The 57,671-nt window shown below is 68.7% G+C and carries 46 protein-coding genes (2 of these 46 running past the window's edge); 23 read left to right on the top strand and 23 right to left on the bottom strand.

The window, feature by feature from the left end; all coding sequences use genetic code 11:
- The 8 genes in view from dpdD to dpdE are tightly spaced (at most 5 nt apart) and all read right to left on the bottom strand, a layout consistent with a single transcriptional unit that may run on beyond the window.
- Positions 1-1,806, bottom strand: the 5' portion of a protein-coding gene (dpdD, locus tag ABD235_RS28915; RefSeq protein WP_344179798.1) for a protein DpdD. It extends 354 nt beyond the left edge of the window; only the first 1,806 of its 2,160 coding nucleotides appear in the window; it begins with the start codon at positions 1,804-1,806; its stop codon lies off the left edge, out of view.
- The gene (dpdK, locus tag ABD235_RS28910; RefSeq protein ID WP_344179796.1) at positions 1,803-2,324 is read right to left on the bottom strand and encodes a phospholipase D-like domain-containing protein DpdK; all 522 of its coding nucleotides are present in this window, start codon (positions 2,322-2,324) and stop codon (positions 1,803-1,805) included. The genes dpdD and dpdK overlap by 4 nt, the downstream gene beginning before the upstream one ends.
- 5 nt (positions 2,325-2,329) lie before the next feature.
- Positions 2,330-6,706, bottom strand: a complete 4,377-nt coding sequence (gene dpdJ, locus ABD235_RS28905; RefSeq protein ID WP_344179794.1) for a protein DpdJ — start codon at positions 6,704-6,706, stop codon at positions 2,330-2,332.
- Positions 6,703-7,386, bottom strand: coding sequence for a hypothetical protein (locus ABD235_RS28900; protein WP_344179792.1), 684 nt, complete (start codon positions 7,384-7,386; stop codon positions 6,703-6,705). The genes dpdJ and ABD235_RS28900 overlap by 4 nt, the downstream gene beginning before the upstream one ends.
- 3 nt (positions 7,387-7,389) lie before the next feature.
- A complete protein-coding gene (locus tag ABD235_RS28895) occupies positions 7,390-10,464 on the bottom strand; it encodes a hypothetical protein (RefSeq protein ID WP_344179791.1) in 3,075 nt (1,024 codons plus the stop codon).
- On the bottom strand, positions 10,461-11,363 hold the full coding sequence (locus ABD235_RS28890) for a hypothetical protein (RefSeq protein ID WP_344179788.1): 903 nt from the start codon (positions 11,361-11,363) through the stop codon (positions 10,461-10,463). The genes ABD235_RS28895 and ABD235_RS28890 overlap by 4 nt, the downstream gene beginning before the upstream one ends.
- Positions 11,364-11,367: 4 nt before the next feature.
- Positions 11,368-13,893 (bottom strand): protein DpdF, encoded by a 2,526-nt coding sequence (gene dpdF / locus ABD235_RS28885; protein ID WP_344179786.1) that lies wholly within the window; start codon positions 13,891-13,893, stop codon positions 11,368-11,370.
- Entirely contained in the window at positions 13,893-16,994 is a 3,102-nt protein-coding gene (gene dpdE / locus ABD235_RS28880; protein WP_344179784.1) for a protein DpdE, read from the bottom strand. Before dpdE ends, dpdF begins: the two co-directional genes overlap by 1 nt.
- Before the next feature lie 653 nt (positions 16,995-17,647).
- Between dpdE and ABD235_RS28875 the strand changes: the two genes are divergently transcribed.
- The 3 genes from ABD235_RS28875 (at position 17,648) to ABD235_RS28865 (ending at position 24,393) form a co-directional block, all read left to right on the top strand.
- Positions 17,648-17,842: a hypothetical protein gene (locus tag ABD235_RS28875; protein WP_344179781.1), complete on the top strand. Its 195-nt coding sequence runs from the start codon at positions 17,648-17,650 to the stop codon at positions 17,840-17,842.
- Positions 17,843-18,025: 183 nt separating this feature from the next.
- Positions 18,026-21,151: an ATP-dependent helicase gene (locus ABD235_RS28870; protein WP_425553194.1), complete on the top strand. Its 3,126-nt coding sequence runs from the start codon at positions 18,026-18,028 to the stop codon at positions 21,149-21,151.
- A complete protein-coding gene (locus tag ABD235_RS28865; RefSeq protein ID WP_344179775.1) occupies positions 21,151-24,393 on the top strand; it encodes an ATP-dependent helicase in 3,243 nt (1,080 codons plus the stop codon). The genes ABD235_RS28870 and ABD235_RS28865 overlap by 1 nt, the downstream gene beginning before the upstream one ends.
- Here the strand turns inward: ABD235_RS28865 and ABD235_RS28860 are convergent.
- The 5 genes from ABD235_RS28860 to ABD235_RS28840 all read right to left on the bottom strand — a co-directional run bounded on the left by ABD235_RS28860 (position 24,383) and on the right by ABD235_RS28840 (position 27,868).
- Positions 24,383-24,940 (bottom strand): Uma2 family endonuclease, encoded by a 558-nt coding sequence (locus ABD235_RS28860; protein WP_344179773.1) that lies wholly within the window; start codon positions 24,938-24,940, stop codon positions 24,383-24,385. The genes ABD235_RS28865 and ABD235_RS28860 overlap by 11 nt on opposite strands.
- A gap of 68 nt (positions 24,941-25,008) precedes the next feature.
- Complete coding sequence (locus ABD235_RS28855; RefSeq protein ID WP_344179771.1) at positions 25,009-25,569, bottom strand: Uma2 family endonuclease; 561 nt, start codon at positions 25,567-25,569, stop codon at positions 25,009-25,011.
- A gap of 131 nt (positions 25,570-25,700) precedes the next feature.
- Positions 25,701-25,994 carry a DUF1330 domain-containing protein gene (locus tag ABD235_RS28850; protein ID WP_344179769.1) on the bottom strand — a complete coding sequence of 98 codons (294 nt, stop codon included), beginning with the start codon at positions 25,992-25,994 and terminating at the stop codon, positions 25,701-25,703.
- Positions 25,995-26,018: 24 nt separating this feature from the next.
- A complete protein-coding gene (locus ABD235_RS28845; protein ID WP_344179768.1) occupies positions 26,019-27,425 on the bottom strand; it encodes an MFS transporter in 1,407 nt (468 codons plus the stop codon).
- Positions 27,422-27,868: a MarR family winged helix-turn-helix transcriptional regulator gene (locus tag ABD235_RS28840; protein WP_344179765.1), complete on the bottom strand. Its 447-nt coding sequence runs from the start codon at positions 27,866-27,868 to the stop codon at positions 27,422-27,424. Before ABD235_RS28840 ends, ABD235_RS28845 begins: the two co-directional genes overlap by 4 nt.
- A gap of 74 nt (positions 27,869-27,942) precedes the next feature.
- Between ABD235_RS28840 and ABD235_RS28835 the strand changes: the two genes are divergently transcribed.
- Positions 27,943-28,626 (top strand): GOLPH3/VPS74 family protein, encoded by a 684-nt coding sequence (locus tag ABD235_RS28835; protein WP_344179763.1) that lies wholly within the window; start codon positions 27,943-27,945, stop codon positions 28,624-28,626.
- Between the two features lie 37 nt (positions 28,627-28,663).
- On the opposite strand, the gene ABD235_RS28830 is transcribed toward ABD235_RS28835, so the two are convergent.
- Together ABD235_RS28830 and deoD are read right to left on the bottom strand one after the other, a co-directional pair.
- Entirely contained in the window at positions 28,664-29,194 is a 531-nt protein-coding gene (locus tag ABD235_RS28830) for a hypothetical protein (protein WP_344179760.1), read from the bottom strand.
- Positions 29,195-29,214: 20 nt separating this feature from the next.
- Positions 29,215-29,928: a purine-nucleoside phosphorylase gene (gene deoD, locus ABD235_RS28825; RefSeq protein ID WP_344179758.1), complete on the bottom strand. Its 714-nt coding sequence runs from the start codon at positions 29,926-29,928 to the stop codon at positions 29,215-29,217.
- A 43-nt stretch (positions 29,929-29,971) separates the two neighbouring features.
- On the opposite strand from deoD, the gene nudC reads away from it, so the two are divergent.
- A complete protein-coding gene (nudC, locus tag ABD235_RS28820; protein ID WP_344179755.1) occupies positions 29,972-30,895 on the top strand; it encodes an NAD(+) diphosphatase in 924 nt (307 codons plus the stop codon).
- Between the two features lie 6 nt (positions 30,896-30,901).
- On the opposite strand, the gene ABD235_RS28815 is transcribed toward nudC, so the two are convergent.
- Complete coding sequence (locus ABD235_RS28815) at positions 30,902-31,141, bottom strand: mycoredoxin (protein ID WP_184797056.1); 240 nt, start codon at positions 31,139-31,141, stop codon at positions 30,902-30,904.
- A 102-nt stretch (positions 31,142-31,243) separates the two neighbouring features.
- Here ABD235_RS28815 and ABD235_RS28810 point away from each other — a divergent pair, with 102 nt between their 5' ends.
- From ABD235_RS28810 to ABD235_RS28795, 4 genes are all read left to right on the top strand, one after another.
- Positions 31,244-33,367 (top strand): ATP-dependent DNA helicase UvrD2, encoded by a 2,124-nt coding sequence (locus tag ABD235_RS28810; protein ID WP_344179752.1) that lies wholly within the window; start codon positions 31,244-31,246, stop codon positions 33,365-33,367.
- A gap of 328 nt (positions 33,368-33,695) precedes the next feature.
- A complete protein-coding gene (locus tag ABD235_RS28805; RefSeq protein ID WP_344179751.1) occupies positions 33,696-33,893 on the top strand; it encodes a hypothetical protein in 198 nt (65 codons plus the stop codon).
- 151 nt (positions 33,894-34,044) lie between these two features.
- Entirely contained in the window at positions 34,045-34,332 is a 288-nt protein-coding gene (locus ABD235_RS28800; RefSeq protein WP_344179750.1) for a WhiB family transcriptional regulator, read from the top strand.
- A gap of 61 nt (positions 34,333-34,393) precedes the next feature.
- Positions 34,394-34,579 carry a hypothetical protein gene (locus tag ABD235_RS28795; RefSeq protein WP_184797048.1) on the top strand — a complete coding sequence of 62 codons (186 nt, stop codon included), beginning with the start codon at positions 34,394-34,396 and terminating at the stop codon, positions 34,577-34,579.
- 210 nt (positions 34,580-34,789) lie between these two features.
- Here ABD235_RS28795 and ABD235_RS28790 read toward each other — a convergent pair whose 3' ends face one another.
- Positions 34,790-35,323, bottom strand: coding sequence for an NUDIX hydrolase (locus ABD235_RS28790; protein ID WP_344179743.1), 534 nt, complete (start codon positions 35,321-35,323; stop codon positions 34,790-34,792).
- A gap of 16 nt (positions 35,324-35,339) precedes the next feature.
- Here ABD235_RS28790 and ABD235_RS28785 point away from each other — a divergent pair, with 16 nt between their 5' ends.
- Complete coding sequence (locus ABD235_RS28785) at positions 35,340-35,507, top strand: hypothetical protein (protein WP_344179742.1); 168 nt, start codon at positions 35,340-35,342, stop codon at positions 35,505-35,507.
- Between the two features lie 3 nt (positions 35,508-35,510).
- Here the strand turns inward: ABD235_RS28785 and ABD235_RS28780 are convergent, their stop codons facing one another.
- Together ABD235_RS28780 and ABD235_RS28775 are read right to left on the bottom strand one after the other, a co-directional pair.
- Positions 35,511-36,824 carry an ABC1 kinase family protein gene (locus tag ABD235_RS28780; protein ID WP_344179740.1) on the bottom strand — a complete coding sequence of 438 codons (1,314 nt, stop codon included), beginning with the start codon at positions 36,822-36,824 and terminating at the stop codon, positions 35,511-35,513.
- Positions 36,825-36,956: 132 nt separating this feature from the next.
- A complete protein-coding gene (locus ABD235_RS28775) occupies positions 36,957-37,115 on the bottom strand; it encodes a DUF5679 domain-containing protein (RefSeq protein WP_012922897.1) in 159 nt (52 codons plus the stop codon).
- A gap of 513 nt (positions 37,116-37,628) precedes the next feature.
- Between ABD235_RS28775 and ABD235_RS28770 the strand changes: the two genes are divergently transcribed.
- Both ABD235_RS28770 and ABD235_RS28765 read left to right on the top strand, forming a co-directional pair.
- Complete coding sequence (locus ABD235_RS28770) at positions 37,629-38,165, top strand: M48 family metallopeptidase (RefSeq protein WP_344181332.1); 537 nt, start codon at positions 37,629-37,631, stop codon at positions 38,163-38,165.
- Between the two features lie 234 nt (positions 38,166-38,399).
- Positions 38,400-40,619, top strand: coding sequence for an MMPL family transporter (locus ABD235_RS28765; protein ID WP_344179737.1), 2,220 nt, complete (start codon positions 38,400-38,402; stop codon positions 40,617-40,619).
- 110 nt (positions 40,620-40,729) lie between these two features.
- On the opposite strand, the gene ABD235_RS28760 is transcribed toward ABD235_RS28765, so the two are convergent.
- Positions 40,730-41,311 carry a CGNR zinc finger domain-containing protein gene (locus ABD235_RS28760; RefSeq protein WP_344179735.1) on the bottom strand — a complete coding sequence of 194 codons (582 nt, stop codon included), beginning with the start codon at positions 41,309-41,311 and terminating at the stop codon, positions 40,730-40,732.
- A gap of 25 nt (positions 41,312-41,336) precedes the next feature.
- Between ABD235_RS28760 and ABD235_RS28755 the strand changes: the two genes are divergently transcribed.
- Positions 41,337-42,701: an MFS transporter gene (locus tag ABD235_RS28755; RefSeq protein ID WP_344179734.1), complete on the top strand. Its 1,365-nt coding sequence runs from the start codon at positions 41,337-41,339 to the stop codon at positions 42,699-42,701.
- 54 nt (positions 42,702-42,755) lie between these two features.
- On the opposite strand, the gene ABD235_RS28750 is transcribed toward ABD235_RS28755, so the two are convergent.
- Positions 42,756-45,017: an FdhF/YdeP family oxidoreductase gene (locus ABD235_RS28750; RefSeq protein ID WP_344179731.1), complete on the bottom strand. Its 2,262-nt coding sequence runs from the start codon at positions 45,015-45,017 to the stop codon at positions 42,756-42,758.
- 169 nt (positions 45,018-45,186) lie between these two features.
- Between ABD235_RS28750 and ABD235_RS28745 the strand changes: the two genes are divergently transcribed.
- The 5 genes from ABD235_RS28745 to ABD235_RS28725 all read left to right on the top strand — a co-directional run bounded on the left by ABD235_RS28745 (position 45,187) and on the right by ABD235_RS28725 (position 51,832).
- Positions 45,187-47,424 carry a rhamnogalacturonan lyase gene (locus ABD235_RS28745; RefSeq protein WP_344179730.1) on the top strand — a complete coding sequence of 746 codons (2,238 nt, stop codon included), beginning with the start codon at positions 45,187-45,189 and terminating at the stop codon, positions 47,422-47,424.
- Positions 47,425-47,499: 75 nt separating this feature from the next.
- Positions 47,500-48,237 carry an SDR family NAD(P)-dependent oxidoreductase gene (locus tag ABD235_RS28740; protein WP_344179728.1) on the top strand — a complete coding sequence of 246 codons (738 nt, stop codon included), beginning with the start codon at positions 47,500-47,502 and terminating at the stop codon, positions 48,235-48,237.
- Between the two features lie 9 nt (positions 48,238-48,246).
- Positions 48,247-49,551, top strand: coding sequence for an MFS transporter (locus tag ABD235_RS28735; protein ID WP_344179727.1), 1,305 nt, complete (start codon positions 48,247-48,249; stop codon positions 49,549-49,551).
- 10 nt (positions 49,552-49,561) lie between these two features.
- On the top strand, positions 49,562-51,220 hold the full coding sequence (locus ABD235_RS28730) for a helix-turn-helix domain-containing protein (protein WP_344179725.1): 1,659 nt from the start codon (positions 49,562-49,564) through the stop codon (positions 51,218-51,220).
- Between the two features lie 9 nt (positions 51,221-51,229).
- Complete coding sequence (locus ABD235_RS28725) at positions 51,230-51,832, top strand: DUF2064 domain-containing protein (RefSeq protein WP_344179724.1); 603 nt, start codon at positions 51,230-51,232, stop codon at positions 51,830-51,832.
- Positions 51,833-52,040: 208 nt separating this feature from the next.
- Here ABD235_RS28725 and ABD235_RS28720 read toward each other — a convergent pair whose 3' ends face one another.
- Both ABD235_RS28720 and ABD235_RS28715 read right to left on the bottom strand, forming a co-directional pair.
- Positions 52,041-52,568, bottom strand: a complete 528-nt coding sequence (locus ABD235_RS28720; protein ID WP_344179723.1) for an NUDIX hydrolase — start codon at positions 52,566-52,568, stop codon at positions 52,041-52,043.
- Positions 52,565-53,899: a zinc-dependent metalloprotease gene (locus tag ABD235_RS28715; RefSeq protein ID WP_344179721.1), complete on the bottom strand. Its 1,335-nt coding sequence runs from the start codon at positions 53,897-53,899 to the stop codon at positions 52,565-52,567. Before ABD235_RS28715 ends, ABD235_RS28720 begins: the two co-directional genes overlap by 4 nt.
- Positions 53,900-54,050: 151 nt before the next feature.
- Here ABD235_RS28715 and ABD235_RS28710 point away from each other — a divergent pair, with 151 nt between their 5' ends.
- The 5 genes in view from ABD235_RS28710 to ABD235_RS28690 are tightly spaced (at most 37 nt apart) and all read left to right on the top strand, a layout consistent with a single transcriptional unit that may run on beyond the window.
- Positions 54,051-54,476, top strand: a complete 426-nt coding sequence (locus tag ABD235_RS28710; RefSeq protein WP_344179720.1) for a molybdenum cofactor biosynthesis protein MoaE — start codon at positions 54,051-54,053, stop codon at positions 54,474-54,476.
- A 37-nt stretch (positions 54,477-54,513) separates the two neighbouring features.
- The gene (locus tag ABD235_RS28705) at positions 54,514-54,750 is read left to right on the top strand and encodes a hypothetical protein (RefSeq protein WP_344179718.1); all 237 of its coding nucleotides are present in this window, start codon (positions 54,514-54,516) and stop codon (positions 54,748-54,750) included.
- Complete coding sequence (locus tag ABD235_RS28700) at positions 54,747-55,784, top strand: YlbL family protein (RefSeq protein WP_344179716.1); 1,038 nt, start codon at positions 54,747-54,749, stop codon at positions 55,782-55,784. The genes ABD235_RS28705 and ABD235_RS28700 overlap by 4 nt, the downstream gene beginning before the upstream one ends.
- On the top strand, positions 55,772-56,338 hold the full coding sequence (locus tag ABD235_RS28695; RefSeq protein WP_344179715.1) for a PPA1309 family protein: 567 nt from the start codon (positions 55,772-55,774) through the stop codon (positions 56,336-56,338). The genes ABD235_RS28700 and ABD235_RS28695 overlap by 13 nt, the downstream gene beginning before the upstream one ends.
- A 4-nt stretch (positions 56,339-56,342) precedes the next feature.
- A protein-coding gene (locus ABD235_RS28690) for a UPF0182 family membrane protein (RefSeq protein ID WP_344179713.1) crosses the window boundary here: on the top strand, positions 56,343-57,671 show its 5' end (the start). 1,647 nt of this gene lie beyond the right edge of the window; 1,329 of the gene's 2,976 nt are visible here — the first part of the coding sequence; the start codon lies at positions 56,343-56,345; its stop codon lies off the right edge, out of view.

Raw genomic sequence — 57,671 nt, 5'->3', positions numbered from 1 at the left:
AATCAAACCATACTCGGTCGCTAGAGATTCGATTTCGACCCGCTGTCGAAGATCCAACCGATCAAGTGACCGCAAGTAGCCAATTACAGCGACGCCGAACGCGTCCCGTCGACCTTGCGCAGGTGAACTAGCGCCAGCGGTCGCGTCGAGGATCTCCAACGCCCAGTCGACATGCTGGCGCGCTTTGATCCGCTCCCACAGTTCGGTGGTCCGCGTCAGCACGGCGTCGTAGGTCGGCGCTGAGGGGCCGGCTTCTAGGATCGCCTCGAACAAAGTGACGTATGCGTCCCGGACCTGCGCACTCACATTGTCTTGAATCGCGAGAAACTCCAGCACCATGTCTGTGAATGGTGCACAGGAGGGGTAGTCCACGACCTCCGCCGCCACTCGGCACAAGACGTCGAGGCTGGCACGCAACTGTTGCTCATTCGTTGAGCCGATGGCGCCGAGGACCCCCTCCGCGACCATTAGGACCTGTCCGGCCGGAAGGCTGCCCAACGGCGCCCATCCTGCATGCTGGTTCCGGAGCGTCGAGGCAGCATCCTCCCACGCATTTATAGCGCCAATCCGCCCAGCCCACTCGACCCAACCTGCCGTCACCCCTGAGACAAGGTGGTCCAAGGCGGTAATGTCACTCGCCAAACGACGGCCGGGATTCAAGCGACCGTCGGCTACCCATTCCCGGACAATAGTCAGCACCTTTGCAGCATCGACGTGTCCATCCAGGTCGAGGATGGCTTGGACGGCGAAGTCGGCGTCTGCTGGGGAAGGTTGTGTCAGGAAGAGATCAACCACATGCTTGAGCCGACCACTGTCGAACGCGGCTCGGACTGCTGCGAACTCAGGCATTGGCTCGGACTCCCCCGGCGGAGGAACCGGCAGCGGTGCTGTGAGAGTGGCGAGTCCTGCCTCCTCGTCCGGGCTGGATACAGCGCGCCGGATGGCGTGCTGCCGCTTGCTGTCCTCATCAGCGAGCGCGGTGAGATAAGCGAGTATCCGCCCCTCCGGCGTCGACGGCACCTCGATCGAGCGCAGGATGCTGCCGTACCTGCTGAGCACGTTCTGGGATGCGAACGCACTCGCGACCGAGGACAGCCCAAGGTGCGAGACGATCTGAGTCCACCAGATCATCTGGAGCATCGATTCAGTCACCATGCGCGGGCGGCGAGCCTGCATCAAAACGGAGATGTACGGCAGGTTTGCCATCTCCTGCCAGCGTCCGAAACAGGCGTGAAGTTCGATCGTGAGGAAACGGAGGTTCTCGGCGCTCAAGTGCCCAGTCAACACCAACTGGTCGAATAGGCGCTGTGCAGCTTGTGCGTCCCTGCTGAGCATCGCAAGTCGTACGTCACGCAGGAGATCGACATGGGTCGGGTGTGCCTCTTCAATGGTGGCCGGCCGTCCCGCGATTGTGGCGACGAGGTCCTCGAGGCGCGTCAGCATGTCTGCCCGAGTTGCATGCTGCGTGCGATGAATCAGGGAAGTCTTGGTCAGCCCGGTCTCGGCCCACGCCTTGGGTAACAGCGCCTCGATCTGATCGTCCGGCGATGATACCAAGCGGGCGACATTGGGGCCGAGAAAGCCGCTGATCACCTCGCGTCCCCGACGCTGCCCCTCACGGTCTTCAGAGAAGAGGTAGAACCCGGCAGGCCCTGTCGGCGGCTGCCAGGGCAGAATCAGCCAGTTGCTCCGGTGCGGGACGAACGCCTCGACCTGCTTTGCTACCAGGCCTTCGATGCGGTCGCCCATGTCGGCGTATGCCGAATAGTCGCCGACCAGGACCTGCGCTGCTGCCTCCAGGCTCACAGTACTCCACCGAACCGATCGAAGGCATCCATCTTGGCTTGGGCTACGTACTTCTGATCCAGGCGCAACTGGATCATCTCCTCGCGGACCTCGATGCCGTTGTATGTGATATTCATGCTCCCGGACAGGGCGAAGTCGTCGCCGGTGATCGCCTTGGTGTGCAGATGCTCCGACGGGTCGATAGCGATCGTGATCCGATCCGCGATGCGCAGATCGGCCCCTAGTAGGGCCAGCCGCTCGACGAAGCGCGTGTTGTGCGGGGCGGTCGTCGTGCCTACCACGACATGGCAGCCGCGACTCGCGATCGACACCAAGATCTCGGTCAGCCGGACCCGCCTCTTCCCGAAGCGCGAGAGGACGCTGAATGTGCCCGCCGAGTTGTCGATCAGATCGACGTCAGATATCCACGGCGACACCAACCACAGGCACTTGCCGGGAGCCGCGAGTTCGGCGGCAAACAGACCGGCGAGGAGGTCGGCGGCTTCGCGGACGCTGGTGGTCTGGGACTTGCGGATCACTCGGTTCACAACCATGCCTCCGGCAGCAGAATCCGTGCTTCGACGTGCTCGCCGACCTCGCTCACCGCTGTGACACGGGGGTGGAACATCAACGGACCGACCTCGACGGGCACGGTGTTTAGGTCGAGGATCACCTCGCGCAACTGCCCCCTCTCCGTCTTGCGGACCCGCACGATCGCTTCCCGAGAGCGCGCCAGTTCGACGTGCACCGTCCGCCGTGCCTCGTCGTTCCAGGTTGTGACGTCCAGGACCGTCACCGGAGGCGACCAATGGTCGCGGACCCCGTCAACGGCGGTCGCGAGGAAGGGCGCATACGGGTTGTACGACGCCACCGACCGGGTGCTCTCGCCCCACGGCCAGAGCAGATTGCTGATCGCCCGGGCACGTTCGACTCGGGTGGGGTGCTGCAGCCGGAGGTACGGGTCGGCTTCGGTCCGGTCGGCGAGCAATACGGCGAGGGTGCGGGGATCGATCGCGAAGCCGCTGTCGGCGAGCGATCGGTCGCGCAGGCTCATCCACACCGAGATCTCGTCGATGAGCCCCGCGTGCGCGCCAGGGCCGACGAGCCGGGTCGCGAGCGCCGTGCGGGCGGCATGACCCAGTTCGACTCCAACCCCGCGCAGCGCAGTCTCCAACTGCCTCGTCGCGGCCCGTACTGCCTGGTGGCCGTCGCGCCAAGCGCTCGTGAGTACCTGGATCGCGCCGGCGACGTCGTTGTCGGCCGCGGCCAGCAAGGACCGCAACTCGGTGTCCATCATCTCCAGTTCGGACGGCCTAATCGCGTCACGGAGAGTCATCCCAAGGTTGTCCGGGTTCTCGGCGACCGCCCGGGACAACGCCTCGATCTGACCCGTACCGCCGGGCGACTGCTCGGAGATCACAAACCGACTCTCGTCGTCGGGATGGAGGTCGACGGTCAACTCGTCCGCGTCGACCCCGGACCCCCAACTGGTCAGCGACGTGAGCAGCAGGTTCGCTGCGCTCAGGGTGTACCTGCGCCGGAGCCAGGCGAGCCACGACTCCGAACGCTCGGCGGCACGGGCGGCGACCAGGAGGTCCAACAGCAGTCGCTGCACGGATGCGTCCTGCAGCCAATCCGCGGCCGCACTGTCGACGTTCTCGCGGGTGACACCGAGCAGCTCCGAGGTTGTGATCAACTCTCTAGCGAAAGCCACCTGGTCGGGTGGGTCCTGACGAACTCCGGCCCAGGTAACTGCGACGGTCCGGAGGACTTCGGCGATGGCGCTGCGGTCGAAGGAGATCATGTCGGCGGGGAAGGCGTCGCCGGTCATGATCTGGTGCTCCATCCAGGCTGCACGCTCGTCGGCGCTCGGAGCGCCGGTGAACCCAGGGACGAGGACATGCCCGATCAGCGCGTCGCAGTGGATTTCCACGCCGAGTGCGGCGGGCACGAAGTCAGCCCCGTCGCGCTTGCCGAAGCGGATCCGCTCAACCCGCGGCGCGCCATTGATCCGCAGCACTCCGGTCGCCTCGGTGGTGTAGCGCATCAATCGGACGCCACCGCCCTGAACGTGCAGGTGCGATGAGAGGTGCGAGATCAGCGTAGTCACCGAAGACGGTAGATTCAGCGAAACACCGGCGCCCAACGGCATAACCGTGAACTTCCAGTTCGCCCGCATAGACGAAGAGTCGGAGATGTTCGAGTCGACTGCTGACAACGTGACCGCCAGCGGCGCGTACACAGCGACGGTCTGACCGTCGGCCTGGACATCGTCGACCGGGATACCGCTGTAAGTGGCCACGTCGACCCAGCGGGCGCCGTCGGCATCCCTGTCTTCGGGGAGAGGCACCCAATGCCGTTTGTGCGTGGCCCATACCCCGAAATGACGCGACACATTGCCGGGGAGGAACTCGCGGATCGCGCGCAGAGCAGGCAGTTGCTCGCTGCGAATTTCGTTCCCCACCCACGGCACCGAGAACGCAACGTCCGGCACCGTGAGTTCGTCGAAGAGGTTGCCCGGGACGAAGTCACGCAACGGCGTCCGGTGCTTCAGACCGGAGTCGTCGGGCGCCGGACGCTCGCCGACCCATTGATCGACCAGGCGCCGACGCAGCGTCGGGATCACGCTGGTTAGCAGCGGGCGGGGAGCTTCCCAGAAGATCTGCTCCAGGATCCGGTCGGCGTGTGGTCCGTCGCCGAGCGCCAAACTCCGGCGCAGGTGCCGACGCAGTAGGCCGCGCTCGGTCCCATCGCGCAGGAGGCGGCTCAAAAGGTCGGTCATCGCGGCCTGGAGCGCTCTTGTCTCCGGCACCTTCGTGGCATTGTTCGGGTGGAGCAGTTCTGCCGGGCCGCTGGCCAGCGTCCACGAACTCTCGTATCGGAGATCGAGTTCCTGGGCCAGCCAGTCGAGCAGGCTGTAGACCGCCTGGATCCGTAGCACGTAGAGGTTCTCAATAGGCAGCGACCGGGCCGGGACGGTCGGGCTGAACAGCGTGTCGTAGGCGTCCCATGCGTCACGGTCCCGGCCGAAGTTGCTCAGCACGACCACTGTCCACGGGCGAGTGGCGGCATTTCGGCCGGCGCGCCCCTTGCGCTGCAGGAACTGCGCGACGTCGTGCGGCGCCTTGTGTTGGAGCACCGCACCGACGCGGTCGTCGTCGAAGCCGACCTCGAGGCTGGCGGTCGCGATCACGATGTCTGCGTCGGTCGCGACGCCGCTGTCCTGAGAACTGGTGCGGTCCAATTTCTTCTGGACGTCGCCATCGATGTCGTGACCTAGCAACTCCGCGAGCCACCACAATTGGCCGTCCTGGTCACGCTCGTCGGGCGGTTGCCGTTGCCCGATCGCCAACTGGTCCTGGCTCGGGGAGCGCAGGTGCGCCAGCGTGTGCGGGTTGTGGGTCGGATTCGGACGGCCCGGCCAGGACCACCCCTCGGCGTCGAGAAGGTCCCAATACAACCGGTTCGTGCTGTCGAGTTTGTCGGTGAACGTGAACAGCCGCGTGCCCACCAGCCCTTCGGAATCGATCGGCGGATTGAACGGATTGCCGTGCAGGACGTCGAGGCTGCGCGAGAGCGACATGGCTGCCTGGATGGAGGCAGAAAGGGGGCCGGTGCTGCTGTGCGGATCATGGCGCAGTGCCACCAGGTACTCCGCGCCTGACTCCTCGAGCTCGGAGAACGAGGGCTCGATGACGGTGACATCACCCGGGTTCAGATCGACCAGCCGACCGAAGAAGTCGCCCGCGTCGGTCAGCGTCGCGGACAACCCGGCCCAGACGACGTGCTTACCGAGGGCTTTGCGGAGCCGACGCAGCAGGATCGCGTTCTGGGCGCCGGTCGTGCCCTCGTAGGTGTGGATCTCATCGAGCAGCACAGCCTTGAGGCTCTGCATGGAGATACCGAAGGCACGCAGGTTCATCGGCACCGACAGTTGCCGGTTCAGCGATTCGGTCGTACTGAGCATGATGTCGGCGGGCTTCTTCTGCGCCGAGTCCCGGGTCAGCCGGAGTACGCTGCCGGGGATCGCCGTCGCGCAGGACGGGTCCACGCACTCCAGGCGTTCTTTCTTGGCGTTCACCGCCGCCTTGGGCCAGATCAAGTCACCGGAGCAGGTCGGGCAGCGCAGGTAGGGGCACAGGTAGCCAGCGCCCTGGAGACTCCAGTGATCGGCGATGTAAAAGGAAGCCCGCGGCGTCGGACCAAACCAACTTGCGATACTCAGCGGCGTCGAGCCGGGCACGCGCGCAGCAAGGTCGAGCGACAGCCCGACCAGAGTCTGCAGTTGGTCCTTGAGGAGTTCGTTCCGGGGATACAACGCGAGAGCCGTGGTCTTACCCGACTGGGGCTGCACATTGTCCGTGAGCCAAGCGAACAGGGGCAGGTAGAACGCCAGCGTCTTACCACTGCCCGTGCCAGCGGTGATGACGACCCCGGCACGCGGGTTGGGCGAGTTGAGCGCCGTCAAGATCGAGGCGGTGGAGCGCTGCTGGAAGGCCGACAGCGTCGGCGGCGCCAACGCAGCAAGAGTGGCTAGGCCGCGGACGCCGGTCGCGTCCCCGAGAGCAGCGACGAAGTCGGCGCGATTGATGGCCCGACGCGGGCGGCGGAGCGGGCGCTGCAGGAAACGGTAGTCGAGCACCAGCGGTCGGCCGTTGAGGATCCGGTCGCCGCGGAACGCCTGGCGCAGCGTCGCTAACAGCCGCATCGTCTCCGCACTGCGGGTCCGGTACCCGTCGGTCGGCGTCCGAACGAGCAGCCCGCGCTGCTCCAGATCGGTGAACAGCGCCTCGCCGTCCCCATGCTCGGCCAGGACGGCCACCGCTTCCCCGCGCGTCCACTGCGCACCGACCGCGCCCCAGGAGAGCAGTTCGGCCTCGCGTAGTTCTAGGGCGGTCAGCGCTATCTGAATGTCGTTCATCCCTCGGTCGGACTCCCCGCCATGATCTTGAAGTTGCTCTCGGCCTGGTTCGCCGACAGCCATGCTCGGACGTCGTCGCCCAGCATGTTCAACGATGCTCCGCCGCGCGCCACGGCCGAAAGGAACTGGCGGACGCTGGCGGGCTGGAGGGCGGCCTCCAAAGCTTTCCGCCGCGTCTCGGCCTCGTCGAGCAGGTCGAACGCTGCGGGAGTTGGGAATTTGTTGGTCGCAGGAACGAGTTGCACCAGCACCTCGGCTAAGGCAGCCGCTAACGGCGCGACGCTGGCCACTCCGGACAGCGTGCCCGCCAACTGCAACAGGTCCGGCACGGCACCGATGCGCGCCTCACTGTAGGAACGCCAGCCGGCGAGCACCGCGTTCTCGGCTGCGGTCACGAACGGGTGTAGGGTGCGGTTGAGTGTCCCCAGCGTGCCCTGGGACGGCGCCTTGGCCGCGGCCTTGAGTGCATCGAAGATCTGCGGCGACGCGGTGCATCCCGCGAACCATGCTCCCCCACCCGCGGTCGTCGCAGTGCTAAGCGCGGTCAACTTGGAGAGATGGACGCTGAGGTCGCGCTGGGCTTCGGTCAGGGTGTCGAGTTGGGTCTGCACCTTGGCCGAGTCCGTAGCGGCGGTCACTGCTTCGGCAGCTTCGGTCAGCCATGTCGGCATCGTGGTCATCGGTCAGGCCTTCCCGGCGAGCTTGTTGACGATGGCGTCGAGATCAGCGACCTGTGCCTTGACGGCAGTGCGCAGACCTTCGACATCGCCAGCAGCGCCCCCCGATCGGTTGCACTCGTTCTTGGTCTCCTTCATCGCGTCCCTTACTAAGGTGAGCGCGCGAGCAAGCACCATCAGTCGGCGACCCGCACTCTGAGCCCGAAGCACCCCGGCAGGCCCAACGCCGATTGAGGCCGGCTGCAACGGGCCCTTGTGGTCCTCGAGCAATTGAACGGCGCGACTGAACCTGCCCCAGGCATCGGACGGTCGGAAGTGCCCCGAGTCCTTCGCCGTGCCGCCGATCTGCAGAGCTCGGTCGGCAACCGCAGCCGGGAGCGCCCCCTCCAGATCGTCGGTCAGCGACTTCGACGCTGCCTCGATCGCATGACGTTCGCGCTCCTCGGCACTGATCAGAGTAGTGAGCAGGTTTCCTGCGCGGAGCGCGAGTTCGGGATCCGTCTGCGCCGTAGCCACCCGCTTGAGCTCTCTCGCCGGATCGGCCATCCACGCAACTAGTGCGCGGTCAATTTCCATAGTGTCTATCAGTTGAGGCCGGCCGTCCGAGCCTTGACGCACGGCGGCGAACTCCGCAACGTATGTGCTGGTATCGAACTCCAGCACGTGCTCGGCAGCCTCTTGTACGGCGCCCCAGGTGTCACTGACTTGACCCACTGGTCGGTTCGGAATCGCCAGGACGGCATCGGTGGAAGCCAGAGCATCAGGGCTCTGACCTACGGCGAGCAGCGCGACCGCTCGCAGGCCAACAGCATCGCCGGCAAGGGCGGAGCCTCCCGACAGTTCCAAGAACCTCTCTTTCGCGGCGTCGGCCCACTCGTCCAACTGAGCCTCAAGCTCGACCATTAGCTCATCGGCTGCAAAGCCGGACGGCCATTTCCAGGTGGCTTTCTCATCGTCCGCCACGAAATGACCGTGGTCGCGGAACCATCTTGCCGCAACCAGGATTCGCACGGTCTCTGAGGTCGGCTTCAGGTCGAACGCCACGCTGCTGCCGCCTGCGCGGGCGCCTCGAGCACCCTCGAAATGGAACGACGTCTGGTTCAAGACCCTCTGTGTCAGCAGGGCCTTGCCCCGGCCCTCAAATATGTGCACCAACTCTTGGTCCAACTGCAGACGTGACTGCGTGAGCGCCAGCAATGTCTGGCGGTAGAAGTTCACTTCGTTCTCGCTGAGAACACCGGTGCCGTTCTGCCATTGCCACAGCGGCTCGAGCGGGCTCGGCTTCGGCGGAACGACGGTCTCGATCCCCCACTCCTTCTCCTTCTGGGGCTCCTCTTCGGGCGGAGGCACGCCGACGGTCTCCCCGCCCCTGGGCAAGGAGAAGGCCTCTTCGATCCCGGGCGCAAGCGGCAATCGCTCATCGCCCCAGATAAGCCGGGCGCGATAGGTGCGATCCCGCTCGGACGCAGGCACCCCGGCAGCCAAGACGTCCGGGCTCACCGTGACGTGTCCGTCGAAGCGTTCCGCGACGCGCTCGTGTGGATAGGTGCCATCGGCAATACGTGGATCAGCCTCAGTCAGGTTGGTCGAGATGCACTCGTCGAGGACCAAGCGGGGCGTGCCCTCGTCGCCCAAGAACGTGATCGCTCGACGCAGCGCGGACTCGCTATAGGGATAGAGACCCACGTCGCCGAGGCCGTCAATCGCAACCTTGCCGAACGACCGATGACAGGTGTCAAGGAACTCACATGCCTGGCCCGCGTTGCGTGTCGCGCAGGCATTCTCCATCCATGGCGTGTCGGCCTTCTGCCCTCCCTCGTCCCACAGCAGTTGGGTGCGAGGGCCGCCGACACGGACCAGGTTGAGGTACCGACCCACGAACTTCTGTGGATCTGACACTGCTGAGCCACCGACCTTGAAGATGTGCGTCACACGGGTCGAGACGGTCTTTTCCATGCGGTCGAAAGCTCCGTCGGTGACCGCGAACACGACCCGCAGTGGCGCGACGTCGCCGCTCGGGGCGGTAGCGAACTGGTCGTATAACTCGCCATCAACCAGGCCGAACTGGGTGAGGTCTTCGAAGATGAGGATGAGTTCGCGACCTTCTGACTTCAAAATCTGGCGGGACCGCCGGAACAGCCCATCTAGCGTGTCACCGCCCGCGGTCGAACGCAGTCCAAGAGTCGCCGGGACTGCCTGGCGCAAGGCGTCCTCGAGGAGCGACAGTGCGTCGGTGGAGTCGGCCGAGATCATCGACCACAGTTCCTCGAGATCAGGGCGACTCCTCAGCGCACGCCGAATACCGGCGACGCGGACCGGCAGATCCTCCTCGCCAAACCGTTCCTCGCTGAAGTCGCGGCGCGATGTCTCGTCGTAGTACGACGCGACGAGACGGTCCAGTCGGCCACCCTCGCGCAGGAGTGCCCTGCTGATCAGTGGCTCTTCGAGGAGATCGGCCAACCCATCACGGCGCTTGCCTTGCTCGTCCGGGATGCCGAGGATGTTGTTCCGATCCTCGCGTGCCTGAGCTTCCGCGTGAGTCTCGCCATCTTCGGCGGGTCGCGGCTGGATTGCCCAGTTCAGGGCGATCCGCATCTCGTTGACCAGACGGTCCTTAATCTCGCCCGGGCTGGCCTTCCCCATGGCGGCATCGACCCGATCCAGGAGATCGGTGTCCTCGACCCCGGGGAGGTCCGACACGATCCTATGCAGCAGCGCGCGCAGGGTCTGGACCGCACGGGGGACGTAAAGTACGCGGTACCGGTCGTCGTCCCTGCTAACGTGCGCGTTCACCCAGCGAACGACGTGACTCTTGCCGCTCCCGGACTCGCCGGTGACAGCGATCAAGGTGTTGCGTGCTTCATCGCCGACATCTTTCAAAAGCGCTGCCAACACTTGCGTCTCACCCGATGCGTCCGGATCTATCTCGGTGCCCTTCTTCCGATCCAACTCAACCGGGGTATGTGCCGCCAAGAAGATTGCGTCTGCGTCACTGGCAAGTGCACCGATGTCCGAGAACACGGTGCCTGCGACCTTCTCGCCGCTCCAGCATCGGAACTTCTCCATTGTCTCGGCACTCATGCCACTGCTCCTGTTACCGTGATGATGCCGACCTGTCGAGGGTTATTGCCGAGTCCGACTGTGACGACCCCCCGACCGTCGTCCGCGGACTCCATCTTGATAACTCCACGCTTCTCAAGTTTGAGCAGGCCTAATGAAACGGCCGGGGGGATGTCATGCCAGCCTGCTCGCGGCGCGGGTAGCGCGGCAAGCAGGGCCGTGGCACCAAAGATCGGGAGGCGGATTTGCAGTTCGTTGAGCCAGTCCTTGGCGCGCTCGCTCGTCGGGAGTTGGCTCAGAGAGTCCGCGATCGCAGTCGACGCGTCGGCCACGACCACCTTGGCTCCCGGCACATCGACGTTGCGCGCTAAACCGAGCGCAAGGATCCAGCGCAGGAACGGCCGCCACTGTTCCGAGCCCACCACCGCATTGACCAGCGTCCCGTCGGTGTGCGCCAACTTGCCGATCGATGCCTCCGCGCCATTCCCGTACGTCGTCCCCAGCGGTTTGAGGGGGTCCTGCTGCAGGAACCACGCCATGCCGAGCACCAGGTCCGCCGCCTTCCCCCGGTTTGCCAACGCATCCAACGCCTCGGCGTTTATCCTGCGGAGGAGTTCAGAGCGGAACCACCGGATCCCATCATCACCGGCTGCCCTGAGCCCTTCGGCGATCGGCGAGTCTACGGTCCAGCCGGAATTCGCGTGCTCGTGAATCAGGCCGATCCCTGCAGCCAGTTTCAGCGAACTTCCGAGCAGGTCGGTGTCCTTGGGTTCCTCGTCAGCCACCCGATGTTCAGGAAATGGCCGTAGCGCGCTCCGGATTTCAGTCCCGGTGAGTGCAGTCCCGAACCGCGTCAGGTAGCGACAAACCAAGTAAATCGCGCCCGCACTCGCATTTGCCGTGCCCTTCAAGTACTCCACGACTCTAAGCCTTTCTCAGCAATTCAAGAGCGGTCGCCCCCAGCGAAATGGGAATCTCGCGTCCAATTTCAGTCCCACCGATGCGGGCTCCGTCCGGGACGAGCAGGACGTCGACCAGGTCGTGGCCCGCGGCGTCGCGTCGCGGCGCTGCCCGGCGCGCCAGCCACGAGCGCGAGACCGAATCCTCGGCGCCGAAGCGCGAGAAACTCGAAACCGGCGCCAAGTTCTCGGACGTTAACGGCGCGTCGTCCCGGAAGAGAGGAACGCCGAGCGGCGGGATCGGCAGTTGGGCGAAGGCGCCGGCTATGTGCTGCACACCGTCGCGCACCAAGGCCGCCGCCAATGCGTCGCCCAGGTTTTCCCCCGGTCGCTCGACGAGAACGACCAGGCCGTGATGACCGCGTGCCGCGGCCGCGAATGAGCGCAGCCCCTCGCTGAGCGCGACGCCGGTCGCCCAGATCTGCCGGGGCCGCGGCGGTGGGTCGACCTGGACGGCCACCTTCGCGGCACGGCACCCCGGGCAGCGACCACAGGGACCGATCGGCTTCATCCACCGCAGCCGGTCCGCCCAGACCCGTTTCAGCGCAGAATCCGGTGCGTATGCCTCAGCGATGCCGTCGCACGCGCGCAACGAACCGTTGGCGACCTGAGTCATGCTGGCGAGGGCGGTGCGTGAGTGCTCCGACTCCCGCGCTCGCCACTGCTCCCATTGCGTGTTCCAGAAACCGGGTGCATTCAACTCCGCAGAGATCAGGTCGACCGCCACCCAGTCGGACGTAGTCGCGTCATCCCCGACGAGCAGGTCATGCAACTCATCGACGCCGACCAGTCGCCGCGAGAGTTGCCTCAGTTCCACCAGGCCCTGGATGAGTTGAGCGTTCCAGAACCGGTTGTAGTCGCCCTTGCCGACCCCGGTCGTGCTCTCCAAGTTGATGTAGTCGGTCCCATCCTTGATGGTCCGGTGGTTCCACAGATTGTTCCAGCGCTTTGCGGACTTCTTGGACCCCAGGATTTTGACCGCCAGACTTCCTGCCTCGTCGCGGTCCATAGGTGCGGTGAGCAGGAACTCGGCACTCGCATACCCGTCACGGCCACCACGACCGATTTCCTGGTACCACCGGTCCACGGTCTCAGGGAGGCAAGCATGCACGACGCTCCTGATGCCGGGATAGTCAATGCCCAGGCCAAACGCCGAGGTTGCCACGACGAGGTCGATGGCAACACCGTCCGGTGAATCGGCTCGGATCTGACTCAGCACCCGCGTGCGCTCACCACCGGTGGTCTCACCCGTCACGACAGCGATGCGTCCGTAGCCGCGGGCTCGAAGTTTGTCAGCCCACTCGTCGGCATTCTGGGGCGCCGTGACGTACAAGACTGCCGGTCGCGGCACATGCGCGAGTGCCTCGAATACCCGCTCGGCGCGCAACTCGGAGTTGTCGGAGCGGGCGATCCAGATATCCGGCTCGGCCCGCAGCGCGTTCGCGATGATCGGCGTGAACGGGCCGGGCTCCCCGAAGAGCATGAGCAAGTCGCTCATTTCTGGAGCACCCAGAGTCGCACTGAGCAGCAGCGTCACGGCGCGGTCGTGCCTGTACTCAGCAGCACGGTTCAGCAGGTCTCGGCGGAAGTCTGCCAGCGTGCGAAACTCTGGGCGGAACGATCGGCCCCATTGCGAGACGAGGTGCGCCTCGTCGATCACGAACCCGCGGAAGCGTCCGGTTTCGGCGGCCCACATCATCGTCTGACGCAAACTCCGGGTCATCGACTCCGGCGAGGTGACGACGATCGGCTGTTGCCCCTTGCCGATCAGGTCCTTCATCGTGGCCTTGACGGAATCCGGTGTGTGTGACGTCCAGGCGAAGTGCAACGATTCCGGCTTGATCCGGGGGTACATCTGAGCGTAATGCTCGCGGAAGCGCCGTTCGAAGTCAGCCGCCAGGGCCGACGTCGGCACGATGATGACCGTGACACCGGACTTCTTGCGAGCCGAGAGCGTCAGGGCAATCTCGGTCTTACCGGACCCAGTCGGCAGCATGCATAGGACCGTCGCACCCTCAGGGGAGGAGATCGCAGCCCGACACGCGGCCCGTTGGCCGGCGGTCCGGTACTTCTCGAACGGCGTCAACTCCGCGAAGAATGGGTCAGCCACCAACGGGTCCTCGTGGAACCGCAGCCCGGCCTTGGTGCCGGCGAGTGCGGCGCCGTCGCAGGGCGCGCCGTCGGCATCGAGCCAGTCCGGCGACCAAGTGCTTGCTGTCCAGCGGTTCGGTACCGTCTCCAGCAGACCGGCTACAAGCGCCACTTCGCGCAACGACTTCGACACATCCGCTTGAACGTCGACCGGCACGGCGCGGCCGTCGCGCAGCATCCACCGGCGCAGAAGGTGCCGCATCAGCACGCCAAGGTCGAGTGAGGTAGAGGCGCGGTGGTTCAGCGCCCCCATCAGTCGCCGGTGCAAGTCGTCATCGAAATCGACGGGATACGGCCCACCCTCCGCCAGCGCGGCGAGGACGCGTGACTCCTCGTTCATCAAAAGTCTTCCTCCGGCCACAACACGCAGACCCCGCACGACGTCACCTGGATCGAGTGCTGCTCGATGCCGGCGATCAGCGCCGAGCCCGCCGCCTTCTCGAACTCGAACTCGATCTGCGCGGCCTCGCGCTCGTGTGCGGTCGGCAGTCGCAGCGACCGGGCGCGCAGAATGGAGCCACGCCGACTGGTCTCCTCGTGTGCGGCGCGCAGGCCCCGTTCCACTCGCTCGACAAGGTCGGCCGAGTTGGTCACCAGGGCGCGGGCCTGGTCGGCGCTCTGCTTGATCAACTCAACCCAACCCGGGAACTCCTCGAGGATTGGCTTCCAGATGGGGCCGCGCAGGACTACTTCGTCGCGCCTGCTGTCAAAGGGCAGGTCGAGGGTGTTGCGGACCAGATCGCCAGGTGCCGCACCATACGGATCGGTCCAGGTCTTGTACTTCGACGGCGGGAATAGACCGTCGCCGCGGCGGGCCAGCCGACGCTGGTCAGCGCCGTCCCAGGTCAGGTGGGCGCCGTTGAACTCGGCCAGGAACTCGCAATGCAGCCAGAAGGCCGGGGTCGTCAACCCAGCGACAGGCCGGACGACCGCGTACGCTCGACCGCGCTCGTCGACGCGGAGGTACTCGTCGAGCCACTCGACCAGTGGGTCACCAATCCGAAAGGGTGCGACGGCGTTTCGGTCTGCTGCCACCCGGCGCGAGTACGTCTTCGGCGCCAGCAGCAGCGAGCGCAGAGCTGGGATCTGGTCATCGGGCAGGCCGATGAAGTTGGCTCCCCCGAACCGGATGACGCCGTCCTTCGACTCGACCGGCTTCATGCCGAGCGACCCAGTGCCCTGCGTCAGTCGCTTGACCGCCCGGCGCAGCGGCTCGTCGTCGCCATCCTCGTATTCGAGCAGTTCGGCGAAGGCATCATGTCCAAAGGACACCGCGGCGCTGATCGACTCCATCTCCTCGAGCAGTTCGATGTCATCTCGCTCGTTGTCGAGTTCCTTCCGTAGCGCCACAACATCCAAGTCCAGAGCATCGACGCCACGGGCGAGCAAGGCGCTTCGGACCCTGTCGAGCACGTCTGCCAGCATCCGTTGCCCGGTCGAAATCGACGTTTCGAATACGCCGGTGCCCTCGCCGAGCAGACGGATCTGCGCGGTCACCCAGGGACTGCTCGGCTCGGTGAAGACGACCACCTCAGCGGGCTCCTGCCGGACGGCGTACCGGTCCAGGCGGCCTATCCGCTGATCAAGGCGGCTCGCGTCGAGCGGGAGGTCAAGGTTGACGAGCACCTCCGCCTCTTGCAGGTTGCGTCCCTCCTCCATGGAGCGGTCCGTGACCAGCACGCCGCCACTGCCGCTGAGGAAGTCGGCCACGGCGTGGTCACGGACGTGCCCCTGAGAGTCGACGTAGTGCCGGGATACCGAGAAGTCGTCAACCTCGTCGATCAGCCGCGCCTCGAACTCCTTCGCGACCGAGGTGAAACTCGACGAGACGACGACTTTGCAGCCGCGCTCGACCCGTTCCCGGACGATCGCGATCGCCGCGTCGATGCGTGCCTCGAGACCGGTGATCTCGAGTCGAGCGGCGGTTGCCTCGAAGAGCGCGCGCACGGCCTCGGGCGGCGCTTGCGGCGAGTGGGGCGGCAGGGCTTCCCGGCCGCGGAGGAACCCCCACAGTGCTAGCGGCCCAGCGAGAGCGTGCAGTACTGCGTGAGAGTAGAGGCTGTCGTCACGACCGGCCACCAGGTCGCAGCGCAGCAGTTCGAGGAACTCGTCGGCATCGGCGCGGGCAGGGTCTTGGAGTTTGACGTACGTCGGCTTCCGCCCGGCCACCGCGTAGCCATCGGTCAGGTCGCCCCCGCGGCGGTGGCGGATCATCCGCCTACTGAGGCGGTAGGTCTCGCGGACGTACTCGGCGAGTTCGATCCAGGCCGGCGCGAGGTTATCCTCGAGGTCGACGCACGCGGCCGCGAGGTCGTCGATGTTCGGGTCGCCGGCAAACATCTCGCGCAACGACTCGACGACGCTGCGCTTCTGCCGGGGGCTCGCTCGATGCGACCCCAGCACCTGCAACTCGCGGGCGCTACGTTCGCGTTCGTGGATACGCCGAAGGAACGATTCTTCGGTGATGTCGCCGAACGCAATGGCATCAACCAGGCCGAGCAATCGCCGGAAGAGTCCGAGGTCGCCGCGCATTGGCGTCGCCGAGAGCGCCAACAGCGCCGGAACGTCGAGCAGTGCCCGATGAGTGACGGAGCCGTCGGGGATGCTCTCAAGAATGTTGTGGGCCTCATCGATCACCACCAGCGACACGTGATCGACATTCAAGTTGTGCGCGGCTTCGTCGTGCGACATAACGACTAGACGCCGCGCTTCTAACTGCGGTCCAAGGGCTAACCGGTCGTGCAACTCGCTCAGCCACTGTCCAACAAGCGTGTCCGGCACGAGCACCAGCACTTCGGCATGCGGATCGTCAATCATCATCTGGCGAATGACTAGACCGGCCTCGATCGTTTTGCCCAGTCCGACTTCGTCTGCAAGCAAATAGCGGACAACCGGGTCGGCCAGCACGCGTGCCACCGTGTCAATCTGGTGGTGGTAGAGGCCTATCGGAGCAGACGCCACACCCGACAGTCCGCGGAATACCTGACGCTGACGCACCAAAGCGGCGAGCAGTTCAGACCGCGCTTCGTGAAAGACGGGCGCTTCAGTCAGACCGTGCTGAATAGCGGCAGCAGGGTCGGCGAGGGGCCTGTTCCAGCGCACGTAAAATTGATCTTGGTATAGCAGGATCTGTCGTGGTATTCCGACTAATGCCACGTGGTAGCGGCCCCAAGTCGCAGGCATCCTGATCTCGCCGGCATGCCAGCCATACGGAGTACCTCGAACCCAAACCCGGGTGCCGTTAGGGATTGGACTATCAATCAGATCCGCAGGCGAGACAAGGACCTCCCGCTCGACGACTTCTGGGATGTCGACGTACGAGCACACATACAAGTCTCCGCGCTTAGCCTTGCAGTACCCGAAACCCCAGTCAGGGTTCGCCTCGGAACGCAACCATCGCCCAACGAAGTGCGATGCAGGCTGAAATTCTGGTTTGGTCACGGTGCGGGTTCCCAAAGGTCGGACCCTCTATGGAAAACTCCGGGCTGCCACTCGTCACTCACTTGTGAGACGCTCGCTCGCACAGCACACCAGGCTATCACGAAGCGTGGCGCCCGGACATGCCTTCGCGCCGATCGAACAATTCTGGTCACATCGAAGAACCGTAGTAGTGACCGCCGACAAAATTCGACGATCGAGCTAGCGAGGCCGGGTCAGCAGGCATAGCGGAAGGCCAACGTGTGTCACCTCCACCTGGACGGCGACGGCTTCGGCGATATCGTGCAAGGTGGCGGTTCGAGCCTCGTGACCGGGTTTGCCGCGAGTGTCCAGATTGATGCGGACGACTCGGTAGTTTGCGTCCGGCCGCGCAAACGCTCCCGGGCGATGCCGAGACGACCGATAAGAACGCGGCCTTCGCGTCAGGGTCCCATCTCCACTCGGTGACGAGTCGGTGCCAATGGCGGAACGTCACGATCCGAGGGCGATCCGGGCCGAGTCCGCCGTACCGGCCAAGCTCGCCCCGTTTGCCGAGGCAGCGGCCGCGCGCCAGGCCCGGTCAGTCGGCGTACACAGATCCTGATCTGCGACGGCCAACGCGTCGACGAGACTTCGAGAAAGTTTGGCAGAACCCGCACGCCGAGCGCCTCACCGGGATGACGATGGTCGCCACCCACCTGCACGCGACCGGTCAACTCCGAGCGGACCTCGAAGCTGACGCGGTCCGGGACCTGCTGTGGACCTACATCTCCGTCGAGATCTACGAGCTGCTGGTCCTCAACCGCGGCTGGCCGCTCGATCGCTACACGACCTGGCTCACGCGGGCCCTCGTCTCGGCTCTTTGCGACTGACCGTGGCTGTCCGCTGAGCGACCGACTCACCGTCGCGGCGGGTGTGTTTCGCGGTTTGTCGGTGGCGTCTGATGGGATGGGGGAGTGGTCAGCAGAACAGGGTCCCGGTATCGGCTGGTGAAGCCGGCAGGGCGAGCGGAAGGGCCTTCCCCTGCGCCGGTTCTGGACACTGATCAGCAGTCGGTGGTCGATCACCCGGGTGGGCCGCTGCTCGTCCTGGCCGGACCGGGGACGGGCAAGACGACGACGCTCGTCGAGGCCGTCGTCGACCGCGTCGCGAACCGCGGGCTGAGCCCCGACCAGGTGCTCGTGCTGACGTTCGGGCGCAAAGCCGCGACCGAGCTGCGGGATCGCATCACCGGGCGGTTGGGCAAGACGACGCGAGTGATGCCGTCGATGACGTTCCACTCGTTCTGCTACGCGTTGCTGCGGCGGTTCACGCCGGCCGACGCCTTCGACGTACCGCTGCGCCTGCCTTCGGGGCCGGAGCAGTCGCTGCGGTTGAGTGAGGTGCTCGGCGGAAGTCGCGAGGTCGGCGTCGTGCACTGGCCGAGCAGTCTGCACCCGGCGCTCAAGACCCGCGGGTTCACCGACGAGGTGCAGGCCGTGATCGGCAAGGCGCGGCAGCTCGGGCTCGACCCGGAGGACCTGTCCGCGATCGGCCAGTCGGCGAGCCGGCCGGAGTGGGTGGCGGTCGGCGACTTCTTCGAGGAGTACCTGCAGATCCTCGACCACGAGCAGGTGCTGGACTACTCCGAGCTGATCCACCGCGCCGTGATCCTGGCGCAGCAGCCGCAGGTCCAGGCGAAGCTGCGCGAGGAGTTCAAGGTCGTCTTCGTCGACGAGTACCAGGACACCGATCCGGGTCAGACCAAGCTGCTGCAGGCGATCGCCGGCGACGGCCGCGACCTGGTCGTGGTCGGCGACCCGGACCAGTCGATCTACACCTTCCGCGGCGCCGACGTCCGCGGGCTGCTGCGCTTCACCGAGGAGTTCCCGAAGGTCAACGGCGAGCCGGCCGACCAGATCGCGCTGGCGACGACACGACGGTTCGGTACGACGCTGCTGCGCGTCTCGCGCAACGTGGTCAACCGGCTCGGCGTGCCGGGCACACTCGACCGCGACACCTTCGAGCGGTTCCGCAATCCCGACGCGAGCGGCTGCGTCTTCGGCCCGGGCAAGGTCGAGGCCAACCTGTACTCGACCAGCGGCGCCGAGCTGGAGCACATCGCGGATCTGCTGCGCCGGGCGCACGTTCAGGACGGCGTCGGCTGGCACGAGATGGCCGTGCTGGTCCGGTCCGGCAGCATCTCGATCCCGCCGCTGCGGCGTGCGCTGGCCGCCGCGGGGATCCCGGTCGACGTGGCCGGCGACGAGCTGCCGCTGTCGCGTGAGCCCGCCGTACGGCCGATGCTGCTGGCGCTGCGGGCTGTCGCGGATCCGTCGACGTTGACGGTCGACGTCGTCAGGGCGCTGGCGTTGTCGCCGTTGGGGGCGATGGACGCCGGACAGCTGCGGCGGCTGGCGCGCGTACTGCGGAAGCGGGATCGCGAGCGCGCGGGCGGTCAGCGGCTGCCGCGGTCGTCGGACGAGCTGCTGCGCGAGGCGATGCTCGACCCGTTGCTGCTGGACGAGCAGGCGTCACCGGCCGAGGCGCGTTTCGTGGCGCTCGGCGAGAGGTTGCTCAAGGCAAGGAACATTGTGAACGCCGGCGCCGCGCCGGACGAGGTGATGTGGTCGCTGTGGTCGGAGTCGCCGTGGCTGCGCCGGTTGCGCGGTCAGGCCAACAGCGGCGGCGAGGTGGCCCGCGCGGCGAACCGGGACCTCGACTCGCTGTGCGCGCTGTTCGACGCGGCCGGCCGGGCCGAGGAGCAGGTCGGGTTCAAGGGCGTCTCGGCGTTCCTGAGCGAGCTGGAGAACCTGGACATCGCGGGCGACAATCGGTACGACGCGACGTACCGTGAAACCGGTGTGCAGCTGATGACCGCGCACCGGTCGAAGGGGCTGCAGTGGCGGCTCGTCGTGGTCGCGAGCGTGCAGGAAGGGCAGTGGCCGGACCTGCGGCGGCGGGGATCTCTGCTGGAGCCGGACCGGCTCGGCCCGGACGGGCTGGTCGAGCCGCTGTCGGCCGGCGCGATCCTGGCCGAGGAGCGACGGCTGTTCTACGTCGCGATCACGCGGGCGCGGGAGCGGCTGATCGTGACGGCGGTGCAGGCGCCGGAGGCCGACGGGGATCAGCCGTCGCGGTTGCTGGCCGAGTTGGACATTCCTTTGAAACTGGTCGCCGGCCGGCCGCGGCGGCCCTTGTCCTTGCCGGGGCTGGTGGCGGATCTGCGCTGCGTGCTGGCCGATCCGGCGTCGTCGCCCGCGTTGAAGCGGGTCGCGGCGGACCGGCTCGCTGCGTTGGCCGATGCCGTGGACGAGCGGGGGTACTCGCTGGTCCCGTCGGCCGATCCGGAGCGCTGGTGGGGTGTGCGCGAGCGGACTCGGTCCGAGGTGCCGATCGCGGTCGAGGACGAGCCGGTGCCGTTGTCCGGCAGCGCCTTGACGACGATCGTCGACTGCCCGCTGCGCTGGTTCCTGCAGCGGAAGGCCGGTGGCGAGACCCCCAGTACGGCGGCGATCGGGTTCGGCATGGTGCTGCACACGCTGGCCGACGCGGTCGCGACCGGGACGCTGCCGCCGGACGCCGACGAGCTGAACGGTTGGCTCGACAAGGTGTGGACGCAGTTGGAGTTCGAGTCGTCATGGATCTCGGACCGGGAGCGGGTCGAGGCCGAGCAGGCGCTGCGGCGGTTCGTCGCGTGGCACCAGGGCCGGCCGGATCGCCGGTTGATCGGCTCCGAGGTGGACTTCAGTGTGCTGCTGCCGGACGAGGAGAAGCCCGGCGTTCAGGTCAAGGGCCGGATGGACCGGATCGAGCAGGACGGCGACGGCAAGATCCGCGTCATCGACCTGAAGACCGGCCGCACGGTGCCGACCAAACCGGCGCTCGAGCGGCACGTGCAGCTCGCGATCTACCAGCGCGCGATCGCTTCCCGGCAGCTGAAGTTGCTGGGTGAGGACGCGGAGAGCGGTGGCGCCGAGCTGGTGCAGCTGCGGCACGACGACATCGGCCTGCCGAAGGTCCAGGGGCAGGCGCCGCTGGAGCCGGACGACGACGGTCGCACCTGGCTCGACGACGCGGTCGAGAACGCCGAGGCGATGGTCCGCTCGGAGGAGTTCACCGCCAAGCGGAACGACGGGTGCACGCGGTGCGACGTACGGGGTTTGTGTCCGATTCAGCCGGAGGGGAGGGAGATCGTCTGATGACTGCCGCGAAGCTGGAAACCACCGCTGACCTGGTCGACCTGCTCGGGATTCCCTTCAGCGACCAGCAGCTGGAGGCGATCACCGCTCCGCTGGCGCCGGGCGTGATTGTCGCCGGTGCGGGATCGGGCAAGACGACCGCGATGGCGGCGCGCGTGGTGTGGCTGATCTGCACCGGGCAGGTGAAGCCGGAGGAGGTGCTCGGGCTGACCTTCACCAAGAAGGCCGCCAACGAGCTCGACGTCCGGATCCGCGAGGACCTCACCAAGGCCGGCGTGCTCGGCTCGACCTTGCCGCCCGACCAGCACCCGCTGCTCGCCGCGCACCTGCGCAAGAACGTGCCGAACTGGGAGCCCGAGGAGCCCGGCGAACCGGTCGTCTCGACGTACCACGCCTTCGCCGGCACGCTGATCGCCGAGCACGGGCTGCGCCTCGGCCTCGAACCCGACGTCCGCGTGCTGGCCGACGCGACGCGCTTCCAGCTCGCCGGACGCGTCGTACGACGCTCGGCCGGTCCGATCCGGCACGCGTCGCACCACGTACCGACCCTGGTGAACAGCTTGCTCTCGCTCGACGGTGAGCTGGCCGACCATCTCCTGAGCGCTGACCAGATCCGCGACCACGACGAGGCCGTGCGGCAGGAGGTCGCGGCCGCGCGCAAGCAGACCGTCGACGTGAAGAAGCTCGCCGAGACCGCGTTGAAGCGTGGCGAGATCCTGCAGCTGGTCGAGGAGTACCAGGCGTACAAGGTCGAGCGCGGGGTCGTCGACTTCGCGGACCAGATGGCGCTTGGCGCGCGGCTCGCGGAGGAGTGCCCGGAGGTGCCGGCGATCGAGCGCGGGCGCTACAAGGTGGTCCTGCTCGACGAGTACCAGGACACCTCGGTGTCGCAGCGGCGGATGCTGACAGCCTTGTTCGCCGGCGCCGATCCTTCGTCGGGACGCGGTCATCCGGTGACCGCGGTCGGTGACCCGTGTCAGGCCATCTACGGCTGGCGTGGTGCCTCGGTCGCGAACCTGGACGAGTTCCCCGAGCACTTCCGGCAGGCCGACGGAACGCCTGCCCGGCGGTACGTGCTGAGCGTGAATCGCCGCTGCGGTAGCCGCATCCTCGCCGCGGCGAACGAGCACGCCACCGAGCTGTACGAGCAGCACCCGGGCGTCATCCCGCTGGAAGCGCCGGACGGTGCGCCCGAGGGCGCGATCACGGTCGGGCTGTTCGAGACGCGTTCGCAGGAGATCGAGTGGATCGCCGACTCGATCGTCGCCGCGCACAAGCTGCCGAACCGGAAGTGGAAGGACATCGGCATCCTGATGCGGACCAACGTCGACCTGTCCGCCGTGCACGAGGCGCTGATCGCGCGCAAGGTGCCGGTCGAGGTCGTCGGTCTGGGCGGGCTGCTCGCGCTGCCCGAGGTGGTCGACGTCGTCGCCACGCTGCAGGCGGTCAACGACCTGACCGCGAACGCCGCGATGCTGCGGATCCTGACCGGGCCGCGGTTCCGGATCGGGCATCGGGACCTCGCCCTGCTGGCGAACCGTTCGCGCATGCTGGCCGACGGCGGTGACCGCCCGGCCGCCGACGACCTGGTCGCGGCGCTGGACGCGGCCGTCGCCGGGATGGACTCGACCGAGGTGATCTCGCTCGCCGAGGCCGTCGACGACCCGGGGCCTGCTGCCTGGGGGTACTCGGCGGAGGCGCTCGAGCGCTTCGTCGAGTTGTCGACCGAGCTGCGGGAGCTGCGCGCGCACGCCGGGGAGCCGCTGCTCGACCTGGTCCGCCGCGTGATCAGCACGATCGGGCTCGACGTCGAGCTGACCGCGACCCCGGACCACGTGGACTCCGGCCGGCGCGACCACCTGGCCGCGTTCTTGGATGCCGTGGGCAACTTCGTGTCGACCGAGTCGGACGGCTCGCTGGACGGGTTGCTGGCGTACCTGGCGGCCGAGGAGGAGTACGCCGCGGGCCTCGACCTCGCCGTACCGAGTGAGGCGGACTCGGTGAAGCTGCTGACCACGCACCGGTCGAAGGGCCTGGAGTGGCCGGTCGTGTTCGTGCCGACGCTGGTGAACAAGGTGTTCCCGTCCGACCGCGGGCGCGACAAGTGGACGACCAACGCGAAGGTGCTGCCGTGGCCGTTGCGCGGTGACGCGGACACGCTGCCCGACTTCCACGACTTGTCGAACGCCGGGCTGAAGGCGTTCGCCGACGAGTGCAAGCAGGTCAACGCGCTGGAGGAACGGCGGCTCGGGTACGTCGCGTTCACACGGGCGAAGGAGGTGCTGATCGCGACCGGACACTGGTGGGGCCCGACGCAGAAGCGCCCGCGCGGCCCGTCGGCGTACCTGGAGGTGCTGAAGAAGCACGCGGGGGAGCGGGTGGTCTCGTGGGCTGATCAGCCGGAGTTGAACGATGAGAACCCGGAGCTTGCCGAGCAGACGCAGGCGGCCTGGCCTGCGCCGTACGACCTGCCGGCGTACGAGCGTCGGCTCGAGGGCGCCGCGTTGGTCCAGCTGTCGCGGGCCGAGGGTCCTTCGCTCGAGGCCGAGGAGTCGCTGTTCTTGGACGAGCAGGCGACTGTCGCTCGCTGGGACTCCGAGATCGAGCGCTTGCTGACCGAGGCCCGGGAGAGCCGCAGTCGTAAGGCGTACGACGTGGAGCTCCCGCGCTCGTTGTCGGCGACGCAGGTGATGCGCCTGGCCAAGGACCCCGACGGCCTCGCCTCCGAGCTGGCCCGCCCGATGCCCCGCAAACCGAACCGTGCCGCTCGCTTCGGCACCCGCTTCCATGCGTGGGTCGAGAGCTACTTCGGCCAGCAGTTCTTGATCGACCCGGACGATCTGCCCGGTGCCGCCGACGAGGGGATCGTCGACGACACCGACCTGACCGAACTGATGGACGCCTTCCGCGTCGGCCCGTTCGGCGAACGCGCGCCGTACGAGATCGAGGCGCCGTTCGCGCTGTCCATCGGCGGCCGCGTCGTCCGCGGCCGCATCGACGCCGTCTACCAGTCCGTCCGCCCGGACGGCTCTCGCGGCTACGACGTCATCGACTGGAAGACGAGTCGCAGCGAAACTGCCGACCCGCTCCAGCTGGCGATCTACCGAGTCGCCTGGGCCGAGCTCGTCGGTCTGCCACTGCACCAGGTCGGCGCTGCCTTCTACTACGTGCGCACCGGCGACGTGGTCCGCCCCGACAACCTGCCCACGCGTGAAGCCCTGATCGAGCTCCTCAACAACTGACCAACTCGCCCGGCACCACCTTCACCGGAAACGGCGTGGTCGCCGAGTAGACGTCGTCCCCCTTCACCACCGCCGTTTCCACGTACTTGCCGTCGGCAAGCTCCAGGACGGTCAGCTCCCGCGCCTCCGGATCGAACAGCCAGTACGCCGGTACGCCGGCCCGCTCGTACAAGCTCCTCTTCAGCACGTGATCGATCGTCCGGGTCACCTCCGACACGACCTCGACCACCAGCTGCACCGGACCTCTCACCGGCCCACGCGGCAGCCGCCCGCCGGGGCACACCAACGCATCCGGCTGCAGCAGAGTCCGCTCGCCGAGCTGGTACTCCACCGGTCCGACCATCACCTGAAACTGCGCCGGACTGTTCCGGCGCAGCAGAAATCCCAGCTCCAGCACTACCCCCTGCCGCGCCGCCCCACCATGCGGCGCCGCCACCAGAACCCCATCCACCAACTCGCACACCAATCGCCCCGGCAACTTCCCCAGCTCAGCCACCGAGAACCCATCACCCGCCGGCACCCACCCACACCCCGAAGCGTCGCTCATACCCCAACGCTCACCCACCAGCGCCTTCCCCAGCAGGCCAGATCACGATCTGCCCCACCGTGCCCCGATCAGCCCCCGTTGACCGGCCGCACGAGCGCGCTGGGCACCACGGGCACGACAAACGGCAAGCTCGCCTCGAAGATCTCGTTGCCCTTGACAACAGCCCGCTCTACATAGGCGCTGCCGACCAGCTCGAGCACCGTCAGCTCCTCCGCCTCAGGATCGAACAGCCAGTACGAGGCGACGCCAGCGTCCGCATACAGAGCCCGCTTGAGCACGTGATCGACCGTGCGCGTCGTCGGCGAGAGGATCTCGACGGCCAGAACCAATCGATCGATACTCCGCAGACCGACGTCCTCGCGCCGGCACACCAGCAGATCGGGCAGGAGCACATGCCCAGCGGCTGGGCGAAACTCCAACGGACCTGGGAAGACCTCCAGCTCACTCGGGCAGTTCTTGTGGAGCACCAGCATCAGCTGACCGGCGGCCCGTTGGTGGCTGCGCAGGGGCGGTGGGGTGACGAGGAGCTGACCGCCGATGAGCTCGTGGCGCAGGCCGTCCGGCAGCGAGTCCAGGTCGGCGAGCGTGAAACGGCCGGGCTCGAGGGTGCGAGGGGTTCCGGGGGGCATCGCAACAGGATCGTCTGGTGGGGTGACCGGTGATGGGGCTTCGGCGGATCTGCCCCGGATGCTCTGCTGGTTGAGCAGTCCGGCGGGGGATCGATCGGCGACCCCGCCGCCGGTTCGGCAAGGTGGCTCGGTCAGTCGAGGCCTTCGACGATGCGAAAGTCGCGCTCGACGCCGTCGGCGAGGGCGGCCAGCGCTTCCTGGTAGGCCGCGCTCTCGTGGGCCGCGACGGCCTGCTCGAAGCTGTCGAACTCGACCAGGACGGTGCGTTCGGCGATCCCGGCGTCGTGCGCGACGATCCGGCCGCCACGGACGAGAGTCCGTCCGCCGAAGGCCCGGACGGCCGGACCGGCCAGCTCGCCGTAGGCGGCCAGCTTCTCGGGGTCCGAAATGGTGCGGTAGGCGCTGACCCAGTAGCCCTTGGGCATGGAAACCTCCAGTGGTGGGGTGACTTACGGGTTGGTCCCGGACGAGCGTCGGCGGGCGAGAGCGAGGCTGGTCAGCGTCGTGATCGCCATGGCGCCGAGGCCGACCAGCGCCGCGGTGGTGTAGGCGCTGTCGTCGGGGAAGAGGTGGCCGGGGCCGGTGCCCGCGGCGAGGATCAGGCCGCCGACTGCGCTGCCGAGGGCGAACCCGACGCTGCGGACGACGTAGTTGAAGCTCATGGCGCTCGACGTCTCGCTCTGGGGAGTGACGGCGAGGATGACGCCGGGCATCGCGGCCGAGAAGCCGCCGACGCCGAAGCCGAGCACGCCCATCGCCGCGAACAGCTCGACCAGATCCGACCGGGCCGCCGCGAACAGGGCGAACCCGCCGCCGACCACGACGGCGCTGCCGGCCAGCAGCAGGGGATCGGCGATCCGCGTCCGGACCCGCGGCGTGAGCTTGCCGGCGACGAACCCCAGCAGCGAGAAGGGGACGAGGATCAGTCCGGCGACGAAGGTCGTCAGTCCGAAGCCGTAGCCGGCGCCGTCCGGGGTCTGCGCGTACCGGGTGATGAGCGTGAGCAGGAGGTACATGCCGATCCCGCCGACGAACATGGCGAGGTTCGCCCCGGCGACCGCCGGGTGCCGCACCGCCCGCACATCGACCAGTGGCGTCGTACTGCGCAGCTCGACGACGACCCAGACGCAGAGCAGCACCACCGCGACGACGGCGAGGCCTGCCGCCACGGCGAGGTGCCGGCTCCACAGATTCCGTTCGCCGGCGAGGAACAGCACCAGGAGCAGCGCCGCGGCCAGAACGACGGCGCCTGCCACGTCCAGGTGGGCCGTGCGGCCCGCGGGGGCTTCGGGCATGGAGCGCCACGCGGTCAGGAAGGCGACGGCGGTGACGAGCAGACCGAAGCCGTAGGCGGCGCGCACCCCGCCGAGTTCGGCGAGCAGCCCGGCGAGGGGGTAGCCGACGCCGATCCCGATGATCGAGACGACCGAGATCAGGGCGATGGTGGCCGCGCTGCGCGCCTCGGGGAGGTGGTCGCGGGCCACGCCCATCATCAGCGCCGTCAGACCGAGCCCGACGCCTTGAGCGGCCCTGCCGACGAGCAGCCAGGCGAACGGCAGGGGGAGCACGGTGAGTGCGCTGCCGGCGACGACGACCGCCAGCGTGACGAGAATCGCGGCTCGCCGGTGGGGGCCTGCTCCGAGCCGGCCGAGGACCGGCGTGGCGACAGCCCCGCTGAGCAACGCGATGGTCAGCGTCCACTGGGCGCTGCCGAGCGGGACGTGGAACGTGGTCGCCACGCTGGTAATGAGCGGCGCCCCGAGGCTGGCGACCGCCGCCACGACCAGGGCGACGAACATCAGGGAGGGGACCAGCAGCCGCAGCTCGGCCTGCTTCGGTGCAGCGCTCCGGATCACTGTGTCGGCCCTTCGCGGTCCTGGCTCTCGAGCTCGGCCAGATGCTTCAGTGCCGGAAGGGCCGCCACCAGCGCCTCGACCTCGTCGCCGGTGAGCTTGTCGATCAGCTGCTCGAACGCATCGACGCCCGCCTGGCGCCGCGTCCGGACGTAGGCGGCGCCGGCCTCGGTCAGGCACACCAGCGTGACCCGCCTGTCGGACGCGTCGCCCCACCGCTCCACCAGGCCGGACTCCTCCATCACCCGGACGAGGGCGGTCATCGCGGGCTGGGTGACGCCCTCGACCGCGGCCAGATCGGTGATGCGCCGCGGGCCGGTCCGGTCCAGGGTGGCGAGGGTGGCGGCGGACGTCAGGCTCATGTCCCGGGGCAGGCGTCTCACGGCCCGGGTGGCCAGCCCGTAGAGGGCTGCCCCGATGGCGGCGGTCGCGTCGTGACGACTCATTCCTGAAGCATAACATCGTTATATTTACTGTTTATGGAATTCATGGTGAGCTTGGCAGGTTCTACGGTGAGAGCATGTTGATCGCCGAAGACCTGCTCCTGCTCCTGTACGACGACGAGACCGGCAAGCCGCTCGCCGGCTCGCCCGGCCTGGACTACGGGCTGGCCGGAGCCGTCGTGGTCGAGCTGACGCTGCTGGGCAAGGTGGACATCACCACCGAGGGCGACGACGGCAAGCCGGGACGGCTGAAGGTGCTGGACCCGTCGCCGACCGGTGACGCGCTGCTGGACGAGCGACTGGCCGTCGTGGTCGACAAGGCCGGCAAGAGGCCCAAGGACGTGATGGGCAAGCTGTCCAAGAAGCTGCGCGACCCGCTCCTGCAGCGGCTCGCCGAACGCGGCATCCTGCAGGCGGAGGAGAACAAGGTACTCGGTCTGTTCCCGGTCACCCGCTGGCCGGCCAAGGACGCGCAGCACGAGCGGGAGATCCGGGCGTCGCTGGAGAACGTCCTGAAGCTCGGCACCCAGCCGGACGAGCGGACCGGTGCGCTGATCGCGCTGCTGAGCGCCCTGGACGTCGTACCGAAGGTGGTGACCGACGCGGTCGACCGGAAGGCGCTGAAGCGGCGTGCGAAGGAGATCGCCGAGTCTGATTGGGCCGCGGCCGCCGTACGGCGTGCTGTGCAGGACATGCAGGCAGCCATCACCGCCAGCATCGTCGTGGCCTCGTCCAGCGCCGCCGCATCGGGCAGCTCCTGAGCAGAGGGGTGCCACCATCAGGTGGCACCCCACAGAACTACTCGGCCGTGCAGTCGGCCTTGCAGAGGCGGTCCATCAAGGACAGGTGGGCACCCGGCTCCTCGGTGTCCGTCTCGACCGACAGCTCCACCTGCCAGTCGCCTTCGGTCACCTGCGCGGTGGTCTTGCCCGCCTGCTGACCGAACCACTCGGTGATCTTCTGAGCCGGTACGACGTGCGCGATCTCCAGCGCCTGCGGCAGTACCTTGCCGATCTCGCTGGTGGCCGTCTCGGCCGTGCCGAGCGAGTGCAGGGAGACCACCGGTGGGCGCTTGTGGTCGCCGGTCAGCACCCACACCGCCACCGGGCCCGTCGTACAGATCGCGTAGTCGCCGTCCCGGCCGCACTTGTAGCCCGCGCCGGTCAGGCCGGCGACGACCTGCCCGGCGGACAGGTCGGACGGGGGAGCACCGGCTTCGGACGGGGTAGTACTGGCTGCTGCGCTGGTAGGCGCAGCGACCGGAGCCTCACCGGACGTCTTGTCGTCACTGGAGCAGGCCGTGGTACCGATGAGCAGGGCAGTGCTCACCAAGGTGACGGCGTACCGGTTCAGACCGGCACCTCGACGGCCGCGTCGAGCGCGATGGTGATCATCTCGGAGAAGGTGGTCTGCCGCTCCTCGGCCGACGTCTCCTCCTTGGTGATCAGGTGGTCCGAGACCGTCATGATGCCGAGCGCGCGGCGGCCGAACTTGGCGGCCAGCGTGTACAGCGCCGAGGCCTCCATCTCGATGCCCAGGACGCCGTACTCCGCGGTCCGCGAGACCAGGTCGGGCCGGTCGTTGTAGAACAGGTCGCCGGAGAACACCTGGCCGACGTGCACGTTCAGCCCGGCCGCGGCGGCGGCGTCGGCCGCGGCGCGCAGCAGCTGGTAGTCGGCGGTCGGCGCGTAGTCGATGCCGTGGAAGCGCAGCCGGTTCATCTGCGAGTCGGTGCTGGCCGACATCGCGACGATCACGTCGCGGATCTTGACCTTCTCGGTCAGCGCCCCGCAGGTGCCGACCCGGATCAGGGTCTGCACGTCGTACTCGGCGAACAGCTCGTGGGCGTAGATCGAGGCCGACGCCTGCCCCATCCCGGAGCCCTGGACGGAGACGCGCTCGCCCTTGTAGGTCCCGGTGAAGCCGAACATGTTCCGGACCTCGTTGTACTTGGTCACGTCCGACAGGTAGGTCTCGGCGATCCACTGCGCCCGCAGCGGGTCACCGGGGAACAGCACGCGCGGAGCGATCTGTCCCTTCTCGGCGGCGATGTGAATACTCATGCCGGGATGCTCTCACGGTTGGCGGCCGGGATAGTTTGATGACGTGGCTTACTCGATCGTTCCCGGTTCCCTCGCGCTGTCCCGTTCCGTCCTCGACCGTGCGGCCGACCGCCGCCGCGACGAGGAGTGGCTGGCCAAGGCCTGGGCCGCGCCGGAGACGCAGGTGGCGCTGCTGAAGGGCGAGCAGCTGGCCGTCGACGAGTCCCGGACGGCGCTGCGCTTCGTGCCGCCGGCCGGAGCGCCGGAGGGTCAGCGGATCTTCCTCGGCATCGACCGCGAGGCCGGAGCCGGCCGTACGGCGGAAGGCCGCGCCGTGTTCGGCGTCATCGTGCCCGGCGAGCCCGAGCCGTCGTACGCCGGACTGCGCGAGCTCGGCGCCGTGCTGAACGACCGCGAGGCCGGGATCGCCGTCAACCTGGTCGGCCTGGCCAACTGGCACGCGATCAACACGCACTGCTCGAACTGCGGCGCCCACACCGTCGTCGTCGACGCCGGGCACGTCCGCGACTGTCCCGACTGCGGCATGCACCACTTCCCGCGCAGCGACCCGGCCATCATCGTGCTCGTCACCGACGACCAGGACCGCGCGCTGCTCGGCCGCAACGAGAACTGGCCCGAGGGCCGCTACTCCACGCTGGCCGGCTTCGTCGAGCCGGGCGAGTCGCTGGAGGCCGCCGTACGGCGTGAGGTGCTGGAGGAGACCGGTGTCGTGATCGGCGACGACGTCGAGTACGCCGGTTCGCAGCCCTGGCCGATGCCGCAGAGCCTGATGATCGGCTACTACGCCAAGGCGACCGGCTTCGCGATCGAGGTCGACGACGACGAGATCGTCGACGCGCGCTGGTTCAGCCGCGAGGACCTGGCCGCGCAGATCGCGGACGAGACCCTCGCGCTGCCCGGCAACATCTCCATCTCGCGCCGCCTGATCGAAGGCTGGTACGGCGAGGAGCTGCCGGGCAGCTGGTGAACGCCGTCAGGCGACGAGCTTCTCCGCGACCTGGGCGAGGCTCGGGTTGGTCATCGAGGTCCCGTCGGGGAACACCACCGTCGGGACGGTCTGGTTGCCGTTGTTGATCTTCTCGACCAGCTCGGCCGCGCCCGGGGTCTGCTCGATGTCGACCTCGGTGAACTCGATGCCGGCCCGCTTCAGCTGGCCCTTCAGGCGGTGGCAGTAACCGCACCAAGGTGTCGAGTACATCGTGAATGCCGCCATCGTGGCTCGCTCCGTCTCTGTCGTGGGCGACTTGTCCGTCGGCCCGTCTAGGGTTGACCCCGTCCTACCGGAGAACCACAGCGTCAGGGGTCCTGTTCCCGCATGTCTCACCCCGTGAGCGACATCACACGTGCCGTTGCGAGCCGCTCGGCCGACGAGCTGCTCGAAGCACTCGACCCCGAGCAGCGTGCCGTCGCCACCGCTCTGCACGGACCGGTCGTGGTGATGGCCGGGGCGGGCACGGGCAAGACCCGCGCGATCACCCACCGGATCGCGTACGGCGTACGGACCGGAACCTACGACCCGGTCCGGGTGCTCGCGGTGACCTTCACCCAGCGGGCCGCCGGCGAGATGCGCGGCCGGCTCGCCCAGCTCGGCGCCGACGGCGTCCAGGCGCGGACGTTCCACTCGGCCGCGCTGCGCCAGGCCCGCTTCTTCTGGCCGAAGGTGTACGGCTCGGAGCTGCCGCCGATCGCGGACCGCAAGTTCCCGCTGCTCACCGAGGCGGCCGGCCGCTGCCGGGTCCGCGTCGACACCCCGGCGCTGCGCGACCTCGCCGGCGAGGTCGAGTGGGCCAAGGTCAGCAACGTCCGGCCCGACGACTACGCCCGGATCGCGCCGCAGTCCGGGCGCGCGCTGGCGGCCTTCGACCCGGCCACGATCGCGCGCGTCTTCGCGGCGTACGAGGACGTGAAGCTGGAGCGCGGCCGGATCGACCTGGAGGACGTGCTGCTCTGCGCGGTCGCCCTGCTGGCTGAGGACGAGCGGGTCGCGGCCGAGATCCGCCGGCAGTACCGGACCTTCGTCGTCGACGAGTACCAGGACGTCAGCCCGATCCAGCAGAGCCTGCTGAACCTGTGGCTCGGCGGCCGCGACGACGTCTGCGTGGTCGGCGACCCGGCGCAGACCATCTACTCCTGGGCGGGCGCCGACCCGGAGAACCTGGTCCGCTTCGCCTCCAAGCACCCGAACGCCAACGTGATCAAGCTGGTCCGTGACTACCGCTCGACCCCGCAGATCGTCGACGTGGCGAACAAGATCCTCGACGCGGCCGGTCCGGCCGGGCTGCCCGGGCGGGTCACGTTGCGCTCGCAGCTCGAGCCAGGCCCGGCGCCGACGTACCGGGAGTACTCCGACGAGGTCGCCGAGGCGGACGCCGTCGCCCGCGCGGTCCAGCGGCTGAACGACGAGGGCGTCGCGCTGCGCGACATCGCCGTGCTGTTCCGCACCAACGCCCAGTCGGAGAACTTCGAGCAGGCGCTGGCCGAGCGCAAGATCCCCGCCGTGCTGAAGGGCGCCGAGCGGTTCTTCGAGCGGCCCGAGATCCGGCAGGCGGCGATGCTGCTGCGCGGCCAGGTCAAGGGCGGCGACCCGGGTGACGACCTGCAGGAGACCGTCCGCGGAGTCCTCGGTGGGGCAGGCTGGACGCCGGATCCGCCGGCCGGCAAGGGCGCGGTCCGGGACCGCTGGGAGTCGCTGAGCGCGCTGGTGACGATGGCGGCCGACTTCGCCAAGGCGCACCCGGAGGCCGGACTGGTCGACCTGATGAACGAGCTGGACCGGCGGGCCACGATCCAGCACGCGCCGCTGGCCGAGGGCGTCACGCTGGCGACGCTGCACACGGCCAAGGGCCTGGAGTGGGAGTGCGTGTTCATCGTCGGGGCCCACGAGGGGACCCTGCCGATCAGCTACGCCCAGACCCCGACCCAGGTCGAGGAGGAGCGGCGGCTGTTCTACGTCGGGGTGACGCGGGCCAAGCAGCAGCTGTTCGTCAGCTGGTCGACGTCGCGCTCGCCGGGCGGTCGTGGCACGCGGGGGCCGACGCGGTTCCTCGACCCGATCGGCATCCGCGGGTCGTCGCGCCCGGCGGCGACGGAGTGGCAGTCGGCGGGCCGGACCGGACGGGAGCGGACGGACAAGCCGATCCCGAAGTGCCGGGTCTGCGGTCGCGGCCTGCTCGATCCGGGCGCCCGCAAGCTCGGCCGCTGCGAGGACTGCCCGTCGACGATGGACCAGCAGCTGTACGACGAGCTGCTGGCCTGGCGCGCCGAGCGGGCCGCCGAGGAGAGCGTCCCGGCGTTCGTCATCTTCACCGACGCCACGCTGACCGCGATCGCCGAGGCGCGCCCGACCGACGAGCGCGAGCTGCTCCGCATCCCGGGCATCGGCCGCACCAAGCTGGCCAAGTACGGCGAGCCCGTCATCGTGATCTGCACCCGTCGGTAATTGAGAGAGAAACCTGTTGCCTGCTTGGGCATCTGGGCCGCACCCTGGTCAAGAGCGTTCTGCGGTGGGCAGACGGTCTGGCACTTAGATGACAGAGGCAACGATTCCGCAGCGTGCCGGACGGGCGCCGGAGCGTGCCGCGACCACCAGATCCGGCCCTCGCGGCGGCAACTTCCGGCCAATGTCAGAAACTGCCGTTAAATAGTTTGCGGGCCTCGCGCGCCTCGGCGTACTGTTCTTTCTGCGGTCACCGGTGTGACCGAAAACTTCAAACTACAGCGATCGAGCTTGCCGCCCGTTCGCGACAACGAGAGGAGGTGCCTGGGAAATGATGACGAACATGACGATGAAGCCGAAGTTCGTCGGCGCTGCGCTGCCGTGCGCCCTGATCCCGGGTGCCGTCTCGCGTCTGCACGTCGAGACCGTTGTCCTCACGGCCCAGGCTTTCGCCCCGATCCAGGGCGGAGCTGTCGGCGATGTGAAGCGTGGCGGTTCGGGTTCTCGATCTTGGAGTCCACCGGTCTGACTCTCGAAGTCAGCCGGCACCTCCGAGGCCGCGGAACCCACCAAGGGTCCCGCGGCCTTTTTGTTTGTCAGCCCACAGTTTGCCGGCCACCAACCGGTGGCCGGTTCGGACGACAAGAGATCAGCAAGACAGTCACTAGGAGGTGACCGGAATGAGCGTTAGCTTCCTCGATGCATTCACCGAGGTCGCAACGTCGCAGGACCTGCCCTGTCGGTCCTACGCGCCAGAACTCTTCTTCGCAGAGTCCCCGTCGGACGTGGAGTACGCGAAGTCTCTCTGCACCACTTGCCCGCTGCAGGCCGAGTGCCTGGCCGGTGCGCTGGAGCGCTCCGAGCCTTGGGGGGTGTGGGGAGGCCAGCTGTTCGTTCAGGGAGTGGTCGTGCCGCGCAAGCGTCCCCGTGGACGTCCCCGCAAGAGCGACACCGTCACTGCCGCCTGATCCACCCATCCGAATCGAGACTCGAACCATGAACCCGAACCGCACTCACAGGAGCACTCAGATGAACTTACTTCAGGAAGACCTCGCACGAGCTCACTGTCGATCTTTACTGAACGACGCCGAGCAGAACCGGCGCTTCCGTCTGGCGACCCAGGTCGCCCGGGCGCAGAAGCAGGCCGAGCGGGCCACCCGGCGCGCGGAGAGGGCCAGCGCAAAAGCGCGCCTCACCCTCGCCCGTCTGGTCTGATCCACCCGGACGCCGATCCACCGGCCGGACCACCAGGTCCGGCCGGCCGGCGCCCTAGTACAACCGGCTGACGCGGCCGGAGCAGATCTCCAGCACGCCGCGTGCAGCCCGACACAGCAGCCGACCCGCAGGTCCTCGGAGCAGGGGCCCGGACCAGCGGCGCTGCAGCCCGAGGGGCGGCATCCACCCGGATGCCGCCCCTCGGGGCGTTCAGGGCTCCTGGCGGGCCAGCAGAGCCTGCTGCAGTCCCACGAGCGTGATCCCGCTGACGATCTCGCGGCGCCCGATCATCGCCGGTACGTCGGCCAGCGGGACCCACTCGATCCGGTCGGACTCGTTCAGCTCGGTCGGCTCGCCGATCCGGACCGCCGTGGTCGCCCGGAAGACGTGGTGGGTGGAATCCATGATCCCGGCCGCGGGCTCCGAGTAGACGAGCTCCGTCAGCGCACCGGGCCGCCAGCCGGTCTCCTCCTCGACCTCACGGGCCGCAGCCTCGGCGGGGGACTCGCCGGGCTCGATCAGGCCCATCGGCAGCTCCCACGCCCAGCGGTCGGTCAGGAACCGGTGCCGCCACATCAGCAGCACGCGGTCGTCGCCGTTGCTGACGACCGCCGCCGCGACGTGCTTCAACCGCACCGCGTGGTAGTCGATCCGTTCGCCGTCGGGCTGCTCGACGTCGAGCTTGCGGACGCTCAGCCACGGGTTGCCCCAGGCCTCGGTCTCCTCGTGGATGTGCCAACGCATGCCCTAGATTGTTCCTGTGACGAGCCCGACCTGCGCACTGTGCGGTACGGCGGCGCCGACCGAGGACCTGCCGCTGACCTGGGTCACGTCGGTCGAGAACGGGCGCAAGCTCGTCTACTGCGACCGCTGCGCCCGCGAGAACGTCCGCAGCATCGAAGGCAAGCTCGACAGCGCCTGGTGGTAGCCGCTACTCGTCGGTGAAGCCGGGCAGGAACTCCTCCAGCACCGACCTGAACGGCGCTTCGGTCTCCAGCTGCGACAGCACCGCGATGCCGCCGATCCACACCCGGTGGATCAGCAGGTACGACGGGGGCATGTTCAGCCGCAGCGCCAGGGCGGCGTTCGGCGAACGGAAGTCGCCGGTCCGGTTCGCCTGCTCGCGCATCCACGCGCGGCTGAACTGGAACGTCTCGGTCCGGGCCGGCTCCACGAACGGCGCCAGGTAGTCCATCAGCTGCTGCGAGTCGATCTCCATCCGCGGCTTGACGAACCCCTCGGCCCGTAGCCCGGCCAGGACCTCGTCGCCGTCGCCGTCCAGCGAGATCCGCAGCAGCCGCCCCATCGCCGGCGGCAGCCCGTCCGGGAGCCGCGCGCAGAGCCCGAAATCGACCACGCCGAGCCGTCCGTCGGCCAGGACGCGAAAGTTGCCCGGATGCGGGTCGGAGTGCAGCAGCCCGGCCAGTCGCGGCCCGCTGAACATGAACCGGACGTACTTCAGCCCGAGCTCGTCGCGCTCGGCCTTCGTCCCGTCGGTGATGAAGCTCGAGAGCGGCCTGCCCTCGATCCACTCCGACACGATCACCGTGGGGGAGTGCTTCACCACCCGCGGGACGACGAACTCCGGGTGGTCCTTGAAGGCGTCGGCGTACTGCTGCTGGGCCTGCGCCTCGCGGTCGTAGTCGAGCTCCTCGCCGATCCGGTCCTGCAGCTCGGCGATCAGCGGCTTCATGTCCAGCCCCGGGACGAGCGTCCCGAAGGTCCGGGCGAACCGGCCGAGCTGCTTCAAGTCGGCCCGCAGCGCCTCGGCGGCGCCCGGGTACTGCAGCTTGACGGCGACCTCGCGGCCGTCCTTGAGGACTCCGCGGTGCACCTGGCCGATCGACGCGGCGGCGGCCGGCTTGTCGTCGAACTCCGAGAACCGGCTGCGCCAGCGCTTGCCCAGCTCCTCGGACAGGATCTTGTCGACCGTCGCGGCCGGCATCGGCGGAGCGGAGTCCTGGAGCTTGGTCAGCGTCGCCCGGTACGGCGCCGCGAACTCCTCGGGCATCGCCGACTCCATCAGGCTCAGCATCTGCCCGAACTTCATCGCGCCGCCCTTGAGCTCACCCAGGACGGAGAACAGCTGGTCGGCGGTCCGGCGCTGGAACTCGGCCATCACCGCCTCGGCCGGCGCACCGCCGATCCGCTTGCCGAGTCCGACGGTCGCGCGGCCGGCGGCACCGAGTGGCAGGCTCGCCAGCTTCGCCGTACGGCTGAGCGCCTTGCGGGGGAGATCGGACACGCCCCCATTCTGTCGCCTCACCCAAGCCCGCCCCCGGCGGGGTCACCGGCGCGTCGTACCGGGTGGGTAACGACGAGGGGCGGAGGCCCGGCCGAAGCCGGACCACCGCCCCTACGACGTGGTGCTGGTGCGTCAGGCCTTGCCGAGGATCCGGTTCAGGTTCGTACCGCACTCGGGGCACTTGGCCTTGGCCATGCGCGTGCCCTTGTCGTTGACCTTGACCTCGCCGTCGGCGGTGCGCTTGGCCTTGCACTTGACGCAGTAGAACTCGCCGCTCCAGGTCTCTGCCATGAGGGCCTCTCTCCTTGCTCTGAATACCAGCCGGGGCTTGCAGGCCCCTGGCCGTCGTGGATGCTAACGGCAGACCGTCCTGCCGTAGGCCGTTCGGCCCAGTCGAGATTCACCCTACGGCAGGCTGAGCGTGGCTCAAGCGCACCCCAGCGCCCGCGTGCCGCGTGGAAACCCCTTTCCGAGTTCCGTCCCGGCACGGAACAGGCTCCCGGGAGTCCGCCTGCGGAACCACTCGGCTTCCCCTCCGAGTGGCCCCGGAGGCGGTCCGGGAGCCTGTTGGCCCTGACGCTAGAAGGCCGCCGCCGCGCTGGCAAGGCCGCGTTGTCCACCCCTGTGGATAACTCTGTGGGCAAGCTGTGGGGCGCGCCGCGCGGCGCTGTGGACGAGCGGGGGAACAGGGTGTGAACAACACGGATCCACGAACCCGTGATCACCCGTCTGACCTGCGAAAACGTCTGTGCACAGGATGTGGACGCAAGAAAGTCGCCGGATTCGGGCGATACGGTTTGTCCTATGGCCGACTCCCCACCGCGCCCGATCCCGCCGTACGTCGACATCCGGCGCAGCAAGCGGCGCAAGCGGACCGTGAGCGCGTACCGCGACGGCGAGCGGGTGGTCGTGCTGATGCCCGACCGGCTGTCCGCGACCGAGGAGGCGCGCTGGGTCGAGACCATGCTCCAGCGGCTCGATCGGCAGCGCAGCAAATCCCGCGTGTCGGACGAAAAATTGTTGGCCAGAGCACACGAACTCGCGTGTCGCCACCTTCCCGAAGTGCCCGAACCTGCGTCGGTTCGCTGGGTTTCGAACCAAAACAGACGATGGGGATCCTGCACTCCGGCGGACCGATCGATCCGTTTGTCGACCCGTTTGCAGTCGATGCCGGCCTGGGTCGTCGACTACGTGCTGGTGCACGAGCTGGTCCACCTGGTCGAGCCGTCGCACAACGCGGCCTTCTGGGAGCTGGTCCACCGCTACCCCAAGGCCGAGCGCGCCGAGGGGTACCTGGAGGGCGTCTCGGCCGGCGCCAGCCTGGACCTCGACGAGTTCTGAGCGGCGCTTCCCCGGCGTACCGGCGCCTTTTCCGTACGCCGTACGAGTGACTCCGGCCCGGGGTGGGGTGTGGTTTTCCCCAGGGTCGAGGTGGGGCCTGCCCCAGGGGAAGTAGGGGGACATCTGCATGGTGGCGACCCCCTCCCGGACGGGAGGCTGATGGGCATCGGCAGCGTGGCGGAGGGGCTCCGCTGCCAGGGTGCGCGTCGTCGCGCAGAGGGGCAGGGAAGCCAGATGAGTGGCCAGTTGAACAGCCGGGCCGAGCGCCGGTCGAGGGGACCGCTGACGGTCCGGGCGGCACGATGGAGCGCCACCCACCCGTGGCGGGCGATCGCGCTCTGGCTCGCCGTCGTGGTGGCGTGCTTCGCGCTCGGCAGCATGACCGGGACCAAGGAGTCGACCAACGAGGGTGACATCGGCGAGGTGACCCGGGCCGACGACATCGTCAAGTCCGGCAACTTCGACGACCCGGACGTGGAGAGCGTGCTGATCACGCCGTCCTCGGGGTCGCTCGACCAGGCCAAGGCCAACGAGGTCGCGAAGGTCGTGACGGAACGGATGCGCGCCCTCGGTGGGGTCGCGGACGTCGCCCAGCCGATCCTCGCGCCGAACAAGAACGCCCTGATCGTCCGGGTCGAGCTCAAGGACGGCGACGACGACAACCGGGTCCAGCCGCTGCTCGACGCGACCGCCAAGGTCCAGCAGGAGACTCCGGGCCTCCGGGTCGAGCAGGTCGGCGGCGAGTCGATCGACAAGGCGCTGAACGAGACGCTCGGCGAGGACTTCAAGCGGGCCGAGATGTTCAGCCTGCCGGTCACGCTGGCGATCCTGCTGGTGGCCTTCGGTGCGCTGATCGCCGCGACCGTGCCGCTGCTGCTCGCGCTGTCCGCGGTCGCCGCCGCGATCGGGCTCGCCGCGGCCGCCTCCCAGTTCGTCCCCGCGGTCGACGCGGTGAACAGCGTGATCCTGCTGATCGGCATGGCGGTCGGCGTCGACTACTCGTTGTTCTACCTGCGACGCGAACGCGAGGAGCGCGCCAAGGGCCGCGGTCACGTCGACGCGGTGGAGATCGCCGCGGCGACCTCCGGCCACGCCGTCGTCGTCTCCGGTACGGCGGTGATCATCTCGATGGCCGGCCTGTTCCTGGCCCGCGACGCGGTGTTCTCGTCCTTCGCGGTCGGGTCGATCCTGGTCGTCGCGGTGGCCGTCGCCGGTTCGCTGACCGTGCTGCCGGCGGTGCTGGCCAAGCTCGGTCGCTGGGTGGACCGTCCGCGCATCCCGCTGCTGTGGCGCCTCACGGCGCGTACGTCGGCGCCGCGGTTCTGGCCCGCGGTCCTGAAGCCGGCGCTGAAGCACCCGGTCGCCACGTTGACCGTCTCCGTCGTCGCGCTGCTCGCCGTGGCGTCGCCGGCGCTCGGGATGACCCTGAAGTTCCCCGGTACCGAGGACCTGCCGCGCGACACCGCGGTGATGCAGGCCTACGACCGGCTGACCGCCGCCTTCCCCAGCACGGGGACGAGCCACGAGGTCGCGATCAAGGCGCCGGCCGACCAGCAGGCCGCCGTACAGGCTGCCCTGGTGGAGCTGGGCAAGCGGACCGCGGGCGACTCTCTCTACGCCGAGGACGGGTTGGAGAAGCCGCGGGTCTCGGCCGATGGGCGGGTCACCGTGGTCGAGGTTGCCACGCCGTACGAGGGTGGCAGTGAGCAGGCGCGGGACTCGCTGGCCAAGCTGCGCACCGAGTTGATCCCGCAGACCGTCGGCAAGGTGCCGGGCGCCGAGTACGCCGTCGGCGGGTTCGTGGCGGCGGACGTGGACTACGCGGCGCACACCCGGTCGAAGCTGCCGCTGGTGATCGGGTTCGTGCTGCTGCTGACGATGATCGTGATGATGGTGACGTTCCGGTCGGTCGTGGTCGCGGTGACCGCGATCGGGCTGAATCTGCTCAGCGCCGGTGCGGCGTACGGTGTGGTCACGGCCGTCTTCCAGAACACCTGGGCCGAAGGGCTGCTGGACTTCCGGTCGAACGGGGCGGTCGTGTCCTGGCTGCCGCTGTTCCTCTTCGTGGTGCTGTTCGGGCTGTCGATGGACTACCACGTGTTCGTGGTCAGCCGGATCCGCGAGGCTGTGCTGCGCGGGGTGCCGACCAAGCAGGCCGTGGCCGAGGGCATCACCGGCTCGGCCGGCGTGGTGACCAGCGCGGCGGCGGTGATGATCGGGGTGTTCGCGGTCTTCGCGACGCTGAGCACGCTGGACATGAAGCAGCTCGGTGTCGGCCTGGCGGTCGCGATCCTGATCGACGCGACGATCATCCGGGCGGTCGTCCTGCCGAGCATCATGACCCTGCTCGGCGACGCGAACTGGTGGGCCCCGAAGTGGCTCCGCCGCACCCCGCCGAAGCACGCGGTCACCCAGGCCCCGGAGGAGGAGCGCGAGCTCACCCCGGTCGGCTGATCGCCGGCGACGGGATCTCGGCTGTGAAGCTGGGACCTTGAACACCTTATCGGGGCCTCGGACAGCACATAACGTGTCCGAGGTCCCGGCCTGGTGTCCGAGGTCCCGTTTCAGCCCGTGGGGGACTGCCGGGCCCGGTGGGCGGCTGCCTTCACCCGGCTCTGGCACTGCGGGGAGCAGAACCGCCGCTGCCCGTTGCGCGACACATCGACGAAAACCCGGTCGCACTGCGGCGCCGCACACACTCCCAACCGTCCAGCGAGATCACTGCCCAGCGCCAGCGCGAGACCCGCCGCACAGCCCGCGGCCCAGCCGTTGACCAGCCCGTCGTCCGGCCCGTGGAAGTGCAGGCTCCACCCCTTCTCCCGGCGATCGAGCTGCGGCCGCGCGTTCGTGTCGAGCAGCAACGCGTTGATCTCCTCGGCCGCCCGATCGAGATCGCCGGTCTGCGCCGCCTCGAACACGATCCTCATCCGCCCCGCCAGTACGGCGAGCCGCCGCGCGTCGGCCGCTTTGACGGAGGGCTGCGGATAACCGATCGCCACCAGCGACTCGGCGACCGCCTGCGCTTCGTCGGCAGGCCCGTCGAAGGCCACGCCGCCGGACCAACCCGGCGTCAGCCGGTTCACGTACTCGACCGACGCCGCCAGCACGTTCCGCGTATGACTATCAAAAGACACTTGACCAGTCACGCTGCTCCTTCGTAGAGTCGATGGCGTGACCGACGATACCGCTTTAGACAGTCACGGCGATGAGATCCCCGCGCACCCCTCACGCTCGGCGCCGAACAGCACCGGCGCCGCCGGGCGATCGCCGACTTCTCCGCCGACGCCGTCGTCGGCCGTCGCGTCCGCCCCGGGGGGCTCCTGGCGACGTCTGTCGCCGACCGTCTGGATCCTCGTCCTGGCCCGCGCGGTCAACAAGATCGGCGCCTTCACGCTCCCGTTCCTCGGGGTGGTGCTCACCGTCGAGTTCGGCGCCTCGCTGGCGCAGACCGGACTGATCCTCGCCGTCTTCGGCGCCGCGACCATCCCGTCCCGCCTGCTCGGCGGCCAGCTCGCCGACAGCCTCGGCCGTCGGCGCACGATCGTCCTCGGCCTGACCGGCTGCGCGGTCGCCCAGCTCTGGATCGCGCTCAGCGACGCGCTCTGGTCCGCCGCACTGGCGACCGTCCTGCTCGGCCTGGCGTTCGAGATCTACGAGCCACCCAGCCAGGCGACCATCGCCGACGTCACCGAGCCGGCCGACCGGCCCACGGCGTACGGGCTGCTCGGTGCGGCAATGGCGGCGGCCGGCGTGCTAGCCGGTCTGCTCGCCGCAGCAGTCAGCCACTTCGACCTGCGCTGGCTGTTCGTAGCCGACGCAATCACCTGCCTGGCCTGCGCCATCGTCGTCGCGTTGGCGCTCCCAGCCGACCGACGAGCTCGCCGCACGGCGACCATTGCTGCAGTGGAGCGAGGCCGCAGCCGGGCGGCCGGTAGCGCCGCGGACCGAGGTCGCGGGGTGGAGCCCAAGGTGGCTGTGTGGCGTGATCGGCGACTGCTTCTCCTGCTGGCCAGCGGCACAGTCTTCGCGACGCTCTACATGCAGCTCATCATCGGCATCCCGCTCACCCTGCTCGACCAGGGCCTGCCCGAGTCAGGCACCGGGTTCATCCTGGCCGTCTCCGCAGTCACGCTGATCCTCGCCCAGCGCCTGCTCCGCGTGCGGGGCCTGGACGACTTCCGCTCGATCGCCATCGGCTACGGCCTACTCGCCGCAGGGCTGGTCGTCACAGCCTTCGCGCACAGCCTCACGGTCTTCCTGCTCGCCACAGTCCTCTGGAGCCTCGGTGACCTATTCCTGCTCACCCGCTACCTCACGCAGGCGTCCGGCCTGGCCCCCGACCACGCCCGCGGGCGCTACCTGGCGGTCTTCGGCCTCAGTTGGGGCATCGCGACGACCATCGCACCGCTGACCGCCACCCAATTGCTGAAGGCCGCCGGCCCCGAAGGCCTGTGGCTCGCCAGCGCCGCGACAGCCGCAGTACTGGCGAGCATCCAACCGTGGTTCAGAAAGCAGTTGGCGCCGGCTGCACGGTGAGGCAGCTGCCCCGAGGTGCACGGCGGTGCGGCTGCCCCCAGCCGCACCGCAGGCTCAGGAAGCAGCAGCCTCCAGCCGCACCGTCAGCCCCTTGGCCACCGGAGTGTTGCTGCCCTTGGCGACGTCATCGGCTGCCATCAGCACGTTGGTCTCCGGGTAGTACGCCGCAACGCACCCCCGAGCCGTCGGGTACGAAACCAGCCGGAACCCCGAAGCCCGCCGTTCCACGCCCGCGAACTCGCTCACGATGTCCACGTACTGCCCGTCCTCGAGGCCGAGGTCAGCCAAGTCGGACGGGTTCACGAAGACCACCTCGCGCGTCCCGTGGACACCGCGGTAGCGGTCCTCCAACCCGTAGATCGTCGTGTTGAACTGGTCGTGACTCCGCATCGTCTGCAGCAGCAGGCGTCCGGGCTCGGTCGGCAGCCAGGTCAGGTCGTTCGCGCTGAACTGCGCCCGTGCGTCGGAGGTGTGGAACTCGCGCTTGTCCCGGGCGGCGTGCGCGAGCAGGAAGCCGCCCTCGTTCGCGCGCAGCCGGTCCTCGAAGTTCTCGTAGCCGTCGCAGACCCGCCCGATCCGCTGCCGGATCAGGCTGTAGTCCTTGGCGAAGTCGGCCCACGGGATCTCGCCGACGTCCGGTACCAGCAGCTCGCCGAGCGCGCAGATCAGTCCCACCTCGGACATCAGGTCCGGCGACGGCGGCACCAGGTTCCCGGTCGAGAGGTGCACCGCGCCCTGGGAGTCCTCGACCGTCACCGACTGCGGACCGAGCGCCGTCTTGTCGTGGTCGGTCCGGCCGAGCACCGGCAGGATCAGCGCCTCCTTGCCGGCGACCGTGTGGGACCGGTTCAGCTTGGTCGACACGTGCACGGTCAGGTCGCACGCGCGCAGGCCCCGGTGCACGACGTCGGTGTCCGGCGTGGCCATCGCGAAGTTGCCGCCCATCGCGAAGAACACCCGTACGTCGTTCTCGCGCAGCCGCTGCACGGTCTGCGCCGCGTCGATGCCGTGCTCGCGCGGCGAGGTGAACGCGAACTCCGCGTCTAGCCGGTCGTGGAACTTGGCCGGCATCTGCTCCCAGATGCCCATGCTGCGGTCGCCCTGGACGTTGGAGTGGCCGCGGACCGGGCACGGCCCGGCGCCGGGCTTGCCGATGTTGCCCTGCAGCAGCAGCACGTTGACGATCTCGGTGATCGTCGCGACCGCCTCGCGGTGCTGGGTCAGGCCCATCGCCCAGCAGATCACCGTGGCCTTCGACTTCAGGAACCGCTGCGTGAACTCCTCGATCTCGGCCCTGCTCAGCCCGGTCGCCTGCTCGACGGCCGGCCAGTCGAGCTCGGCGTTGTGCTTGGCGTACAGCTCGTACCCGCTGGTGTGCGACTCGATGAACGCCTTGTCCAGCACGGTTCCCGGCGCGTCCGCCTCGGCCTGCAGCAACAAGTGGCCGACGGCAAGGAACAGCGCCTGGTCACCGCCGATCCGGATCTGCAGGTGCTGGTCGGCGAGCGTGGTGCCCTTGCCGACCCAGCCGGACGGGCGCTGCGGGTTCTTGAAGTTCATCAGGCCCGGCTCGGGCAGCGGGTTCACCGAGACGATGTCCGCGCCGTGCTTCTTGGCGATCTCCAGGTGGCTGAGCATCCGGGGCGCGTTGGTGCCCGGGTTCTGGCCGACCACGACGATCAGCTCGGCCTCCTCGAGCATCTCCAGGGTGACCGCGCCCTTGCCGCTGCCGATCACGCGGGTGAGCGCTGTACCGGAGGACTCGTGGCACATGTTCGAGCAGTCGGGCAGGTTGTTCGTCCCGTACGCGCGGACCAGCAGCTGGTACAGGAACGCGGCCTCGTTGCTGGTCCGGCCCGACGTGTAGAAGACGGCGTCGTTCGGGTCGTCCAGCGCGCGCAGGTGCCGCGTGACGACGTGCAGCGCCTCGTCCCAGCCGACCGGCTCGTAGTGGTCGGCGCCGGCCCGCAGCAGCATCGGCTCGGTGATCCGGCCGAGCTTGCCCAGCTCGAACTCGGAGATCCGGTTCAGGTCGTCGATCGAGTGCTCGGCGAAGAAGGCCCGCGGGATCTTCTTGCGGGTTGCCTCCCAGGCCACCGCCTTGGCGCCGTTCTCGCAGAACTCCGCCGCGTGCTTGCGCTTGTGGTCGGGATCGGGCCAGGCGCAGGACGGGCAGTCGAAACCGCCGTCCTGGTTCATCTTGAGGAACACCTTGCCGGTCCGCGCCGGGCCCATCTCGCGGAACCCGAACTTGAACGACGACAGCACGGCCGGAACACCGGCCGCCTTCTTCTTCGGCTGTTCGATGTCGACCATGGTTCAACCATAAATCTTTCTCTGAGGGAGGGACTTGTTGATAGGCGTCGCTGTGGTTGCGGTCAGGTGACGGCCGATAGCGGACAGAAGTCTCGACAGCTCACCCCGGCCCGCCCTAGCGTGCTGAGGAAAGCGTTTGCCGCCGCCACTCCGCCCGAGGGATCCGCTCATGCTTTCCAAAGCCGCCGTCCTGCTCACCTCACTCGCGCTGGTGCTTTCGCCGACCCAGGCCAGTGCCGCAACTCACTCCGGACCCCAGCTCGAACGCCTGGACCGCGGCCTGGTCGCCGCTGCCACCAGTGAGGGCGTCTTCCTCAGCTGGCGCCTGCTCGGCCCCGAGGCGACCGGCCACTCCGACCACGGCCTGACCGGTACGGACTTCGCCGTCTACCGGGACGGCCACCGGATCGCCACGGTCACCGACAGCACCAACTACGTCGACCCCGCCGGTACCCAGACCAACCGCTACCGAGTCGTCTCGCTGGTCAACGGTCGCGAGAGGGACCGCAGCGCCTCCGTCACTCCGTGGGCGAACAGCTACACCGAACTGCCGCTGCGCAAGCCGGCCGACGGCGTCACGCCGGCCGGGGAGATCTACACGTACGCCGCCAACGACATGAGCGTCGGCGACGTGGACGGCGACGGCCAGTACGAGTACGTCGTCGTCTGGAACCCCTCGAACGCCAAGGACGTGTCGCAGGTCGGCTACACCGGCAACGTGTACGTCGACACGTACGAGACCGACGGCACCCTGCTGCACCGGCTCGACCTGGGCGTGAACATCCGGGCCGGGGCGCACTACACCCAGGTGCTGGTCTACGACTTCGACGGCGACGGCCGCTCGGAGACCATGCTCAAGACCGCGCCCGGTACGAAGGTGACGACGTACGACCGTGCCGGCCGGGTCAAGTCCCAGCGCTACATCACCATGCCCGCGGCAGACCGCCGGGCGGGCTACAGCCACCAGGACGACTACCGGGTCAGCAAGGCCGACTACTACGACCACCTGGTCGACCTGTTCCTCCAGTGGAAGCAGCAGCCGGAGGTGCAGAGCGGCCAGTGGCCGGCCACGCTGGAGGCGGCCTTCGGCATCCCGGACAAGTACGCCTATCCGCTGAACGAGCCGGACGCCCAGGCCCTCGTCGACTACTTCATGGACGTCTACGCCCCCGCCCGCAGCACCAGGAACCAGCTGCGTGCCTTCGAGGGCTTCATCCTGAGCGGACCCGAGTACCTGAGCGTCTTCCGCGGCTCCGACGGCAAGGAGCTCCAGACCATCCGCTACGAGCCCGGCCGGACCGACGACGGACTCCGCTGGGGCGACTACGCGATGGCTCGCATCGAGCCCGGCAACCGGGTCGACCGCTTCCTGGCCGGCGTGGCCTACCTGGACGGCAAGCACCCGTCAGCTGTCTTCGCCCGCGGCTACTACACCCGTACGACGCTCGCGACGTACGGCTGGAACGGCCACCGGATCACCAAGGGCTGGGCGATCGACAGCGGCTGGACGCCGATGACCAACCCCTTCAACGACAGTCCGCACGGCCGCGACGGCACCGACCCGACGTACGGGTCGATCACCACGCAGGGGTTCCACTCGCTCAGTGCGGCGGACGTGGACGACGACGGACGGCAGGAGATCGTGTACGGCGCTGCCACCATCGACGACGACGGCAGCGTGCTCTACAGCTCGAAGGACGTGCTCCCGCCGGGCAGCGCGGCACCTGGTGAGCTGGCCCGGCTGGGCCACGGCGACGCGATGCACGTGACCGACATCGACCCGCAGCGACCGGGCAAGGAGATCTTCACCGTCCACGAGGGCGCCACCTCCGCGCCGTACGGGTACGCCCTGCGGGACGCCCGGACCGGCGAGGTGATCTACGGCGAGTACTCCGGCCGGGACACGGGCCGCGGCATGGTCGGCGACATCGTGCCGGAGGAGCCGGGGCTGGAGACCTGGGCGATGCGACTCCGGACGGCCGACGGCGACGCGCTGGGCACTGCGATGCCCGGGACCAACCAGAGCATCCGCTGGGCCGCCGACATGACCACGCAGATCGTGGACGGCGCCGGTGCCGTCACGCCGACCATCAAGGACTGGCGGCGCGGCACTCTGCTCACCGCGACCGGCACGTTGACCAACAACGGCACCAAGGGCAACCCGTCGCTGGTCGCCGACCTCTTCGGCGACTGGCGCGAGGAACTGCTGGTCCGTACGGCGGACAGCAGCGCCATCCGGATCTACCTGAGCACCGAGCGGACCGACCGCAAGCTGTACACGCTGATGCACGACCCGCAGTACCGGGTCGAGGTGGCCCGGCAGCAGACGACGTACAACCAGCCGTCGTACACGGGCTTCTACCTGGGCTCGGACATCGACTGGGCGAAGGTTCCGCTGGTGAGGTGACACCACATGGCTGGCGGCATCGTTGTGTGCCGCCAGCCCATGGCTCCACGGCGTTCGGCTTCCTACAGTCCTCGCATGACCACACCACGTCGTGCACTCGTCACCGGCGCCGCCTCGGGGATCGGCGCGGCCTGCGCCCACCGGCTCGCCGCTGAGGGGCTGCGGGTCGTGGCGGTCGACTACGACGCCGACGGGCTGCAGGCGGTGGCCGGCGACGGCATCGACGCCGTGCAGGCCGACCTGTCCGACCTGGACCGGCTGGCGGACCTGCCGACCGACGTGGACGTGCTGGTGAACAACGCGGGCGTCCAGCTGGTCGCTCCGGTCGAGCAGTTCCCGCCGGAGCGGTTCGGCTACATCCTGCGGCTCATGCTCGAGTCGCCGTTCCGCCTGATCCGGCAGAGCCTGCCGCACATGTACGGCGCCGGCTGGGGCCGCGTGGTCAACATCAGCTCGGTGCACGGCCTGCGGGCCAGCCCGTTCAAGGCGGCGTACGTCGCGGCCAAGCACGGGCTCGAAGGCCTCAGCAAGGTCGTCGCGCTGGAGGGCGCCGCGCACGGCGTCACCAGCAACTGCGTGAACCCGGCGTACGTGAGGACGCCGCTGGTCACTGCCCAGCTCGCCGACCAGGCCGCCGTGCACGGCCTGACCGAGGCGGAAGTGCTGGACAAGATCCTGCTCGAACCGGTCGCGGTGAAGCGGCTGATCGAGCCGGCCGAGGTCGCCGAGGTGGTCGCGCTGCTGTGCGGTCCCGCGTCGGCCTCTCTCACGGGGAGTTCGTTCGTCCTCGACGGCGGCTGGACCGCCCACTAAGGAGCAAGCATGTCGACGCACACCCCACCGGTCCGCGAGCGGACCCCGATCGCCCGCGTGGTCGGCGCCAGCCTGGTCGGCACCACCGTCGAGTGGTACGACTTCTTCCTGTACGGCGTCGCCGCGTCCGTGGTCTTCGGCGATCTGTTCTTCCCCAAGGGCGAGGAGCTCACCGGCACCCTGCTCAGCTTCGCCACCTTCGCCGTCGGGTTCTTCGCCCGGCCGATCGGTGGCGTCGTGTTCGGCCACTTCGGTGACCGGATCGGCCGCAAGAACCTGCTGGTGCTGTCGCTGCTGATGATGGGCCTGGCCACCTTCGCGATCGGCCTGCTGCCGACGTACGCGCAAGTCGGTGCGCTGGCCCCGATCCTGCTGACCGTGCTGCGGCTGATCCAGGGCTTCGCGCTCGGCGGCGAGTGGGGTGGCGCGGTCCTGATCGTTTCCGAGCACGGCGACCCGGCCCGGCGCGGCTTCTGGGCGTCGTGGCCGCAGGCGGGTGCTCCCGCCGGCCAGCTGATCGCGAACGGCGTACTGGCAGGGCTCGCGGCCTTCCAGAGTGACGCCGCGTTCAACTCGTGGGGCTGGCGGATCCCGTTCCTGCTGTCCGCCGTACTGGTCCTGGTCGGGCTGTGGGTGCGGCTGCGGATCGAGGAGTCGCCGCTGTTCCAGCAGGCCCGCGCGAACCAGGAGCCGAGTGAGAAGATCCCGTTCGTCGAGGTGATCACCAAGTACCCGCGCGAGATCCTGACCGCGATGGGCGCCCGGATGGCCGAGAACGTCAGCTACTACATCTTCACGATCGTGATCGCGACGTACGCCAAGGACCACCTCGGCCTGGGCAAGTCGTTCGCGCTGAACGCCGTGCTGATCGCGGCGGCAATCCATTTCTGCGCGATCCCGTTGTGGGGCGCGCTGTCGGACCGGGTCGGCCGCAAGCCGGTGTACCTGTTCGGCGCGGCCGGCGTCGGGATCTGGGCGTTCGTCTTCATCGCGTTCGTGGACACGAAGAACTTCGCGCTGGCGACTCTGGCGGTGACCATCGGACTGGTGCTGCACGGCGCGATGTACGGGCCGCAGGCATCGTTCTTCACCGAGCTGTTCGGCACGCGGGTCCGGTACTCCGGGGTGTCGGTCGGGTACCAGTTGGCCTCGATCGTCGCCGGCGGGCTGGCGCCGTTCATCGCGGTCGCCCTGCTGAAGGCGTACGACTCGGGCTACGCGATCTCGATCTACGTGGCAGTGTGTTCGGTGATCTCGCTGATCGCCGTCACCAGCTACGGCGAGACCAGCAAGCGGGACCTCGCGAAGGTGTAGGAGGAGGGACATGGACGCCGGCCGGAAGCGGGAAGCCGAGCTCAGGGCTCTGGTGGACATCGCTCTCGAGCTGGCGTCCGCCCGCGACCCCGGCCGGGTCCTGAACACGATCGTGCACCGGGCCCGCACGCTGATCGGCACCGACGTCGCGTACCTGACCCTGTACGACGCCGCCCGGGGCGACACCTACATGCGGGCGACCGACGGCTCGGTCTCGGCGGCCTTCCAGCAGTTGCGCGTCCCGCTCGGCGCGGGGCTCGGGGGACTGGTCGCCGAGACGCACAAGCCGTACTGGACCGCCGACTACCCGAGCGACCACCGCTTCCGGCACACCGGCCCGATCGACTCCGCCGTCGGCGAGGAAGGCCTGGTGGCCATTCTCGGTACGCCGTTGATCGTGGACGGCGCGTTCGTCGGCGTGCTGTTCGCCTCCAACCGGACCGCTCGGCCCTTCAGCCGCGACGAGGTTTCGCTGCTCGGCTCGCTGGCCGCACTCGCCGCCGTGACCATCGTCCAGGTCCGGGCGGCCGCGGAGACCGCAGCTGCGCTGGAGCAGCTGTCGGAGGCTCATGCCGGGGTGGAGCACGCCGCCGCGGCGCACGACCGGTTCGCGGACATCGTGCTGTCCGGTGGGGACGTCGACGCGATTGCTGCGGCACTGGCCGAGCTGCTGGACGTGTGGGTCGTGCTGTTCGATGCGCTGGGCAACGAGCTTGCCGCGGCCGGTCCGGTCTCGCTGGACCTGGCCACGGCCGCGGTGGCCTCGGTAGACGGCCGGCTGGTCCGGACGGGCGACTGCTGGGTGGTCGCGGCTGCTGCCAAGGGCGAACGGCTCGGTGCGCTGGTGGTCGGCGGAGTGGACGACCTGTCCGCCGCGGACCAGCGGATCGTGGAGCGAGCGGCTGTCGTCACCGCACTGGTGCTGCTGTTCCGGCGGCAGGCCGCCGAGCAGTCGCAGCGAGCGCAGGCCGACCTGTTGGCTGACGCGGTCAGCGGTACGGCGGACTCTCGCGCTCTGGCCGACCGGCTCCGGTTGCTCGCCCCGACCCGGCATCTGCCGACGCAGTTGGTCGTCGCCGTCTGCCGTGGCGACCACACCGGCGTACTGGCTCGTCTCCCGGCCTCGCTACGGCTCGTACTGGCCGGACCGTACGCCGGTGATCTCGTGCTGCTGCTCGCCGAGCCGGACACGCTCGTGACCGCGCGAGCCTTGAACGACGTCGCCCGGCGCTGCGGGCTGACGATCGCCGTCACCGGTCCGGCGCGCTGGGGTCAGCCGCTCGTCGACACGTACCAGCAGGCGACCCGGCTGGCCTCCACCATGCTTCGCCTCGGCAAGTCCGGCCAGGCAGCCACACCGGACGACCTGGGCGTCGCCGGGCTGGTCGGAGCCGCGACGGTCGACGTCAAGGCGCACGTCGCCCACGTCCTCGGACCGGTGACCGCCTACGACTCCCAGCGGGGCACCGACCTGGTCGGCACACTCGAGGCCTACTTCGCCGCCGGGCAGAGCCCGACCCGAGCCGCCACCGCCCTGCACATCCACCCCAACACGGTCCAGCAGCGCCTGGATCGGATCACCGCACTGCTCGGCGACGGCTGGCAGGAGCCGGAGCGCGCTCTCGACGTACAGGTGGCACTGCGTTTGCTGCGGACGCTGCACAGCTAGGCTCAGCCGGTGATCGACCGACGGGTAGTAGTGCTGGTGGTACCGGCGGCCGGCACGTGGGCTCCGCCCGGCCGCGAGCCTGAGGCCTGGCGACTGGCGCTGGCCGAGGACACGTACGAGGTACTCGCTGCTCTCGACCTGGTCGAGGTGGCTGTTGCTGTCGTCGGAGGAGACGCCGCCGGTCTCGCCAAGGTCGCTGGGCTCACCTGGCCCGGTACTCCGGTGTTCGCCGCGGAGTCGGTCCTGGATGCTGTCGAGAAGGCCGGTCCGACCGCAGCGACCGTGGCCGTCAGCCACGACGTACCGGATCTGCCCGGGCTCCTGATCGGCAAGCTCTTCCGAGCGCTCTCGTCGGCGGACCTCGCGGTGACCCCCGCCGAGGACGGCTCGCTCTGCGCGATCGGCGTACGGCGGCCCGTCGCGCCCTGGGTCGCCGCCGCCGACCCGACCTTCGACACCCCGCTCGGCACGCTCGAACACCTCAAGCCGCGCCGCCACGCGGTCGCCCTCGGCCCCGGCTGGCACCGCCTCCGCTCAGGCGCGGACCTCGCCCGCCTCGACCCCGGCCTCGAGGGCTGGGACGCCACCCGCGCGCTTCTCCGCGGAAAGTAACTACCTGAGCCGTCACCTTCCGGGGTTTGGCTCGTTTCACCTGTCAGCGGGGACATGGGGGTGTCCACCAGGGCTGTTCGCCGCAACCGGGCCAGCCCGTCGGTGCCGTTCAGGGGCGGTGATACCGGCGGGGCCCGGCGAGGGGGGGAGCGACGAATCCCGGACAGACGTGTGCGGGCCGGATCACAGGGACCGGCCCGCACACCCGTCAGAGGCGTCCGACCAGCTCGGCGACAGTGTGGTCGAGGTCGGCCGGCAGTGCCTCGACGTCGAACCAGGCGAGGTCGTGCGACTCCTCGCTGACCACGTAGTCCGTCCCGGCTGTCGCCGTCACCAGGTACTGCACGTCCAGGTGGTACGCACCACTACATCCACCGGCCTCGATGAGATGCCGCGACAGCTGCAACGGCTCGCCGCTGACCTTCAAGTCGGACAGCCCGGACTCCTCGGTCGCCTCGCGCAGCGCGGCACCAGCCAGCGTGGTGTCGCCCGGCTCGCAGTGCCCACCCAGTTGCAGCCACCTGCCGACCAGCCGGTGCAGTGTGAGCAGCACCCGACCCTGACTCGCGTCGACCACCAGCGCGGACGCCGTGAGGTGCTCCGGCCAGCTGCTGCGCCACATACCGTCTTCGTGCTCGGCCAGGTAGCGCAGGTAGTGCTCCCGGAGCGCGGCCTGCTCCGCGTCCGGGGGAGTCCAGCGAGTCAGTACGGCAGCGGCGTCGTCGTGCAGCGTCACTGGTCCTTGTCGCTGTCGCTGCCCGGGGCCGAGTCGCCGCCGTCGTCCTTCGGCGCTTGCTCGTCCTTGTCGGCCTGGTCCAGGAAGTCCGAGATGTCCGAGTCCGACAGCTCGGAGCCACTGGTCTGCTGGGCGAAACCGATCGGGTCGTCCAGGTCGGCGGTGGTCGGCAGCAGGTCCGGGTGCGACCACAGCTCGTCGCGACCGTCCGCGCCGCGCGCATCCCGTACGGCGGCCCACAGGTTGGCCGCGTCCCGCAGCCGGCGCGGCCGCAGCTGCAGCCCGACCAGCGTCGCGAACGTCTGCTCAGCCGGACCACCGGCCGCGCGGCGCCGCCGTACGGTCTCTGCCAGCTGCACGGCAGCGGGCATCCGGTCCTTGGTGGCTTCCCGGACGACGTCGTCGACCCAGCCCTCGACCAGCGCGAGCGCGGTCTCCAGCCGGACCAGCGCCGCCTTCTGCTGCTCGGAGTCCTCGGGCTCGAACAGGCCGCCGGCCAGCGCGGACTGCAGGGCCTCCGGGTTCTGCATGTCGACCTCGGACATCGCGGACTCGATCTTGCCGGTGTCCACCTGGATCCCGGCCGCGTAGTCGGCGACGTGCGAGAACAGGTGCTGCCGCAGCCACGGCGCACCGGCGAACAGCCGCTGGTGCGCGCACTCGCGCAGCGCCAGGTAGAGCCGGACGTCCTCGTCGGTCACTCCGAGGCCCTCGGAGAACTTGGCCACGTTGTCCGGCAGCAGGATTGCCTGCCCGGCAGGGCCGAGCGGCAGCCCGATGTCGGACGAGCTGACGACCTCACCGGCCAGCTCACCCAGCGCCTGGCCGACCTGCGCGCCGAAGACCGAGCCGCCGAGCTGGCGGAGCATGCCCGCCATCGGCCCGGCCAGCTGCTGCGCCTCGGCCGGCAGCGCCGTACCCATCGCGCCGGCGACGTGCTCGGCCACCGGGTCGACCACGGTCTGCCAGGTCGGCAGGGTGTTCTCCACCCACTCCGCACGGCTCCAGGCCGCGGACGTGGTCGAGGCCTCGGGCAACGTCGTCGCCTGGTCGAGCCAGTGCTCGGCCAGCCGGACGGCGTCCGCGACGCGGTCGTTGTCGTTCGCCGTGACGGAGCGGTCGCCGTTGGCGGCGACGGTCTTGCGGGCGATGTCCTTGGCCAGGTCCCAGTTCACCGGCTTGCCGTCGGTCGAGCCGCTGAGCAGCTGCTGGACCTGGGCGAAAATGGCGTTCAGGTCAGGGGTGCCGCCCGGGCCGGCCGCACCGGAGAACTGCTGGAACATGGCCTCGAACGGAGTTCCCTTGAACGGGTTGTCCGGTTCGTCGCTCATCTCGGTGGCCTTCCTGTGCAGGTGGGGCGTACAACTCCAACGTACCGGGGGCGGGCTACCGTTCCTCCAGGGGCGAACGGTTTTGCCCGTACGCCGTCCGCGAACCCCGCTGGGATAGCGTGTGCGGTCACGGTAGGAGATGAGGAAGGTCATGAGCGACGCGATCAGGCTGCTGGACATCCGCGACACCGCGCTGTCGAGCGACGAGGTCCTGGCCGCGGTCGCGGACCCGTCGGCCGGCGGGACGACGCTGTTCATCGGGACGGTGCGCAACCACGACGACGCGCGCCCGGTCGACCAGCTGACCTACGAAGCCCACCCGGAGGCCCTCGCGCACCTGCGCAAGGTGGCCGAGCGGATCTGCGAGGACCCCGACGTGACCGCGCTCGCCGCGGTGCACCGGACCGGTCCGCTGGTGATCGGTGACGCCGCCGTGATCGTCGCCGTGGCCGCCGCGCACCGCGACGTCGCCTTCGCTGCCTGCCGCCGGCTGATCGACGACCTCAAGGCGGAGGTCCCGATTTGGAAACACCAGCACTTCACCGATGGTGCGAGCGAGTGGGTCGGCGCCTGCTGACCCGTACGCTGGGGCGTATGACTGCGAAGGTGACCGGATGAGGGTCCTGGCCTGGCTGGCGTTCCCGCTGGCCGCGACCGTCCTGGCCATGGGCTGGGCCGCTTGGCGCGGCCGGACCCGCGGCCCTCGTCGTACCGGTGGCGCCTTCGCCTCGGTCGAGGACTTCCGCCGCTTCACCGACGCGCTCGCCGCTCCCGGCCCCCGGGCCACTCCCGCGCGACGCCCAGGGCTGCGCGGTCTCGTCCACAGGTCCAACGCAAGGCAGGGTTCGTGACACGTCGTACCGCCACGCTGGTCACCGCCATCATCGTGCTCGTCTTCTCGCTCGGACTCGTCACCGTCTTCCCGGTGCCGTTCGTGTCGTTCAGCCCGGGCCCGGTGAAGGACACGCTCGGCAGTGCCAACGGCAAACCGGTGATCGACGTCACCGGGGCTGAGACCTTCCCGACCAGCGGGCAGCTGGACCTGACCACGGTCTCGGTCACCTCGCCGGACCGCGACCTGACGCTGCCGCAGGCGATGCGCAACTGGCTCGACCCGCACCACGACCTGTTCCCGCGCGACATCATCTACCCGCCCGAGCAGAGCGCGGACCAGGTGGAGGAGCAGAACACGGCCGAGATGACCGGCTCGCAGGACAGCGCGGTCGCGGCCGCCCTGCAGGCCGCGAAGGCGCCGTACCACCCCAAGGTCGCGTCGGTGGCCAAGGACAGCCCGGCCGACGGCAAGCTCAAGCCCGGTGACGTGGTGCTGAAGGTCGACGGCGTCACCGCCACCCAGATCCCGCAGGTCGGCGAGCTGGTCCGCAAGAACAAGGTCGGCGACAACGTGACGTTCCTGATCCGCCGTGGAAGCACCGAGCAGACCGTCGTGGTCAAGGCCGCCGCGACGCCCGGCGAGGAGACCCGGCCGATGGTCGGCATCACGATCGGCGTCGACTCGCCGGTCAAGGTGAGCGTCAACCTCGGCCAGGACATCGGCGGCCCGAGTGCCGGTACGGCGTTCGCCCTGGCCATCTACGACAAGCTGACGCCGGGCCCGCTGCTGAACGGCAAGCACGTGGCCGGTACCGGCACCATCGACGCGCTCGGCCAGGTCGGCGCGATCGGCGGCATCCAGCAGAAGATCGCCGGCGCCAAGAACGACGGCGCCACCGTCTTCCTGGTCCCGGCCCCGAACTGCGAGGCCGCCCTGCACGCCGGCGTGGACGGCATCCAGCTGGTGAAGATCAGCACGCTGACCGACGCCATCAGCGCCCTGAAGGCCTTGTCCGCCGGAACTGGAGACGTCCCCGCATGCACGCGATAGACAACCTGCCCGCCGACGCGCTCAGCCGGGCGGTGGTGGAGATCGAGAAGCACGTCAGCAGCGCGGGCTGGGACCAGCCCGCGCAGCTGTTCGCGCTGGTGCCGACCAAGGAGCTGCTGGCCGCCGAGCCGCAGCTGGCGGCCGAGCTCGGTGCCGACGACGCGGCCCAGCCGCTGACGCCGGTGGCCCAGGGCGAGCTGCCCGGCGGGGTCGACGACAGCAACCTGGCCGAGGTGCTGGGTCAGATCGAGTGGCCCGAAGGAGTGTCCGGCTGCGCGCTGGCGCTCGAGCGCGTCGTACTGCCGGCGTCGGTCGAGTCGGGCCTGTCCGATGCCGAGTCCGACGCCGAGCTGGCCCGGATGGCCGGCAGCGATCCGCGCCGGCACGAGGTGCGCATGGTGGCCGGCGTACTGCGTGACGGCGAGCAGTTCGGCGCCGTCCGGCTGCGCACGCACGACGAGGACAGCGCCGTTCTGACCGGCGTCGACTTGGTTCCTACCCTCTGCCAAGTACTGTCTCTGACATTCGAGCCTTCCAGCGGCGAGGAGAAGTAAAGCCATGAGCGACGGCGTCTACGACATGCCGGAGGAGCCGCGGCGTTCGCGGCGGACTCCCGGGCAACGCCCCAAGGCGTTGCTGCCCACCATCGCCACGCTGATCGTGCTGCTCATTCTCTTCAGCGTCTTCACCGACGTCTGGACGCAGCGGCTGTGGTACCGCTCGGTCGACCTGGGCTCGGTCTTCGGCACCGTGCTCGGCACCCGGGTGCTGCTGTTCCTGGTCGTCGGTCTGCTGATGGCCGGGGCCGTCGTGGCCAACGTCGTCGTCGCGTACCGGACCAGGCCGCGGGTCGCTCTGGCACCCTCGCCCAGCCCGGGCTTCGAGCGGTACGGCGAACTGCTGCAGTCGCGCGGCAAGATCGCGGTCGGCGTGCTCGGCGCGCTGATGCTGATCTTCGGCGGCTCGGCGGCGTCGGGGGAGTGGAAGGTCTTCCTGGCCTGGCGCAACCGCACGCCGTTCGGGGTGACCGACAAGCACTTCAACAAGGACATCGCGTTCTTCGTCTTCGACTACCCGTGGCTGCGCGTGCTGCTCGGCTTCGGCTACTCGATCGTCCTGCTCTCGCTGGTCGCCGCGATCATCACCCACTACCTGTACGGCGGCTTCCGCCCGTCCGCGAAGGGGCAGAAGGCCTCCGGTGCGGCGCAGGTGCAGTTCTCGGTGCTGCTCGGTCTGCTGGTCCTGCTCAAGGCGTTCAGCTACTGGCTCGACCGGTACGGCCTGACGACGTCCGACAGCCGGCTGTTCACGGGCATCTCCTACACCGGTGACAACGCGGTCCTGCCGAGCAAGGAGATCCTGGCGGTCATAGCGCTGCTGTGCGCCGGGTTGTTCTTCGCGAACGTCGTACGCCGTACCTGGCTGCTGCCGGGCGTCGGCACCGTCGTACTGATCCTGTCCGCGGTGCTGCTCGGTGCACTCTGGCCGGCGGCGCTGCAGCAGCTGCGGGTCCGCCCGAGCGAGCCGGTCCGCGAGGCGGCGTACATCACCAAGAACATCGAGGCCACGCGGCAGGCGTACGGGCTGGAGAACACCAAGGTCGAGAACTACGCCGCCAAGACGACCGGCGCCACCGACTCGGAGCTGAAGGCCGACGCCGACGTGCTGCCCGGCATCCGGCTGATCGACCCGAGCGTGGTCGGCCCGACGTTCGAGCAGCTGCAGCAGGTCCGTGGCTTCTACTCGTTCCCGACCGATCTCGACGTCGACCGGTACAAGATCGGCAGTGAGACCCGCGACACCGTGATCGCGGTCCGCGAGGTCCAGGTCGACCGGCTGCCGGCCGGCCAGCGCAACTGGAACAACGACCACACCGTCTACACCCAC

Origin of the sequence: Kribbella lupini, from assembly GCF_039529595.1 — a bacterium.
Lineage (GTDB): Bacteria > Actinomycetota > Actinomycetes > Propionibacteriales > Kribbellaceae > Kribbella > Kribbella lupini.
The sequence above is the reverse complement of the archived record's forward strand: the minus strand, read 5'-3'. Positions and strand labels throughout refer to the sequence as shown.

Coding starts and splice junctions, on each gene's coding strand:
- dpdJ (WP_344179794.1), bottom strand. CDS start 6,706: ATGAACGACATTCAGATAGCGCTGACCGCCCTAGAACTACGCGAGGCC.
- ABD235_RS28900 (WP_344179792.1), bottom strand. CDS start 7,386: ATGACCACGATGCCGACATGGCTGACCGAAGCTGCCGAAGCAGTGACC.
- ABD235_RS28895 (WP_344179791.1), bottom strand. CDS start 10,464: ATGAGTGCCGAGACAATGGAGAAGTTCCGATGCTGGAGCGGCGAGAAG.
- dpdF (WP_344179786.1), bottom strand. CDS start 13,893: ATGAACGAGGAGTCACGCGTCCTCGCCGCGCTGGCGGAGGGTGGGCCG.
- ABD235_RS28875 (WP_344179781.1), top strand. CDS start 17,648: ATGACGATGGTCGCCACCCACCTGCACGCGACCGGTCAACTCCGAGCG.
- ABD235_RS28865 (WP_344179775.1), top strand. CDS start 21,151: ATGACTGCCGCGAAGCTGGAAACCACCGCTGACCTGGTCGACCTGCTC.
- ABD235_RS28860 (WP_344179773.1), bottom strand. CDS start 24,940: ATGAGCGACGCTTCGGGGTGTGGGTGGGTGCCGGCGGGTGATGGGTTC.
- ABD235_RS28855 (WP_344179771.1), bottom strand. CDS start 25,569: ATGCCCCCCGGAACCCCTCGCACCCTCGAGCCCGGCCGTTTCACGCTC.
- ABD235_RS28850 (WP_344179769.1), bottom strand. CDS start 25,994: ATGCCCAAGGGCTACTGGGTCAGCGCCTACCGCACCATTTCGGACCCC.
- ABD235_RS28840 (WP_344179765.1), bottom strand. CDS start 27,868: ATGAGTCGTCACGACGCGACCGCCGCCATCGGGGCAGCCCTCTACGGG.
- ABD235_RS28835 (WP_344179763.1), top strand. CDS start 27,943: ATGTTGATCGCCGAAGACCTGCTCCTGCTCCTGTACGACGACGAGACC.
- deoD (WP_344179758.1), bottom strand. CDS start 29,928: ATGAGTATTCACATCGCCGCCGAGAAGGGACAGATCGCTCCGCGCGTG.
- ABD235_RS28815 (WP_184797056.1), bottom strand. CDS start 31,141: ATGGCGGCATTCACGATGTACTCGACACCTTGGTGCGGTTACTGCCAC.
- ABD235_RS28810 (WP_344179752.1), top strand. CDS start 31,244: ATGTCTCACCCCGTGAGCGACATCACACGTGCCGTTGCGAGCCGCTCG.
- ABD235_RS28805 (WP_344179751.1), top strand. CDS start 33,696: ATGATGACGAACATGACGATGAAGCCGAAGTTCGTCGGCGCTGCGCTG.
- ABD235_RS28800 (WP_344179750.1), top strand. CDS start 34,045: ATGAGCGTTAGCTTCCTCGATGCATTCACCGAGGTCGCAACGTCGCAG.
- ABD235_RS28795 (WP_184797048.1), top strand. CDS start 34,394: ATGAACTTACTTCAGGAAGACCTCGCACGAGCTCACTGTCGATCTTTA.
- ABD235_RS28790 (WP_344179743.1), bottom strand. CDS start 35,323: ATGCGTTGGCACATCCACGAGGAGACCGAGGCCTGGGGCAACCCGTGG.
- ABD235_RS28775 (WP_012922897.1), bottom strand. CDS start 37,115: ATGGCAGAGACCTGGAGCGGCGAGTTCTACTGCGTCAAGTGCAAGGCC.
- ABD235_RS28770 (WP_344181332.1), top strand. CDS start 37,629: ATGGCCGACTCCCCACCGCGCCCGATCCCGCCGTACGTCGACATCCGG.
- ABD235_RS28765 (WP_344179737.1), top strand. CDS start 38,400: ATGAGTGGCCAGTTGAACAGCCGGGCCGAGCGCCGGTCGAGGGGACCG.
- ABD235_RS28750 (WP_344179731.1), bottom strand. CDS start 45,017: ATGGTCGACATCGAACAGCCGAAGAAGAAGGCGGCCGGTGTTCCGGCC.
- ABD235_RS28745 (WP_344179730.1), top strand. CDS start 45,187: ATGCTTTCCAAAGCCGCCGTCCTGCTCACCTCACTCGCGCTGGTGCTT.
- ABD235_RS28740 (WP_344179728.1), top strand. CDS start 47,500: ATGACCACACCACGTCGTGCACTCGTCACCGGCGCCGCCTCGGGGATC.
- ABD235_RS28735 (WP_344179727.1), top strand. CDS start 48,247: ATGTCGACGCACACCCCACCGGTCCGCGAGCGGACCCCGATCGCCCGC.
- ABD235_RS28730 (WP_344179725.1), top strand. CDS start 49,562: ATGGACGCCGGCCGGAAGCGGGAAGCCGAGCTCAGGGCTCTGGTGGAC.
- ABD235_RS28715 (WP_344179721.1), bottom strand. CDS start 53,899: ATGAGCGACGAACCGGACAACCCGTTCAAGGGAACTCCGTTCGAGGCC.
- ABD235_RS28710 (WP_344179720.1), top strand. CDS start 54,051: ATGAGCGACGCGATCAGGCTGCTGGACATCCGCGACACCGCGCTGTCG.
- ABD235_RS28705 (WP_344179718.1), top strand. CDS start 54,514: ATGAGGGTCCTGGCCTGGCTGGCGTTCCCGCTGGCCGCGACCGTCCTG.
- ABD235_RS28695 (WP_344179715.1), top strand. CDS start 55,772: ATGCACGCGATAGACAACCTGCCCGCCGACGCGCTCAGCCGGGCGGTG.